This is a genomic window from Paenibacillus albidus (genome assembly GCF_014644435.1).
Lineage (GTDB): Bacteria > Bacillota > Bacilli > Paenibacillales > Paenibacillaceae > Paenibacillus_AQ > Paenibacillus_AQ albidus.
Genome location: NZ_BMKR01000006.1, coordinates 225,311 through 282,981, shown reverse-complemented (window position 1 = coordinate 282,981; position 57,671 = coordinate 225,311). Strand labels below are relative to the sequence as shown.

Genomic DNA, 57,671 nt, shown 5'->3' with positions numbered 1-57,671 from the left:
ATCATTTCAGTGGAGGTTTACACATATGCGTAAATTTGAATTTTATAATCCGACTAAGCTGATCTTTGGACAAGGTACGGTGGAAGCGCTCAAGAATGAAGTGCCCAAATATGGAAAAAACGTACTCTTGATGTACGGAGGCGGGAGCATCAAGCGCAGCGGTCTCTACGATAAAGTGATTGCCCAGCTGAATGCGGCAGAGGCAGTGGTGACTGAACTGGCCGGCGTTGAACCGAATCCGCGTCTGTCCACGGTACATAAGGGCGTAGACCTGTGCCGCGAGCATAACATTGACCTCATCCTGGCTGTGGGCGGGGGCAGTGTGCTGGATTGTGCCAAGGCAGTAGCGGTAGGGGCGAAATATGACGGCGACATGTGGGACTTTGTGGAACGCAAGGCTGCTGCACAGGATGCCCTGCCGCTCGGAACGGTATTAACCATGGCTGCAACCGGCTCTGAGATGAATAACGGCTCAGTCATTACCAATGAGGTTACCAAAGAAAAGATGGGCTGGGGCAGTGTTCACGCATACCCGGCTTTCTCCATTCTTGATCCGGAGAATACCTTCTCCCTGCCGCGCGATCAAACGGTCTATGGCATGGTCGATATCATGTCGCACGTGCTGGAACACTACTTCCATACGGACGGCAACACCCCCGTACAAGATGGATTCTGTGAAACCCTGCTGCGCACGGTCATTGAAACAGCACCCAAGCTGATTGAAGACCTGAACAATTACGAGCTGCGCGAGACTATCATGTACTGCGGCACGATGGCGCTGAACGGCATGGTCAGCATGGGCTTTGCCGGAGACTGGGCAACCCACAATATCGAGCATGCCGTATCGGCAGTCTATGATATTCCCCACGGCGGCGGGTTGGCTATTCTGTTCCCGCACTGGATGAAATATAACCTCAGCACAAACCCGGCCCGTTTCCGCCAGCTGGCAGTGAACGTATTCGGTGTTGATCCGGCAGGCAAAACCGATGAAGAAGCCGGTGCCGAAGGCATTGAGGCACTGCGCCGCTTCTGGGATTCCATCGGCGCACCCCAAACGCTGGGTGATTACGATATTGACAACAGTGAGATCGGCAGCATGGCCGACAAAGCGGTCCGCTTCGGTCCATTTGGTAACTTCCGCAAGCTTCAGCGGGAAGACGTTGTAGAAATATATAACATGGCGCTTTAATCCGCGAATCGGATACATCCGCCGGGCAGCCAGTCTCCGACATTCGGGGGCTGGCTGCTTTTTTGGGTGAATTTCAAGAAAGACCCAAGTTTGTGAAACCAAGGACATACTTCATACGTTTAAAGGAGTATGGAAGTGCGGAAGTAAAGACGGGAGGAGAGAGATATGGAAACGCTGTATTTGGGCTGCTTAGCTCTAGGCGTCATCTTTGCCGTTGTCAGCGTGTTGGTAGGAGATGTGATCGGGCATGCACTGGGTGGAATATTTGATGGGTTATCCTTCGATTTTCTGAATCCCGCCGTTCTGGCAGGGGCAGTGACCGTGTTCGGAGGAGCCGGTATTTTGCTGTCGCGGTACAGTAGTCTGGAGCCCGGACCGGTTGCCGCCCTCTCCCTGCTGACTGCAGCATTTATGTCCGTGCTCCTGTACCTCGGATTCGTGAAGCCGATGGATAAGAGTCAGGTGTCGAATGGATTTTCGATGCTGGATCTGCCCGGCAGTATTGGCGAAATCACAGTCCCGGTTCCCGCTCAGGGGTTCGGCGAGATTATGGTGAAGTTCGGTGCGGGCAACAGTCTGCATACGGCAGCCAGCTTTGAGCACCGGAACATCCCGGCCGGCGTCAAAATTGTTGTAGTTGAAGTAAGGGATGGGGTAGCTCTTGTAACTGAATTTGAAGAGAGTAAAGGAGATGATCGTTAATGTTCGGTATACCTGATTATTTGTTAATCCCCGCGGTGGTTGTCGCTGTTCTGTTCGTACTTGGTCTGGCGTTCTGGGCCCGCTACAAAACAGTGGGGCCGGACGAAGGGATGATTGTTACCGGTTCGTTTCTGGGCAGCAATCATATTTCGGATGACGGATCAGGACGCAAGATCAAGATTGTCCGCGGCGGCGGCGCATTTATCCTCCCCATATTCCAAAAGGCCGAGTTCATGTCCCTGCTCTCGCACAAGCTGGATGTAACGACGCCGGAAGTATATACCGAACAAGGTGTACCGGTTATTGCTGACGGTGTGGCGATTATCAAGGTGGGCAGCTCCACGGAAGATGTGGCAACTGCGGCCGAGCAGTTCATGGGCAAGCCGATCGAATCGCTAAAAAGCGAAGCCCAGGAGGTTCTCGAGGGCCATCTGCGGGCGATATTAGGCTCTATGACTGTCGAGGAAGTCTATCGTAACCGTGACCGGTTTGCCCAGGAGGTTCAAGGGGTAGCGGCACGTGATTTGAAAAAAATGGGACTGCAGATTGTCTCCTTCACCATCAAGGATGTGCGCGACAAGCACGGCTATCTGGATGCACTGGGTAAGCCGCGGATCGCTGCAGTGAAACGCGATGCGGAAATTGCTGAAGCGGAAGCCGTCCGGGATGCACGGATTCAGAAAGCAAACGCGGAAGAGCAGGGCCAGAAGGCGGAGCTGCTGCGCGATACTAACATTGCGGAAGCGTCCAAGGACAACCAATTGAAGGTTGCGGCCTTCAAACGGGATCAGGACACCGCGAAGGCAGAAGCCGATCAGGCCTATCACATTCAGGAAGCGCGCGGCAAGCAGACGGTTGTCGAAGAGCAAATGAAGGTCGAGCTGGTCCGCAAGATGCGGGAGATCGACCTGCAGGAGAAAGAGATTCTGGTCCGCGAGAAGCAGTATGATGCGGAAGTGAAAAAGAAGGCGGAAGCCGACCGCTATGCGGTTGAACAGGCGGCGGAAGCCGATCGGACCAAAAGAATGCGTGAAGCCGAAGCACTTCAATACAGCATTGAGACCCAGGCAAAAGCAACAGCCGAGCAGAAGCGTCTCGAAGGTCAGGCCATCGCCGATGCCGAGCTGGCCCAAGGTAAGGCGGAAGCCGAGGTTATCCGCCTGCGCGGTCTGGCGGAAGCGGAAGCCAAGGAGAAGCTGGCGGAAGCCTTCCAGAAATTTGGAGAAGCGGCGGTTCTGGATATCATCGTCAAGATGCTGCCTGAACTCGCTGGCAAAATTGCCGAGCCGCTGGCCTCCATCGACAAGCTTACCGTTGTTGATACCGGCAATGGCGAAGGCGCGGCCCGTGTCAGCAATTATGTGACCCAGCTCATGTCCACTGCTCCCGAGATGCTGAAAAGCGTCTCCGGTATTGATGTGGAAGCTCTGATCAAGGGGTTGACCCATAAGTCTGCAGCTTCACCGAAACAGGCTGGGGCGACTGTTGTACCGACCGGACCTTCTGTACCTGCAGCGGCGGTATCTCCGGTATCCACGCTTACTCCGGCCAAAGAAGAAGAGTAAGTAGAGAGATGAATAATCAGAAGGATGCCCGGTGAATACAGCCGGGCATCTTTGTAATTACACGGGTGTGCCGCTGTATTCGTTCAGCTCAGTGATCCATTTCTTGCTGTCAGGCGGGTAGCCCATGTATAATCGATAGGTGCCGCTCCGTTTATCTGGGCTGTTCAGCATTGAACAAAGGCATGAAGAAGTAAAAGAGGTGTCAAACAGTGAGCAGTATAACAGTGGCCAAGGTGCTGAACAACAATGTAATCATTGCCCAGCACCCGCAGTATGCCGAAGTGGTGGTCATCGGCAAAGGCATAGGCTATAACCGCAAAATACGCGATCTTATAAAGTTGTCATCCGTGGAAAAGATGTTCATTCTCCGCAGCCAGGAGGAACAGGAGCAATATAAGCAGCTTATACCGCAGGTGGAAGAGAAGCTGATAGAGGTTGTACAGGAAATTGTGCTGCATATTATGCAGAGCAGCCGGCAGCCGCTGAATGAGCATATTCATATTGCATTGACGGATCACATTGCATTTGCCATCCGGCGTCATGAACAGGATATCGCCATTCATAATCCCTTTTTGTATGAAACCAAGGAGATTTATCCCGAGGAATATCAATGGGCGGAATATGCCATTAACCGCATCAATGAGGTGATGGCTGTGGCGTTGCCGGCGGATGAGATCGGTTTTGTCGCCCTGCATATTGTCAGTGCGCTCAGCAACAGGCATATCACCGAGGTGAAGCAGCATTCCGAGCTCATTGGCGATCTGGTAGGGCTTGTAGAGGATAATCTGGAATACCATATCCCCCGCGAATCGCTGGATTATTCGCGGCTGGTGACCCATTTGCGGTTCGTGCTGGAAAGGCTGCGCCGGGGAGAGGCTGTTCAGGAGACGTCCTCTCTTGACGGACTGATGAAACGCGAGTATCCCGAAATGTATATGCTGGCCTGGAAGCTGACGAAGATTATCGGCCAGCGCGTCCGTATTCCGGTATATCCGGCGGAGGTCAGTTATCTGACCGTCCATTTGCAGCGTCTGGCCCAGAAGAAGGAAGACGAAGCGGATATGGAGGCAGGCGGCGGGGCGCACTAACTTTTTGAACAGCAGCTCCGAATTTTTTTTATGAATGGGGTTGCAAGTTAGAATTATTGGTGCTACAATGATCACTGTTAATGAAACCAAACAGAATATAAACGTGTAACTGATTCGATCAGGCATGAGTGATTTACAGTATTTTGGTTGTCCAGCCCCATCTCGGGGTAACCTATCCTTAGAGGTAGCTGGCGACTTGATGCTGTATTGCTCATGCCTTTTTTGGTTCTGTTTGGGTGAAATATATGCTGAAGGAAGTGAAAATCATATGTTCAAGAAGCTGTTTGGCGTTCTTCAAAGAGTAGGTAAGGCGCTAATGCTTCCAGTGGCGATATTGCCGGCGGCAGGTCTGCTGCTCGGTATCGGCAACATGCTGGTGAATCCAGACTTTCTCCAGTACGTCCCGGCGCTTGAGAATGACGTAGTTCAGGCAATCTCCAACGTATTGATGAATTCGGGACAGATTGTTTTTGACAATCTGGCGCTGTTATTCGCCGTTGGGGTAGCCATCGGACTGGCCGGTGGGGAAGGGGTTGCCGGGCTGGCGGCCATCATTGGTTTCCTCGTGATGAATGTTACCATGGGAACCGTTTTGGGTATCAATGAGTATGTGCTGAGCCAGCAGAATTATGCTTATGCCAGTATTCTGGGTATCCCAACCCTGTCGACCGGTGTGTTCGGCGGGATTCTGGTCGGGATTCTGGCCGCAGCCATGTACAAGAGGTTTTTCCGTATTGAGCTTCCGTCCTACCTGGGATTTTTTGCGGGCAAACGTTTCGTTCCCATTATGACGGCAGTGACCTCCTTGCTTCTGGGTCTGGTCCTGACCATCATCTGGCCACCTATTCAAGAGGGTCTAAATTATGTATCGCAAAGTATGATTAATACGAACCTGACCCTGTCGGCCTTTATCTTCGGAGTCATTGAACGTTCACTGATTCCGTTTGGGCTGCATCACATCTTCTATTCGCCGTTCTGGTATGAATTCGGAAGCTATGTGGATAAGGCAGGAGAATTGATCCGCGGAGACCAGCGCATCTTCATGCAGCAGCTTCGCGACGGAGTGGACTTTACAGCGGGGACCTTTACTACCGGTAAATATCCGTTCATGATGTTTGGTCTTCCGGCAGCGGCGCTGGCCATTTACCATGAAGCCAAATCCAAGCACAAAAAGATGGTCGGCGGCTTAATGCTCTCAGCGGCATTGACCTCATTCCTGACGGGGATTACCGAACCGCTGGAATTTTCGTTCCTGTTCGTGGCTCCGCTGCTGTTTGCGGTTCACGCCATCTTCGCCGGGTTGTCTTTTATGACGATGCAGATTCTGGACGTGAAGATCGGGATGACCTTCTCCGGAGGTTTCATCGACTACGTGCTGTTCGGGATTATTCCAAACCGCACAGATTGGTGGCTTGTCATTCCGGTAGGGCTTGCGATCGCGGTCATCTATTATTTTGGATTCCGCTTTGTCATCCGCAAGTTCAATCTGAAGACACCGGGCCGCGAAGAAGACACGGAAGAAGCCGTGGAGAACAATGCAAGCACGGTATCGACCAGCGGCGACGATCTTCCGCGCAATATTTTGTCCGCCTTGGGCGGGCAGGAGAACATCAAACATCTGGATGCTTGTATTACACGGCTTCGTGTTGAAGTGAAGGACAAGGCCGGCGTGGATAAAAACCGGTTGAAGAAGCTTGGCGCTTCCGGTGTTCTGGAGGTCGGGAACAATGTTCAGGCGATCTTCGGCACCCGTTCCGATACCATCAAATCACAAATCCAGGATGTTATGGATGGCAAGACACCGGCAGCAGCCCCTGCAGCGGCTGCACCTCAGCCTGAGCCCCAGCAGCAGGCGGGTGAGGAGGGCGTTGCCATTATTCCGGAAGATATCGTATCGCCGGTTAACGGTCAGCTGCTGGATATCACGCAGGTTCCGGATGCGGTGTTCTCCCAAAAGATGACGGGAGACGGCTTTGCCTTCCTGTCGGACGACGGCAAGATTGCTTCACCGGTCTACGGTAAAGTGTTCAACGTCTTCCCAAGCAAGCATGCCATTGGCATTATGTCCGATGGCGGCAAGGAAGTGCTTGTGCATATCGGAGTCAATACGGTTAAGCTTAAAGGCCAGGGCTTTACCGTTCTGGTTGCAGAAGGTGATCTCGTGGCAGCCGGACAGCCGATTATGGAAGTGGATCTGGAATATGTGAAGGCCCATGCGCCTTCGGTCATGTCACCGGTCATTTTCTCCAATCTGCCGGAAGGTTCTACTGTCACTTTGAAGAAGCCGGGCCAAGTAGCTATCGGCGACAAGGATATCATCAGTATCCAGTAAGATGTGCAATGGCGATGCACTTCCTTTATAATTAAAGGGAGTGCAGCCTTCACTATAAATCCAGAATCAACCATCCCATCAACAGAAAGCGAGTTGGATATTAATCATGCAAAAAACATTCAGAATTGTCGACGAAGACGGAATCCACGCACGCCCAGCTACAGCGCTGGTAAATACAGCTACAAAGTTCAAAGAAACCGAAGCTTTTGCAGAAGCTAAAGGCAAAAAGGTAACTTTGAAATCCATCCTCGGCGTATTGTCTCTGGGTCTGGAAGCAGGAGATACGTTGACCCTGATTACAGAAGGCGGCGAAGAAGCGGAAGCGCTGAGCGCACTTCAAGATGTAATGATCAAAGAAGGGCTGGGAGAGCTGCATGAGTAAAATTTCAGGAATCGCGGCTTCAGCAGGTATTGCAGTAGCCCGTGCGTTTATCCTGGAACATCCCGATTATACGATTGCGAAGACAGCAGTCAGTGATATAGAAGCGGAAGTAGCCAAGCTGAATGATGCGCTCGCGAAATCCAGAGTCGAGCTGCAGGGTATTAAAGAGCGTACATTGGCCGAGCTGGGTGAGAAGAAGGCGGAAATTTTTGAATCACACTTGCTGATTCTTGATGACCCTGAGCTAATCAGCCCCGTAACGGATAAAATCCGTCAGGAATCCGTCAACGCGGACTATGCGCTGAACGAAGTTGCTTCTCAATTTATTGCGATGTTCGAGAATATGAAAAGCGCATACCTTCAAGAACGCGCAGCCGATATGCGGGATGTCACCAAACGTATTATGAATCATTTGCTTGGTATTCATTATGTCAGTCCTGCGGAAATCAACGAAGAGGTCATTGTTATTGCCCAGGATTTGACGCCGTCCGATACGGCACAGCTGAACCGCAAGTTCGTAAAGGGGTTCACCACAAATATCGGAGGACGGACCTCGCATTCGGCCATAATGGCCCGTTCGCTTGAAATTCCAGCTGTAGTAGGTACCAAAAACGTGCTGTCTGAAGTAAAGGCGGGCGATTTGGTAATTGTGGACGGTCTGAGCGGGGATGTGCTTATCAACCCGACTGAAGCCGAAGTTGCGGAATACAAAGCCAAACAGGAAGCTTATGACCTGCAGATCGCCGAGTGGAAGAAACTCCGCGATGAGCCGACGGTATCCGCCGACGGCAAACATGTTGAGCTCGCTGCCAATATCGGTACACCCAACGATGTGAACGGGGTAATCGAGAACGGCGGTGAAGGTGTAGGCCTGTATCGTACCGAGTTCCTTTACATGGGCCGTGATAAGCTGCCTTCCGAGGAAATTCAGTACAACGCCTACCGGACCGTTCTGGAGAATATGCAGGGTAAGCCGGTAGTTGTGCGGACGCTGGATATCGGCGGTGACAAGGAGTTGCCTTATCTGGATCTTCCGAAGGAGATGAACCCGTTCCTGGGCTTCCGCGCCATTCGCTTGTGTCTGGACCGTCAGGACATCTTCCGCACACAGCTGCGTGCATTGCTTAGAGCCAGTGCCCACGGGGATCTGCGTATTATGTTCCCGATGATCGCTACTCTGGGCGAGTTCCGCGCTGCCCGCGATTTGCTGCTGGAGGAAAAAGCAAAGCTGAAAGAAGAAGGCAAGGAAGTATCGGACAACATTCAGCTCGGCATTATGGTGGAGATTCCGTCAACGGCTGTTCTGGCTGACCAGTTCGCCAAGGAAGTGGATTTCTTCAGTATCGGTACGAACGATCTTATTCAATATACCATGGCTGCCGACCGTATGAATGAACGGGTATCGTACCTGTATCAGCCATATAATCCGGCCATTCTGCGTTTGGTCAAAATTGTCATCGACGCTGCCCATGCCGAAGGCAAATGGACAGGAATGTGCGGTGAAATGGCCGGTGATGCTACAGCTATTCCGTTGCTGCTTGGATTAGGCCTCGATGAATTCAGTATGAGTGCTACTTCCATTCTGCCTGCACGCAGCCAGATCGCCAAATTGTCAGCACAAGACATGAAGGAACTGGCCGCAAAAGCGCTGCAGCTCGGGACCGCCGAAGAAGTGGCGGCGCTTGTTGAGAGCATCGCGAAGTAAGTTATCTGTGACCGTAACTCCGTTTGAAGCATTACACTTTTCCAACTACTCTTACGGCCTCCCTTTGTAGGGAGGTCTTTTTTTTGTTGGACATGAATTCGCCATTCCTGCACAGGAAGTGTATACTTTCTTTGGAATAGCTGCTTTCACTTTGCAAGCTTAAATGCCGGACACTTGCAGCCGATATAGAAGAGGTGGGCGGTAGAATATGGCCAGCAACCCAAACTTGTGAACGGGTTGTTACATAGGATGACACTATAAAAGTGTTTTGAGAGAAAGACTGTACCCGGTGTGGCCCGCTTGCAAAGTCGTGCAAGTATGAATGGGATCCTTTGTGGAAATATATGGACTTATAAGCTTCCTTGCGTTAGCGGCATGGAGCCATAGGATGGTGAATACAAATGAACAGCAATTATATGAATACGCAATCTGTAATAGAAACTTATGAAGGCCAGGATTTGGGCCTGACGTACTCTGCCGAAGGCAGTGTATTTAAAGTGTGGACACCCGCGGCGTTTGCGGTCTCACTTGTTCTATATGAGACAGGCGGCAATGATCTTCATTCCGGCATGACGGCCGACACCCGGGACAGCGGACGGATCGTCCATATGCAGCGGGAGGAAAGTGGAGTCTGGCAGGTCCGGCTGCCTGGTGATTTGAAGGGCAAATATTATATGTACCGGGCTATTTTTGCCGATGGAACTATAGCGGAAGCTGCTGATCCGTATGCCAGAGCCGTATCGGCCAACGGGGTACGGTCGGCCATTGTGGATTTGCGGGACACGGACCCCGAGCATTGGGAGAAGGATCAGTCGCCACCGCTTGCGCACCCGGCGGATGCCGTGATTTATGAGCTGCATGTGCGTGATTTCTCAGCCGATGACAGCTCGGGAATGATCTACAAAGGCAAATACAAGGCGTTTACAGAGACCGGTTTGGTAGACGCTCAAGGTCAGGCTGTAGGGTTGGATCATCTGGTTGAACTGGGCATCACCCATGTTCATCTTTTGCCTGTATTCGATTTCCAGACCGTGGATGAAATGAAGGCAAGTAAAGACGGGGCCGCTTCGGCACCTTATTTTACCGACTACAACTGGGGTTATGATCCTCAGCATTACAATGTGCCCGAGGGCTCGTACAGCACGAATCCGGCGGAGCCGGGTGTGCGGATCCGTGAATTCAAGGAAATGGTGCAGGCCCTGCACAGCCACGGCATTGCAGTCATCATGGACGTGGTCTACAATCATACCTATTCCGTGGATAAAGGGCCTTTTGAGCCGCTGATCCCCGATTATTTCTACCGCCGTGACTACAGCGGACGTTTATCCAACGGCTCCGGAGTGGGCAATGAACTGGCTACAGAGCAGCCGATGGTTCGTAAATATATCAAGGACTCCTTATTATATTGGGCTTCTGAATATCATATCGACGGATTCCGGTTTGATCTCATGGGCCTGATGGACAGCGTGACGATACGTGAGATTACCGAAGAACTTCGGCTTAACGTCAACCCCAATCTGCTGATCTACGGGGAGCCCTGGACGGGAGGGGAATCGCCGCTTGCGAGCCAGACGCTGAAGGGCGTACAGCGGGGCAAAGGTTATGCTGTCTTTAATGATAACTTCCGCTCTGCCATCAAAGGAGACAGCGATGGCTGGGGCAGAGGTTTTGCGACCGGCGAATATGGAAAGGAATGTGCTGTGGCCGCCGGAATTAAAGGAGCCATTCATGATTTCACCGATTCTCCGGTGGAAGCTGTGAATTATGTGACGGCTCACGATAATCTGAATCTGTGGGATAAGGTGCTCAACGTGCTGGGACTGCGGCACGAGGCAGGGTTCCCTGAGCTTGAGAACGGCAGACGGAAGGACGGCGGCAGTGTAGAGTTAGCCGTGGCGTTGTCCAACCCCTATGTAGGCGTTAATCCCGGAAATGTGCTCGGTAATGAAGCCGTACGCCGTTCCCTGCTCGCTAATGGCATTATCCTGACCTCCCAGGGGATTCCATTCCTGCATGCCGGAGATGAGCTGCTCCGCAGCAAATACGGAGATCATAACAGCTACCGCAGCAGCGACGCCATTAATGCCATCCGCTGGAACCGGAAACGTGTATTCCGGCCTGTGTTTGAGTATTACCGGGGACTGATCGCCCTGCGCCGGAGCCACCCGGCCTTCCGGCTGCACGGGCGTCAAGAGATTGAGCGCTCGCTGGAATTCCTACGCTGCGAGGACGGCATCGTATCCTACCTGCTTAAGGATAATGCCGGCGGGGACAGCTGGGACAATATTATGGTTATCTTCAACGCCAATCCCGGCCCGGTTACCTTGCCATTGCCTGAGCGTGAGGGCGGCTGGCAGGTGGTGGTAGACCACAACCACGCCGGGACAACACCGCTGCGCGTGATAGTAGACGGCGAGGTAACGCTTGAGGGATTGTCGATGATGGTTCTTTTCGATAAGATTAGTGCGCCGGGCCCCCGGTCCAAGGTCATTGAGATCCATTATGAACGCCCGGATGCCGATTACAGAGGCTGGAATCTTTGGGTGTGGGGTACAGGCATCCAGGATGGCCAATGCGATTTCCGCCAGATCGAGAACGGCTGTGCAGTGGCCCGAATTGAAGTGCTTCCGGGCACGGAAACCATTGGCTATATCCTGCGCCTGAATGACTGGGAAGAAAAGGATGGGGGCGGCGACCGTTTTATTACCTTCTCCGGAACTGAAGAGACGGTCAAGGTGCTGGTCCGGGACCGTGAGCAAGGGACGGAGAGACGCATCGGATAACGGATCTCCGCTGACCGAATAGAACCGTTTGTAAAGAGGCTGCCCCGCAATCGTCAGTATAGACGGTTGCAGGAGCAGCCTCTTTATAGTCGGGTACAGGGGAGATATTATCTTTTGTTCACCTTATGGGCATAGGCTTCGTCCCTATGCTCTTCATACAGGTTGGCTTCATTTCCGCCATGATTCTTGGAGCGGTACATGGCCAGGTCGGCGGCACGCAGCAGATCATTAATGGAGCTGCCATGCTGCGGATACAGCGCTACACCGATGCTGGCAGAGGTATGGAAGCTTGCCCCATTGCTGACCGACCACGTTTTGTTGAACAGCTGAAGCAGGCGGTCAAGGATTTCATTTAACATCTCCGGTCCGGAAAAACGGTGAATGACCACGGCGAATTCATCACCGCCGATCCGGAAAGCTTGTCCGGTCCCTTTGGCCGTCTGCTGCAGCTCCCGGGAGAGCAGCTGCAGGAATTCATCTCCGGCAAGATGGCCAAGTGTGTCGTTCAGCTGTTTGAACCTGTCGCAATCCAGCAGGGCCACGGCAATCTCTTGCTTGCGCTCCTCCGGCCGGCTGATCAGATTCTCCATATACATTTTGAAATGGGCCCGGTTGGGAATGGCCGTCAAATGATCATAGAAGGCCAGCTTGTGCAGCCGTTCTTCATATTGCTTCCGTTCGGTGATTTCCCGGGAAACAAGCATGAATTGAGCCGGAAAAGACCGGCTGCCGTTAACCGGCGATACCTTCGTCTCCAGCCATATCCAGTGCCCCTGGGAGCTGCGCATCCTTAGTTCGGAGATACGGGGCAAGCCATGGACCACACTTTTCAGCTTCGCCCACGCTATTTCCGGTTCGCGGATATAGTTGGAGAGGGGGTGGCCTTTTTGAGGGACATAGCCCAATATGCTCAGATGTGAAGGGGAAGCATACAGAATCAACCCGTTCGGGTCGGTTAACAGAATATAGTCGGACATTGTTTCGCCAATGAGCTGATACAGTGTTTGCTTCTCGAGCCTCTCTTTCTGCAATAAAATGATCTTGCGGCCGAGGTAAGTAATGACCAGGATCAATAGGAAAAGGAGCAGCGAGTACAGCGCGAATAAGTTGCTTTTCTTGACCTTGGCGGCAGCAGTTACCTGCATGGCATAGCTTTCGATCCGGTTCTCCGCTTCCTCCAGTGTGCTGCGGGCCTCAGTGAGCTGTGTATTGATGCGGGCGACTGAAAAAGCATCCGGACTCCAGAGGGTTTGTCCACGCTCTCCGATCAGCTCCTTCCCCGTCTTTTTCCAGCTGTTGAAACTGCTCTCGAAGGAATCCAGGGTTTGAAGGAGCTGGGTGAGCTGCTGGCCGCCTTGTTCCCTTCCATTATACGGGTGAGTGATTGCGTTGATATTGGATTTTGCCGTCATCACGCGCTGCCAGGCCTGCTCATTATTTTCTGCAAAGTCCCGGGAGAGACGTTTCCGCTCTGCCTCCGATACCTTTCCGTTCATTATGGTATGCAGGGCGACAGCCGCTTGATACAGGTCGCGGTCTGCATTCAGGATCAGCTCGGAATTCTGATAGACATCATAATATAATGAATCCGACATACGATTAAACGTATTGTTCAGATACAGCAATGAGGCGATACTGATGGCCAGCAGAAGAACGGAGATCGCTGCGAATAAAAGTATTAGTTTAGATGTAAATTTGAACCCCGAGAAACCAGCCACAACTATCCTCTCCCCGCACTGAGAACTATGTTTAAATCTCTTGCACAAATCGACAATATTTTTGCGTTGATGAGCAATTCCTCACTGAAGGGAAAAAGCTTAATAAGCCCCTATGTATCAAGCTTTCAAGGTAAAATAGAGGCCCGGTAGCCTGGGAGGAAATGCGGGTGTGGACATATATATCTATGAAACAGAGAAAATTATGTATGACCTACTGCCTTGTTCATCTTCGAACCCTTGAGTCCTATTACCCATCTTTTCCGCAAACGATACCTGCCATTGTAGAATCCCACTCAGGACTATAACAGGAAACCCAGAACAGCATCAGCCTTTAAAAGGTGAATAGATGGCGCATTCGAAAGCCACCTCCCGTGAGGTGCGCTGTAAGCCTAGGGCGGAAAGCGAAGCGCTAGAGTGCACTTTATACATCAGGATGGGAAAAAGTAGGCTCGTTTTAGGATTTCAGTGTATTTGGTGCAGCAGGAACCGCAGTATTCGCCGAAAAGTGCTTTATGGCTATCCTTTGAATGTACAAAATACATCATGATGTAGGTTTGAGTCTTGTTTAAACCATTCTGAGGTACTATATACATTAGAACAGATCAAAAGCTGGTGACGAACGCTAATCCATATCAAACAGACTTCAGTCATCCCTTATTTTTAATCTGATGCTGTACTAGGTTCCGCTTAGAAGGTTATACGTAAAACCTGGTCGCTTCGTCTCGACTGGCGGAACAGCCTGCGGAGGGTGACTTTTTTGGTGATCCCTTTATTTCTGCTTTCTTCTCCGTCTGAACCATGTAATCATCGTGCCGACCAGGGCCAAACCTAAGAATAATAGCTGTATAGCCCAGGGACTATCCAACATTACTTTGGCATGCCACGGAAACCTCATGCCTCTTGCCCCCTGATTGAAATCGTATTGCTGCTCATCACGGATTTAAAGAACTTCTGCCGATTGCCGGCAAGGGCATGGGTCCGATCTGGAAAGGGGTTTGGCCAACGGGGATCACTCAATCCTTCGGTGAGTTGGATTATGATAACAATGGTTTGGCTGGTCGTACCAGGTCAAGAAGAGCAGGGCCTTATACCCAAAGAATCATAGCTCGGAGCAACAGACTGTACAGTTCAAAATACGGACTCCAGATGAAGTTTTCCTGCTCAGGAAGCTTCGGAACCGGAAGGGCTGATTTTGGCTACAAACTCCCCGTAATCAATCGTAAAGGTTAAGCCCTTAAGAAGGGTCATGGATTCCTCGGCAAGAATAACAAAGCCCAATCCGGTTCTCCTTGTCAAAAAAGAGATTTTTGAGTATAATATTTAGGTATATCTACTGAGCAAAATGCATTGATGGAGAAAAGTACGCAGCCCCTGTCTTACAGGGAGGAGATGCCGCCTGATTGAGAGCGTCTCTATGAAGCAGGTCTGCCGAAGTTCGCTCCGGAGCAGTTCCTTGAAACTCCGCCAGGGCTTGCCCTGTGCAGAGAAAGTAGGGGATACCGGCCGCAGACCGTTATTTCTGTATAAAGTGAGACGGGCTTCATTCACGTTGGAAGAGGAAAGAACAACTCTTAAACGTATATGGGCATAATGTCTAACAAGGGTGGTACCACGGTCTTTTCGTCCCTTACCGGGAGGAAAGGCCTTTTTTTGTTGCTATATAAGCTGAACTTGAAAGATTTATCTCAAGTTCAGGCTTATATTACAGGCTGAATCCATTATTGATTTGAAGGGGGCTGTACACGGCCATGAAAGAAAAATTGGAAGCATTAAAGATTGAGGCGCTGGCGAAGCTGCAGGACGTCAGCAACCCGCAGGAATTGAATGATTTACGTGTCAAATACCTCGGTAAAAAAGGGGAGCTGACCGAGGTTCTGCGCGGTATGGGCGGTCTGAGCGCTGAGGAGCGTCCGATCATCGGGCAAGTAGCCAATCTGGTGCGCAGCGCAATTGAAGAGATTGTCGAAGCGAAGCAGGAGGCATTTGTGCAGCAGGAGACTCTGAACCGGCTGCAAGCGGAGAAAGTGGACGTTACACTGCCCGGCCGCCGACTGGCCCAAGGAGGCATACATCCGCTGAGCCGGGTGGTACAGGAAATTGAAGATATCTTCATCGGCATGGGCTACCGGGTGGCTGAGGGGCCCGAGGTCGAGACGGATTATTATAACTTTGAAGCGCTCAATCTGCCGAAGAACCATCCGGCACGCGACATGCAGGATTCCTTCTATTTAACGGATGATCTGCTGATGCGCACCCAGACGTCTCCGGTGCAGGTCCGGACCATGCAGGCGATGAAGGGTGAAGCCCCTGTCAAAATCATCTGCCCGGGCAAAGTGTTCCGCCGTGACGACGACGATGCGACCCACTCTTTCCAGTTCCACCAGATTGAAGGTCTGGTGATTGGCCGTGACATCCGCATGAGTGACCTGAAGGGAACTCTGCAGCAATTTGTACAAGAGATGTTTGGGGCGAATACCGATATTCGTCTCCGTCCAAGCTTCTTCCCGTTCACCGAGCCTAGTGTAGAGGTGGATGTGAGCTGTTTCAAATGCGGAGGCAACGGCTGCCGGCTCTGCAAACAAACGGGCTGGCTGGAGATTCTCGGCGCCGGGATGGTACATCCGAACGTTCTGGAAATGGGCGGCTACGATCCGGCTGAATACAGTGGTTTTGCTTTTGGCATGGGGGTAGAACGGATTGCCATGCTCAAATACGGCATCGATGATATCCGTCATTTCTACAGTAATGATATGAGCTTCGTGAAGCAGTTCAGGGGTGTATAGACTGCCGGTTGGCAGGTTGGATCAGGCAATAACAACATCTGAAACAAAAGGAAGTGAGCGGACATGAAAGTATCAACCGGATGGTTGGCTGAATATATATCGTTAGAGGGAGTGACCGCCGAAGAGCTTGCCGACAAAATAACGGCAGCCGGCATCGAAATCGATGGGGTGGAACGCCGCAACAAAGGCATTTCCGGCATTGTCACCGGCTATGTGAAATCGAAAGAGAAACACCCGGATGCCGACAAGCTGAACGTCTGTATCGTGGACGCCGGACAAGGCGAGGATCTGCAAATCGTCTGCGGTGCCAAAAATGTGGAAGCAGGCCAAAAAGTGCCGGTAGCCCTTGTTGGTGCCAAATTGCCGGGTCTGGATATCAAAAAGGCGAAGCTGCGCGGCGTTCTTTCGCAAGGCATGATCTGCTCGGCCAAAGAGCTGGGTCTGAACGACAAGCTTCTGCCCAAGGAGCTCCAGGAAGGTATCCTGGTTCTGCCGGAGGATATGGAGGTTGGCCTGGATATTGCGGATGTGCTGGGACTGAACGACGAGGTTCTGGAATTCGACCTGACTCCGAACCGTTCCGATTGCCTCAGCATGATCGGTGCAGCTTACGAAGTCAGTGCCATTCTGGCGCGTGAGGTGAACCTGCCGAAGCCGGAGGCTGATCTTGTTGAAGCGGGCGGCAGTGCCGTTGCTTCGATTTCCGTAAGCATTGAGAATGAAGAACACTGCGGGCATTATGCTGTGCGGTATATTTCCGGAGTGAAGCCTGGGCCTTCCCCGCTCTGGATTCAGAACCGTCTGATGGCAGCAGGCGTGCGTCCGATCAATAATATTGTGGATATTACCAATTATGTGATGCTGGAGTACGGGCAGCCGCTCCATGCTTTTGATGCGGATAGACTGGAAGGCGGCGTTCTCAGCGTTCGTCAGGCCCGCGAGGGTGAAGTGCTGACTACGCTGGACGGCCAGGAGCGGAAGCTGGAGCCGCAAATGCTGGTCATTGCCGACGGTGCCAAAGCTGTAGCGCTGGCGGGTGTAATGGGCGGCCTGAATTCTGAGGTAACCGGAGCTACAGTGAATCTGGTGCTGGAATCCGCCAGATTCGACGGCGGAACGGTGCGCAAGACCTCCCGGCAGCTGGGGCTTCGCTCCGAAGCTTCCCTGCGTTTCGAGAAGGAGGTTGATCCTCAGGCAGTCCTGCCGGCACTGAACCGTGCCGCAACCCTTATTGCCCGTTATGCCGGGGGAACCGTCCTTGAAGGCATTGTCCAGGCTGGAAGCGATGCAGCCGAAGAGAAAATACTGAGCTTGTCGCTGAACAAGCTGAACCGTTATCTGGGCACAGAGCTGTCGCTGTTGGAGGTTAAGACGCTGTTTGGCCGTCTGCATTTCAAATGCGGCGATGCCGCTTCGGATATGCTGGAAGTACAGGTGCCGACAAGACGCGGAGACATCAGCTACGATGTGGATCTTATTGAAGAAATTGCCCGGCTTTACGGTTATGACAAAATTCCGACGACCCTGATTGAAGGCGTAACGACACCGGGTGCTTTGACGGCTTCGCAGAACATCCGCCGTGAGCTGCGCCGTCTTTTGGCACATGGCGGGTACCAGGAGGTGCTGGGTTATTCGTTCATTCAGCCGGAACAAAGCAAGCTGTTCCCTGCCTTGTCAGGGGGAGAACTGGCCGTCAAACTGGCTATGCCGATGAGCGAAGAGCGTAGTGTGCTGCGTACGAGCCTGCTGCCGCAGCTGCTCGATATTGCCAGCTACAATACCAACCGCCGGCAAAGTGACCTGGCATTGTTCGAAATCGGGAATGTATTCTTCACGGATGAAGAACAATTGACCCGCCAGCCGCGTGAATTGCCGGTCATGGGGCTTTTGCTTAGCGGTACCCGTGTCGCCAAGCAATGGAATGCAGCCGCCGAACCGGTGGATTTCTTCGATCTGAAAGGAGCACTGGAGACCGTTGTTGCCCATCTGGGTCTACACGAGCGTATCGTTTATGAAGGTGACGCGCCGGAAGGCTACCATCCGGGACGTTCGGCCTCGATCTATTTGCAGGGGACGGAAGGACGCTTGCAGATAGGAACCCTAGGACAGATTCATCCCGAGCTGCAGCGGAAGCTTGATCTGGTGGACACCTATGTTGCGGAAATCCTGCTCCAGCCGCTGTATGATATGGCAGCAAGCCGTCTGCAATACAAGGATCTGCCCCGTTTCCCGGGTATGGAGCGGGATATTGCGGTAGTGGTTGATGCTTCGGTATCGGCAGGGGATCTGCTGAATACCATTCGTGAAAATGGAGGCAGCCTGCTGCAATCAGTACAGGTATTTGATGTCTACAGCGGAGGCAAGCTGGACAGCGGCAAAAAGAGTATCGCGATCTCGCTGCTGTACCGCCATAATGACCATACATTAACCGATGACGAGGTGTCAGAGGTGCACGAACAGGTTCTGGCGTCACTTGGGCAAACTTTTGGCGCAGAATTAAGAAAGTAGCAGGAATTGTGCAAAGCCGCAGCGAATCCATTTAGAAACCGAGATTCGCTGCGGCTTTTTCCATCAAGGTGGGTGCGGTGAACGGGCTTTTAGCTGGAGACATAGCAGCTTTTTGCCAAATGATTATGAATAAAGCTACAATAGAAGATACCAACCAACCATCTTAGAATCCGCACACATACAAAGGAGGGCACAACTGTGGCTATGGACCGGACACGTGTCGCCGTGGAGATATACGGAACTTCCTATAAACTTGTTGGAAGCAGCACTGAATATATGAAGCAAGTCGCCCGTTATGTTGATGAGCACATGCGTGCTATATCTAAATCCCACTCCAGACTGGATACACCGCGCATCGCGGTGCTTACAGCCGTTCATATGGCTGAGCAGGCTATCCAGGTTCAGGACTTCAAGAATGAGCTTAATATGCTAACAGGAGAACGGACTGAACTGCGTGTGGAGGTGTCGCGCCTGCTGGAAGTGCAGCGGGAGCGGCAGGAGGAGTATGAGCGACTTGATGCTGCGGCCAAAGAGGAAGCCGCACGGCTGATCGCTGCCGCCGAAGAAGAACGGAAGCGGCATTTGGAAACACAGGAACAAGAGCGGGAGCTTCATCTGGAGCAGCTTAAGGAAGCGGAGCAGGCTGCAGCAATGACCCGCCATAAGCTGGAAGAAGAGCTCAAACAACGCGAGCAGGAGCTGCAGGCGCTTCGCCAGAGCTATGAAGCCGAACAAGCGGCCAGCCGCGAGAGCACACGTCAGGAGCTGGCTGCTGCCGATGCTGCCCGCCTGGAGCAGCTGGAGGCGTTGAAGAAAGCACATCTGCAGGAGCTGGAGAATCTTCGGGAGCAATTTGCGCGCGAAAAAGCAGAGGCACTTTCTTCTGTGGAGCTGGAGCTTGCACAGGCGAAGGAATCACTGGGGAGCGAGCTGGAAGAGACCCGCTGCGCTCTCGGCAAGGAACTGGCGGAGACGAAGTCAACGCTGGGCCAAGAGCTGGAGTATACCCGGTCGACACTGGGCAAGGAGCTGGCTGCAGAGCGGGAAGCGCTTCAACGCGAGCAGGCCAAGAATAAGGAGCTGCGCCAATCACAGGGAACGCAGGAACACCGGCATAAGCAGAATATGCAGGAGCTGGAGAAACAGCTTGGCGAGCTGCGCGGCAGCACAGGGCAGCTGCAATCCAAGCTGCGGGCAGCGGAAGCCGGACTAAAGAACGAACGCGACTCGCGTGTGGCCCTGCTGGCCCAATATGAAGAGCTCAAGAGCCGTGAAGAACAACTTGCGGAGGAGCTTCGTTCCTCGGGCGAGCTTGGAACCCTGCTGAATGAGGAGCTGGAAGAGCTGCGCCAGGGGTATGAATTATCCCGGACGGAAGCGGCAGAGCTGAAGAATGCCCTTCAAGAGACGGGCGACAGCCTGCGCCGTGTACAGGAAGAGCTTGCCCGGGCTACGGCAGAAGCCGCTACTTGGCAGGAGCTGGCCGACAAGCGGATGGAGGATATCGGCGAGCTGGAGATGAATCTGCTGGAAGCGGAAGAGAAATCCGTTACCCTGCACAGCGAAATCGAATCCCTGCGCAGCCAGGAGGACGGCTTGGTGCAGAAGCTTGATGAGGAGAACGAACTTCGCACAGCGGCGGAACGCGAGCGCGAATCGCTCCGGGAACAAGGAGAGCAGGCGAAGCAGGAGCTCGCGGCTTTGCGTGGGCGATATGAAGAGTTGATCGCCCAATATGACGAAGTGCTGCAGGAGGGAGAACGGCATCAGGAGCGCTGCCGCTTGCTGGAAGAGCAAAGCGAAGAAGCTGCTTTCCGGCTGGAAGAACTGTCCGAAGCCAGCCGGGAAGCTGCCGCTGCCGCTGCGGAACAGCAGGATATCTTGAAGGAAGCCCGCGAATATGGGGTTTCCTGGAAGCGCAAATATGATGAGCTGGTGCAGCGCCAGCAGCAATGGACCGAAGCGGAAGGCAAGCTGCGGGAGGAGATTGAGATCTGGCAGGAAGAGGCGGCAGAGGCCGAAGCCAAAAGGGAGGCCATCGACCGTGAACGCAGTACGGTACTGGAGCAGCTTGGTGAGGTAGGCGAGAATTACGAGCTGGCCCAGGGACAGCTTCGCCTGCTGCAAGCGCAGTTCGAGATGCAGCAGGGTGAGCTGGACAAGCTGTCCGCACAGCATCGAAGCCTGCAAGCGGAATATGCCAAGCTGCAGATTGAATATAATGAATGGATTCAACTGATCGAACAGGACGGTTGAATGACGGATGACAGACAAAAACCGGCCCCGGGCGATTGAATTGCCCAGGGCCGGTTTTTGTCTTTAATGCCGGGATGCGGAAATCCGCTATTCTACAATTACTTTGGCGATCATGCCGCTGTGGCCCGAGCCGCACATGATGGAGCAGCTCATCTCAAATGTGCCGGCTTCTTCCGGTACAATGACTGCAGAAGATTCTTTGCTGCTGAGCTGGAGGTTCAGCTCCGGGACAAGAATGCCATGGTTGCCGCTTTCATTTTCAAAAATAATCTTGACAGGCACCCCTTTTTTTAAATGGTATTCCTCCTGGTCGAATTTGTAGTTGGTGGCTGATATGACAAGTTCGGTCTCTGCTTCAATGCCGCTGTCAGTAACTTTGTTAGTATTGCTGGAAGCCGTGTTGCCGCTGCCTCCGCAGGCGGTCAGAACGAGAACCCATACCATGGATAGCAGAAGTGCAGATCGCTTGAGCATCTTTATCCCCCTTAACAATAGTAAGTTTTGAAATTTAAATAAATGTGACAATTATGTAGACATCATAACTTAAATTTTAAGAAAGCGCTTTGCCCATTTGTGAAAAGTTAGTGAACAGGTTCGCAAGATCGAATTGTGTCGAAAAATGCAAAATTATGATGCAAATTAGCTTGAAATTTATTATAATGAGTGCTAAATATTACATCGTTTAGAAGTAGGGGATCCAGATAAATATTGCCAACGATACGCTGAATACCGGGTTTTGGCACCGCAGAATAATAAACGGATATTGGATTCTTATCGCTTGTATACTCGTTGCCCAGGCGTTGTTTGTGCTGGACGCCAAGAACGGTAAGATGGCGCCGGCATTGGAACCTGAGCAGGGCCCTTTCTTTATCGCCTCCAACCTGCTGATTGTCACCTGCATCTCCACGGCCGAATTGTGGCTCCGCCTCAGCTTGAATTATCAGAAGCAAGCGGTGGTCGGATGCGGATTTATCATGTCTTATTTGATTTATTTCCTCTTGGAACCTCATGTGGACGGGGCCCAAATGGCGCTGATGATGCCCATTATGGTAGCTCTGATTTATTTTGACCGCAAAATGCTGTACTTCCTGGGCGTTTTCAATATCCTGTTTTATACAGGGTTTTATATCGGGATGGAACGGGTTCTTCTGAACAAGCCGTGGCTGGAGTTTTATCTCGTGCAATGTGTATTTATCGTTTTCGTGGTAATGGCCAATGCTGTGATTATCCGTTCGCAGGAAGTAAGGGATCATTTGGAGCAAGTAACGAAATCGGAGCAGGGGCTGATGGTCGAGCGGGCTATTTCGGATAAACTGCTGAAGATTGATGCGCTGACGGGTCTTTACAATCATAAAACATTCCATGAGTATCTTGATTCTTTGCTGGAGCAGTGCGAGAACAACGGCCTGCAATTGCAGCTGGCCCTGTTCGATATCGATAATTTCAAACAGGTAAACGATACGTACGGGCATTGGGTGGGGGATCTGGTGCTTAAGGAGGTGGCCGCCAAAGTCAGCTCAATGATTGGTTTGAACGATTTTGCCGCCAGGTACGGGGGAGAGGAATTTGCGGTAATCTTCACCGATAACAGCCCACAGGAGTCCTTTCTCGCCGCAGAGGAGATGAGGGTCAGCATTTCACTTATGGAACATCCTTATGCAGGAGGCAAGCCGATTACGGTGAGTATCGGTCTGTGCAACTACCAGCTCGGGGACGGCAAGGAGCTGTTGTTCCGTAAAACAGACGATGCCCTGTATTCCGCCAAAAGAGGCGGGAAAAATACCGTATGCACTGCAGTCGATGCTACAGCAGCTGCCGGGGATAACCCATTGGCTTGTATGGCTGAGTGATGGCAACAGGGCTGTTCCATAGCTGCAATTCAAAAGAGCAAGGCTTCCCTCGATATTAAAGAAGCCTTGCTTTTTGTTTGCCATCCGCTTTCGGTTTGCCTCAGCAGATGATAGATAAGCAGAAAGCCAGCCGTTTACCTTGGTCACTCCAGACCTCGAGCTTTTGTCGGTCTCCCTTTGGGTTCGCACAACATTCCTTACGGACAGGGGAATCGTTATTTCGCGAAACAAGTTCATTTGATTCCCTAAACGGACTCAGGGGCCGCTAAACGTTCCATTGCCCCTCGCTTTGGGCTGCAGATCATGCAATAGGAGCTCCTGTGTCCGCACAAATGGACAAAACTAATATTTTGCCCAAATAAGGTCCGCTGAGTCCGCTGAATAACCAGGCGCAGCTTTACCCTACTACAGGAGCGCTCACCTCAATGCGAAAGGGATGTCCCATAGCCACTTCATTCATGGCTTTTTGGAACATCCCCTTTCGGTTCTACAGAGGCTGGGCTTCCGCAGCTATCCAAGCCGGCAGCTTATTTGCCTGCTTCAAACGGAGTGGATACCGGCAGGAACAAGTCAATAATTCCAATGACCAAAGCTGCCAGAAGTGCGCCAAGGATCGAAACACTAACGCCGCTGACGACAAACTGGGCAATCCAGATCACCAAGGCACTAACCAGGAACCCGACGATCCCCCGTCCGAAGGGCGTGGTTTTTTTACCGAAGATCCCTTCGATAACCCAGCCCAGCAGGGCGATAACAAGCGCCAGGATGAGCGCGCTCCAGAAACCGCCAATCGTAAACTGCGGTACGATCCAGCCGACGACAAGCAGGACTATCGCTGCCACCACAAAACGAACAATATGGCTCAACAAATTCACTGAACTAACCTCCTTTGGCCCTAGCTAAGGATATGTGCGCTTTTATTATGACCCGAATCAGAAGGGGTTATGCTTGAAGGGTGAGACCCAAATAGCGAAAATGGGCTTTATTCGGTATAATGGAATCATCTATGAAGGGAGCAGTGACAGTAATTGGACGACAAAATTTTGCATACGCTTGAATATCGTAAGATTTTAAATAAATTAATGCAATATACGCAAACTCCGATGGGACGTCTGGAAGCGGAGCAATTAAAGCCCTCCGCTGATTTCGAAGGCGTTAAGCGGCTGCTGCAGGCCACGGATGAAGCGGCCAACGTGGACCGGCTCAAAGGAATTCCTTCCTTTGGTGGAGTAAGCGATATCCGCCCTGCGCTGAAACGGGCCTCCATCGGCGGGATGCTGGGGCCAAGCGAGCTGTTCTCGGTGGCTGCGACGATCGGCGGAGCGCGCAGAGTCAAGCGTTTCCTGGCGGCCATGCATGAGGATGAGAAGATTGAACTGCTGTTCGCCCAGAGTGATCTGCTGTCGGAGCAGAAACACATTGAAGACGCTATTCGCCTCTGTATTGACGAGAATGGCGATGTGCTGGACACGGCGAGCAGCGAACTGGCCACTATCCGCCGCGAGCTGCGGGGCGGTGAAACCCGGATCCGCGAGAAGCTGGACTCCATGATCCGTTCTTCGTCGGTAGCCAAGATGCTTCAGGATCAGCTGGTGACGATTCGCGGAGACCGGTTTGTTATTCCGGTAAAAGCGGAATATCGGGCCCATTTTGGCGGAATTGTGCATGATCAGTCCGGATCGGGGGCGACGTTGTTCATCGAACCCGAATCCATTGTGGCGATGAATAACAAGCTGCGCGAGACACGACTGCGCGAAGAACGCGAAATCGAGATCATCCTGCACCGGCTGACCGCGCTTGTGGGCGACATTGCCGAAGAGATGGCCTATGATGTCGATATCCTGGGCGGACTTGATTTTATTTTTGCCAAAGCCCGTCTGGCCCGCGATATGAAGGCCACCCAGCCGCGGATGAATGACCGGGGATACCTGAAGCTCCGCAAAGGACGGCATCCGCTGATATCAGCAGAGCATGTCGTACCGCTCGATGTGGAGCTGGGCAACCAGTACAGCTCAATCATCGTTACAGGCCCGAATACAGGGGGGAAGACAGTCACCCTGAAGACGATCGGCCTCTTAAGCCTGATGTCGATGTCAGGGCTGTTTATTCCGGCTGAAGAAGGCAGTCAAATGTGTGTATTTGATGCTATTTATGCGGATATTGGCGATGAACAAAGTATTGAGCAAAGTCTCAGTACCTTTTCTAGCCATATGACCAATATTATTTCCATCCTGCGGCGGATGACGCCAAAAAGCCTCATTCTGCTCGATGAAGTGGGAGCAGGGACCGACCCTGCTGAAGGCTCTGCGCTGGCTATAGCCATTCTGGAGCATATCCACCGTACCGAGTGCCGGATGGTGGCTACAACCCACTACAGCGAGCTGAAGGCTTACGCCTATGAGCGCAAAGGCGTAATCAACGCCAGTATGGAATTTGATGTCCAGACACTCAGCCCGACCTACCGCCTGCTGATTGGCGTTCCGGGACGAAGCAACGCATTTGCCATTGCGGAACGGCTCGGGCTGCCAGGCGCGATTCTGGAGCATGCCCGCGGTGAAGTCAAAGAGGAAGACCTGCGCGTTGAGCACATGATCGCTTCACTGGAAGAGAACCGGCTGGGAGCGGAGAATGAGCACGAACGGGCGCAGAATATCCGCCGCGAAGCCGAAGCCCTGCGGACCAGACAGCAGCAGGAGCTGGAGAAGCTGGAGAGCCAGCGTGACAAGCGGCTTGAGAAAGCCGAGCTGGAGGCTTTAGCCATCCTGGACAAGGCACGCAAGGAAGCCGAGACCATCATCAGTGATTTGCGCCGTCTGGCGCTGGAGGAAGGAGCTTCCGTCAAGGAGCACAAGCTGATCGAGGCCCGGCGCAGGCTGGATGAAGCAGAGCCGGCCCCGCGCAAGAAGGCGGCGGTGCGCAGTGCAGTCAAAGCACCGCGGCAGATTCAGGCCGGAGATGAAGTGAAGGTCCATAGCCTGAACCAAAAAGGCCAGGTCGTGGAGCTGAGCGGAGCCAAAGAGGCGCTCGTCCAGCTGGGCATTATGAAGATGAAGGTGAGGCTGGATGATCTGGAGCTGCTGTCCGCCGCGAAGGCCGCTGCCCCACAGGCACTACGGCATGCGACTACCGTCAAGCGGACCCGGGATGAGCATATCCGCAGCGAGCTGGATTTGCGCGGTGCCAATCTGGAAGAAGCTTTGATGGAAGTAGACCGTTTTATCGACGAGGCGTTTTTGGGCAATTTGGGGCAAATCGCGATTATTCACGGCAAGGGGACAGGCGTGCTGCGTACAGGTGTCCAGGAGTATTTGCGCAAGCACAGACATGTCAAAAGCTACCGGCTGGGGAACTACAATGAAGGAGGCGCGGGAGTGACCGTAGCTGAACTTCAATAACGATGAGGCCGGCGGAAAGAGGGGGGAACATGCAGGACAGTATTGATGTGTTGCTGGGTCATCCGCTAGGCGCGCTGCTGGGCTATTTTACGGTAGCCATACTGGGGCTGGTGGTATTCCTGTCTATTTTTGAAATGGTGACCAAATATAACTGCTGGGAAGAGATCCGCAAGGGGAATTTGGCAGTTGCCATGGCGACTGGCGGCAAAATTTTTGGCATCTGCAATATCCTCCGTTTCAGTATGGAGGCAGGAGCGTCCATTTATGAGACCATGAAATGGTCCGTAACAGGGTTCATACTGCTGCTTGTGGCGTATTTCCTGTTTGAATTTCTGACTCCGGTGTTTTCGATTGACGATGAGATGGCTGCGGATAACCGCGCTGTTGGATTGATAGCCATGATTATCTCGGTGTCGCTGTCTTATGTGATCGGCGCTGCTATTTTCTAGGAGGAGCTTATGAAGATTCTGACCCGGGTCCTGTTTGTGGCCGCCATCGCTTTTATAGCAGCGGGAATTATTTATTTAATGTTGAACTAAATTTATGAGAAGTGCGAAGGAGATTATAAAGATGGAAACAACCGTATGCCCATGGTGCCACACCGAAATCGTGTGGGACGAAGAGTTCGGGCCGGAAGAGTATTGCCCTCACTGCAATAACGAGCTTAGCGGATACCGTACGGTCAACATCAGCCGGGACGATCTGGAGGACGAGCTTGAAGTCAAGGAGGATGAAGACGCAGAGCCGGCAACGGATGAGGATTTGTGGGGAGACAGCGATAAGGATAGTGTTGTCCCTATCTTCAACACGCTGGATCAGTTCAGGGATGAGTATGATCTGACCATGTATGAGAGCAACACCGCGGCAATTCTGGCGGCTCAGGAGGAAGCTCCTGAATGCCCGCAGTGCCATGAGCTGCTGCTGCTGGCCGGCACACAGAAGGTGGACAGCTTTGAGCCTTCGGCTCCACCTGCTTTGGGCGGGCCTGTGCTGAAGGCGCCTTTCTCAATGCAGGTATATGTATGTCCTTCATGCTTCCATGTGCAGCAGAGTCTGGCGCAGGAAGACAGGATTCAACTGGTGCGTAATTTAAGCACCGGGCGTTCCTAAGACGGTTGTTGATTCCTCCCGAATTGGGGCATGTTAAGGGAACATGTCCACAATTTCGGGAGGGTTGACCATGAAGGTCTCAACACAACGTCAGGCTGCATTGCTGCTGGCAGTGAACGGGTTATTCCTGCTGGCGAATGCATTGTCCGGCACCTTTTTGAACGTATACCTATGGAAAAGCCGCCAGGATTATGCCATGATCGGCTGGTTTTCGATTGCCCAGCAGCTGGCACTGGGCCTTAGCTTCTGGCTGGCAGGGAAATGGGTGAAGGAGCACAACAAAATGAATGCCTTGCGGCTCGGAATAGCAGTTTCGGGCCTTTTTTACTTGCTTATCCTGTTCCTTGGGGGAGATACCGTTCGTTATATATGGCCGCTTGGCTTGCTGCTGGGAGTAGCGGGCGGCCTTTTCTGGCTGGCGTTCAATATCGTGTATTTCGAGATTACCGATGCCCGGAACCGGGACTTCTGGAATGGCTGGATCGGGCTGCTCGGTGCTTTTACTGGTATTGTCGCTCCCTGGCTGTCGGGTTATTTGATCTCGACGCTAAAGGGGGAACGCGGCTACCGGATTGTGTTTATTTTGTCGCTTTGTATATTCGCCCTTACCGCAGTCTTAAGCTTTTTTCTGCGCAAGCGCAAGACTGAAGGAGCCTATGAGTGGCTTGAGCCCTGGAGAGCACTCAGGCGTCCGGACAGCCGCTGGCGGGGGGTGGCTGCGGCATTGCTGTTTCAGGGACTCAGGGAAGGGGTGTTCTCTTTTTTGATTGGGCTGCTGGTCTATATTGCGGCCAAGGAGGAGAGCAAGCTGGGTCAATATACACTGATTACCTCAGCGGTGTCCTTGATCAGCTACTGGGCGGCAGGGAAATGGTTCAAGCCGGAATTCCGCTCCAAAGGGATGCTGTTGGGCGGAATACTGCTGGTAGCGGTCATCACTCCACTGCTGTGGAAGGTGAACTTCGTGACGCTGCTGATTATGGGAATGGGGACCTCGCTGTTCATCCCGCTTTACATGCTGCCGATGGTCTCTACCAGCTTTGATCTAATGGGTGAATCTTCAGACAGTGCCGGCAAAAGAACTGAGCTCGTCGTCCTGCGGGAGCTAAGTCTAATGGCCGGCCGGCTGCTCGGCATGTTCGTATTTATCGCCGTGCTGACTGTGAACAGCAGTCCGCGGGTGATTACTCTGCTTATGCTGGGATTGGGACTGGCCCCGCTGGGCAGCTGGCTGATTCTGCGCCGCCGGCTGCCTCATTAGTGTTCTTTATCAAGAGTCCGGCATGGGAGTGGCATGATTGTTTAAAAGAAAACGGAGTTACGGCCTTCGGACCACTATTACCTTTATGGTGTGCGCTGTGGTGGCCTTGGTGCTTTTGGTGTTATATATTATTTTCAGCAACCGGATCATTCCGCAGACCCGGGAGTCGCTTCAAGACAAAGCGCTGACGATTGCGCGGACGCTGGCCCTGATGCCTTTGATATCGGAAGGGCTTGACGAAGGGCGCAGCAAAGAGATCCAGGCTTATACGGTCAAGATCACCCGCCGCAACGATATCATGTTTGTGGTTGTGCTTGATATGAACAGTATCCGCTATTCCCATCCCGATGCCTCGCGGGTCGGACAACCCTTTGTCGGAGGGGGGCAGAAGCTGGCCTTAAGCGGAGAAGAGAGCATCTCGGAGGGAGAAGGTACGCTCGGCAAGTCCTTACGGGCTTTTGTGCCGGTGTACAACGGGAAAGGCCAGCAGGTGGGGATCGTGGTTGTGGGCTTGTCCCTGGACAAGGTTAAAGGAATCATCCGGCAGAATCAATGGACCATTATTGCCATTCTGCTGTCAGGTGCATTGCTGGGTGCAGCAGGTGCAATCGTGCTGGCCCGGAAGATCAAGAAGATGATGTTCTGGATGGAGCCGGTGGAGATTTCGACTCTGCTGGAGGAGCGAAGCGCCATGCTGCAATCTATCCGTGAAGGGATTATAGCGATTAATCACGAGGCGAGAATCACACTGATGAATCTGGAGGCGGAACGTCTGCTGAAAGCAGCGGGCATTTCAGGCGGAGCGTTGAATCAGCCGATTGGAGACTATTTGCCGGCACTTCGCCTGGAGACGGTCTTGAATTCAGGGGACGCCAAGTTTGATGAGGAAATTGATCTGAATGGCACAACGCTGCTGGCCAACAGCCTGCCGATACGGGTCAATGGGGCGATTGCCGGAGCCGTTGTTACTTTTCGGGACAAGACGGAGATTGCCCATCTGGCAGAACGCCTGTCCGGGATATCTGTCTATGCCGATGCCTTGCGGGCGGGAGCGCATGAGTTCATGAACAAGCTGCATGTCATTATGGGCATGACCCATATGGGGCTGTATGATGAGCTGCAGCAATATATCTCGGGGACGGTCCGTAATTACCAGAATGAGATCGGGTCGATTACCAAACAGATCAAAGACCCGGTGATGGCGGGGTTTTTGCTGGGCAAATTAAGCCGGGCGCGTGAAGCCGGAATCAATCTGATGCTGGCGGCGGACAGTTATCTTCCCGAATCGGAAGGTCCGGAGATCATCCATGAGCTGATTACGATTGTCGGCAATCTGCTGGACAATGCCATGGACGCGCTTGAGGGCGTGGAGGACAAGGAGATCCTTTTGGCTTTTCGCTACGATCAGGGCCGGATGATCTGCACTGTGGAGGACACGGGGCCGGGCATTGAGGAGTTCCTCCGGGAAGAGATCTATGTCCAGGGCTTCTCCACCAAAGGGGATAACCGGGGGCTGGGTCTGCACCTTGTCAGGCGGAGTGTGGAAAAACTGAACGGAAGTCTGCTGCTGCACAGCGGCGGTGAGCCGGGGGCAACCTTTGCAGTGGATGTGCCGTACAAGATAAAGGGTGAGGAGAACGAATGACCATTCAAGTGCTCATTGTCGAGGATGACCCCATGGTGGCCAAATTCAACCGGCATTATCTCGAACAGATGGAAGGTTTTCAGTGTGTGGGCTGGGCTGCTTCAGGGGAGGAAGCGTTGCAGTTGCTGGAACAGCAGGCGGTGGATCTTATTTTGCTGGATGTGTTCATGCCCGGACAAAGCGGGCTGCAGCTGCTTGTGCAGCTGCGTGAGCAGGGAAGTACGGCAGATGTTATTGTAATCTCGGCGGCCAGTGACAACGTCAGCATCCGCAAAGCTCTGCAATATGGCGCCGTAGATTACCTCATTAAACCGTTTGAATTCGCCCGCTTCCAGTCCGCGCTGATGGCCTACCGGAAGGATTATTCTTTGATGAAACGCGGCGGAGAGCATCTCTGCCAGGAGCAGCTGGACAAGCTGGTCCGTCACCGCAGCGAGCAGACGGTGAAACCTGGCGCAAATTTGCCCAAAGGTCTGAGCGAAGGCACCCTCGCCAGCATCTGGGGCATTATTGGAACCTTGTCCACCGCAGCCTTCTCGACCGAGGATATTACAGCGGGAGCGCCAATTTCACGGATCTCCGTGCGCAAATATTTGGCTTTTTTAACCGAAAGGGGTGTGCTGTCCATGGAGATCAGCTACGGTGCGGTCGGCAGACCGGTGTATATGTATACTGTGACTCCTGAGGGTCATGAATTGATCTCCCGGTACTTATAAGAAGAGGTATCCCATAAGTCATAAAATGACTGTTTGGGACATTCCCTATATCATCTGTTACAGCAAGCAGCCAATAATCAAAGACAGCAGAGCAGCGATTCTCAAGTAGAGAGGAGAATCGCTGCTCTGCTGTCTTTTTACGGTTTTTAAATGGGCAGGTTAACTCATTCATAGACAGCTATATCGTAGCCGTAATATCTCCATAGGGGTCTGCAGGCGGTGAAGGCTTGCTGGAGCGGGTGATCGAGAACAGATCCAGCTCAGCCCGGTGTTTGCCGGTCAGTGTATCGGAGAGCAGTTCGGCAGCAATCATGCTGTACACGGTGCCGTTGCCGCCATATCCTTCTATGAAATAGCAATGAGGAAACCGGGGATGAGCGCCAATATACGGAAGGCCGTCATGGGTCGTACCGAATACGGAGCCCCAGGCGAATTCAATCTCCGGGTCCTGAATCTCGGGAAACAGAGCCTGCAGATCCTCCAGCAATCGTTGTCCCTGCGTGAGAATTCGCTTCTCACGGCGTTCGGGATCGGTCAGCGGTTCGTCCCTGCCGCCTGCAATAATGCGGAGATCCGGCGTGATCCGGAAATAGAGATAAGGGCGTGCCGTCTCCCAGACGAGACTCCGCTCATGCCACTTGGGAAGCTCCGGAAGCGGACGTGTCATAATCGCATAGGTGTTAACTAATAGGGCACCCTTGTCTTTCTTCATCTCCTGTGTCTCATACCCCATGGCAAAGATCACCTTTTTGGCAAAAATCCGCCCGTTCCCCGTATAACAGATCACCCCGTCATCCTTGAATTCGTAATGCTTGGCTTCCGTATGCTCATAGACACGAACACCCTGGGACGCAGCTTTAGCCATCAAGCCGTGCAAAAGCCGCAGCGGATTGGTTACTGCATCCCCCCGGGAATAAAGACCGGCAGCTTTGGAAAAAGAATATACGGAAGAAATCCGGTCCCTCTCCCAGAATTCAGAATCAAAATTATGCGCTAGGAGCGTCTCGTGTTCCTGCCGCAGCAGCGGGATATCCTCTGCTGTACTTGCATATAGCAAGCTGCTGCAGGGATGAATCCGCGGATCTATATCCAGCTTATCCTGCAGCTTAAGAATGTTGCGCACACTAGCCTGGCACAGCTTATAGAACAGCACACCCTGCGCTTCACCAAATGTATGAATACATGACGTCAGCGGCTTGTCATTTGAAACCTGGAGCAATCCGGTGTTGGCCTGGGAGCTTCCGCCGCCGAGGGTCCGTTTGTCAATCACCACCACATCCGCACCGCTTGCCGACAAACGGTATGCGGTCATGGCCCCGCTCGTGCCCCCGCCTACGATCAGGCAATCGCAGCGGATATCGCCTTCCAACAAAGGATAGGATGGTACTGGCTCCAAGGTCTTTTGCCATGGGGTGTTTCCGCTATTCAAATTCATCAGAAGATCGCTCCTTTACGGGTTTCAGATAGTAGTATTAGCGTCAAGAATTTAACTCATGCTCTAGTGCTGCGGCGTATTTCAGGACTACCTTTGCGCTTTTTTGCACATAAACAAATGGCCAACGCGGCATACTAGAAACTGCTTGAATTATTTAGAAGGAGGGATTCCAAGACATGCAATCTACGCAAATGCAGGCGCTCAGCGGTAAAGAACTGGAATATATTTCTGACTCCATCTCCAATGAGGATATGTTGATTAAGCAGTTTGCCGCCACAGCAGCCACGACCCAAAATAATTCAGTACGCCAGCTGTGCATGCAGCATCTTCAAAGCCATACGGAATATATGGGGAAACTGGCAGATCTGCTCCAGCAGCATCAGCAATATGCGCCCACGGCACCGCAATAAAGGCATTCCCATTCTAAAGGAGGTTATTTCATGAACGGACAAAACGGATCGGCGTTTATGCCGGATGAGGATTTGTTGAATGTGATTTTGGCCGACCTGAAGCGGACGGTGCGTGAATATACAACAGCAGCGACGGAATCGGCATGTCCTGCTGTCCGCCGTGTATTCAATGACCTGACGATGGATACTTTACGTCTTCAGGGAGAGCTTTATGCTCAAATGGGCGAGCTGAATATGTACACCCCGCCGTCCAAGGCATTGCGCCAGGATGTGGATAAGCAAATTCAAGCTGCACAACAAACCCAGCAAAAGTGCCAGCAGTTCATTCAGCAAAAAACGGGCCAGGCTGCAGGGTTTGCCGGAATCCAAAACAACCAGTCACAGCAAGCGGGCACGAACAACTCTTACTTTATGTAACCTTGCAGCGGACATCCGAAGCACGGCTGTCTGCTACACCCCCTGAAACATCAGCGTTGCCCTTCCCGGGGCTGGCTGGCGAATTTCAGGGGGTTATTTTGTTTGCAGAGATGCTGTTTTCATGTCATATTAGTATTAAACTCTTTTCGTATGCGGCGCTTTACTGTAATTAAGTCACATGCGAACTATCCCGGAGGGAAGGCATGAAGGAAATGAACGAATTAAAGAGGAAAGTGCTGGAACTGCTCAAGGAAGACGCGAGACGTTCAACGGCACTGCTGGCTACGCTTCTTGGAGCGGACGAAGCTGATGTGAAGACGGCGATTGAGCAAATGGAGAAAGAGCATGTGATTGTCAAATATGCGACTGTGGTCAATTGGGATAAGGTGGATGACGAGCGGGTAACCGCACTGATCGAAGTACAGATTACGCCTGAACGCGGCCGCGGCTTCGAAGGCATTGCCGAACGGATCTATTTATACCCGCAAGTGAAATCGGTCTACCTGATGTCCGGCGCTTATGATCTTCTGGTAGAAGTGGAAGGACGCAACCTGCGGGAAGTTGCCAATTTTGTCTCGGAGAAGCTGTCTCCTATCGACGCTGTACTTTCCACCAAAACCAATTTCACGCTCAAAAAATACAAACAGGACGGGATCATCTTCGAGGAGCATGAGGAAGACAACCGTCTGATGATCTCTCCGTAAAGGAAGTAAGCCATATGATTACGAATAAAACACAACAAAGCGGTGCCGGCAGCAACTCCATGAGCTCTTATTTGGCCCCGCTGGTGCAGCAGATACAGCCTTCCGGAATCCGCAAGTTTTTTGATTTGGCTGCGGGCAGCAAGGATATTATTTCCCTTGGAGTCGGGGAGCCGGACTTCAAGACGCCATGGCATGTCAGAGAGGCCTGCGTCTATTCGCTGGAGCGGGGGTTTACCGGGTATACCTCCAACGCGGGTATGCCGGAGCTCCGCGAAGGCATTGCTAAATATTTGCAGACCCGCTTTGCCGTCGAATACAATCCCGAGAATCAGATTATCGCAACGGTGGGAGGCAGTGAAGCCATTGATCTGGCCTTGCGTGCCTTGATCTCCCCGGGAGACGAGATCCTTATTCCCGAGCCCTGCTATATTTCCTACTCGCCCATTACAGCGATTGGAGGGGGGATTCCCGTCGGCATAGAGACGTTCGGGGAGAACAACTTCAAGCTTACGGCGGAAGGCCTGGAGGCCAAAATTACGCCCCGGTCCAAAATTCTGATTCTGTGTTATCCAAGCAACCCCACCGGTGCCATAATGAGCCGGGAGGATTGGGAGCCTATCGCCAAGGTGGTCGAGAAACACGATCTTATTGTTATTTCCGATGAGATCTATGCGGAGCTGACTTATGGCAGCAATCATGTCAGCTTTGCCTCACTGCCAGGTATGTTTGACCGGACCATTCTGGTCAGCGGCTTCTCCAAAGCCTTTGCTATGACCGGATGGCGGATGGGATACGCCTGCGGCCATTCCGATCTGATCTCGGCGATGCTGAAGATTCATCAGTATACCGTGATGTGTGCTCCATCCATGGGGCAGGTTGCCGCACTGGAGGCTCTGACGAACGGCATGGAGGAGAAAGACCGCATGGTGGACTCCTACAATCAACGGCGGCGCCTGATTGTCAAGGGCCTGCGCGATGCCGGACTTGAATGCCACGAGCCTCAGGGGGCATTTTATGCGTTCCCGAGCATTCGTCATACGGGCCTCAGCTCGGACGAGTTCGCCCAGCGTCTGCTGCGTGAATACAAAGTGGCTGCGGTTCCGGGCAGTGTATTCGGTCTCGGAGGCGAAGGTTATCTGCGCTGCTCGTATGCGACCTCGGTCGCTCAACTGAATGAAGCCGTGGAGCGGATTGGCGTTTTTGTAAGACAGCTGGAGCAAGAAAGAACAGAATAACGAAAAAGGAACTATAGCGAAACCTGTAATCCTATGGTATTATTTTACTTCGAGAGGAATAATCCCCTTTTTATAGCTTGAATTGAGGTTGAATGGTACTTTAGGGCAGAGCTTACGAAGCCAGTTTTGTTTTGTGCGAAGCTGATTTAATGAAGCGGATGCTGACAAAACAGTTAGGAGGGATGATTGTGCTTAGCGCAGATTATTACTTACCTTCCTATGGCGGAGAATGCCTCTCGGGAAGCGTGGAACGGCCCTGTAAGGGTGAGATTTTTGAATATGAAAGTTATTTGGAGGATGAAATCCGGATACTCCGCAGCAGGATGGAGCAGCTTTTTGATCAGGAGAACTCCTTTACCTCGGAGAATGTTATCGCGATCAGCGGCTTGCTGGACCTGAAGATCAATGAATATATGAAATGGCGTAAACGCAAGAACTGACTGAGGGTGGCAGCAGGGGGGCATTTTGCCCCCTTTTTGTCGTGGAGAGACGGCATTCGTCACTTTATTTGCCTTCTTCACATTAGAAAGCTTAAACTATTAATATGTGATTTCAAGGATTGAGGGGGAAGAGACGTTGAGAGCAAAGCGGAAGGGAAGTTCTATCGTGGTACTGCTGGTGTTAATGGCACTGATTGCAGGCTGCGGCGGGGGAGACAGCAAGAATACGGTTACGGTTTTTATGATGGTAAACGGGATTAATCCGGATACCAGCACTGTCGACAAGATAGAGGGGCAGCTTGCGGACAAGCTGGGCGAGGAAACCAAGGTGGAGTTTAATACAACTCCTATGTATAATATCCAGAAGCTGATGGTTGAATATGCGGCGGCCATGAACGATATTATTATTTTGTCCAAGGATGATGTGCTGAGTTATGGGAAAAACGGCGCCAATCTGCCGCTGGATGACTATTTTAACCCGGATGATTATCCGGAAGGCGTCTTTGAAGGCGGTGTACTGAAGGGTGAAGAGGAAGAGTTGGTGCAGGAGAAACATCTGTATGCGATCCCTTTATCCAAGCTCAAAATGTTCCAGGATGCCGGGTTTGCACCTGAAGATGTGTTCCTGACGCTCGCCGTATCCTCAGACAGCATAGACCAAAGCGTTAAAGCGATTCAGTCCATGATGGAATAGGAGGAACGGGAATGGCTATTTACACACGTACGGGAGATAAGGGCGAGACTTCAGTCATCGGCGGCCGGGTGGGCAAGGATGACGTCCGCGTGGAGGCTTACGGAACTATAGATGAGCTGAACTGTTTTGTAGGACAGGCGCACAGCCTGATGGAGGAAGAGGTTTTTGCCGACGTCCGGGAGCAGCTGCTGGAAATTCAGCATGAGCTGTTTGACTGCGGGTCTGACCTGGCGTATGTCAAGCTTGGCGAAGGCCAATATCAAGTGAAGCCTGAGATGACCGTACGGCTGGAGGGCTGGATTGACAGCCTGCAGGCAGAGAATCCAGCCCTGGAGCGTTTTATTCTGCCCGGAGGCAGTCCGTTGTCCGCTGTGCTTCATGTGTGCCGTACGGTCTGCCGGCGTGCCGAGCGGCGTGCAGTTACATTGGGACGTAGTGCAGATATTAATCCGGAAGCGGTCATCTACCTGAACCGTCTGTCCGATTATTTCTTCGCTTTGGCCCGCACGGCTAATACAAGGGCAGGGATTGCCGACGTCGAATATGTGCGCAGCAAAAAGGTGTTCCGCAACTAATATGAACAGCTATTATGCACCGATTACGTATAGGGTTCCACCGGAAGAAGATGAATGGCTGCTGAAGACCATTCTCCACAAGCGGATGGATGTGTCGCGCAAGCTGCTGTCCCGCCTCAAAATGACAGAACAAGGCATAATGGTCAATGGAGAACGGGTCTATATCAGCGTCCGCGTCCGTGCCGGAGACAGGGTTGAGATCCGTATGGAGACAGAGGTGTCCGAGGATATTCTGCCGCAGCCGATCCCCTTTGAGATTCTGTTCGAGGATGAACATCTGCTGGTCGTCAACAAGGCGGCCGGCATCATTGTGCATCCCACCCATGGCCATTATACGGACACACTCGCCAACGGTGTTGTCCATTATTGGGCCAGCCGCGGGGAACGCTTCCGCTTCCGGCCCGTTCACCGGCTGGATCAGGAGACTTCCGGCGTGCTGGTCATCGCCAAGAATCCTTACAGCCATCAGCATATCTCCGAGCAGATGATTGCCGGAACGGTCGACAAACGTTATACCGCGTTTGTGCACGGGGTTCCGGCGGAGCCGCACGGTGATATCGATGGCCCCATCGACCGTGATCCGGCAGAGCCGCACCGGCGGATCGTGACGCCGGAGGGTTATCCGTCCTTGACCCGCTATGCGGTCAAGGCAGTGTACCCGGGCGCTTCCAGCGTAGAGCTGAAGCTGGAGAGCGGGCGCACACATCAGATTCGTGTGCACATGAGCTCCATCGGCTGCCCGCTGGTCGGCGATGGAATGTACCGCCACGCGCTGTACAGCGTGGCAGAACCGGCGCCGCAGCAGGCAGCGCAACTGGCGGAAGTGGCGGCGCTGGACGCCGCCATGCCGCGTCAGGCGCTGCATGCGGTGCGCCTGGCCTTACGGCATCCGGTGCAGCCGGAGCGCCTGGTGTTTGAAGCTCCGCTGCCGCCGGATATGGCAGCGCTGGAGCAGAGGCTGCAGCGGGATGCGGCTGAGGCACAATGAAAGGGAAGCTGGAGGCCCAGACTTTCCCCGTCGTTTGAAATGGACAAGCAGGATATAATGGAGGATCGTGTCATGAGTCAATTGAAAGTCTATCAGTATCCCAAATGCAGCACCTGCCGCAGTGCAGTGAAGTGGCTGCAAGGACAAGGACATGAGCTTGAGCTCCAGCATATCGCCGAGCAGCCGCCCGGCGTGGAGGAGCTGCGCACGCTTGTGAAGAACAGCGGGCTTGAGCTGAAGAAATTTTTTAATACCAGCGGCGAGGTCTATAAGTCTCTCGGGTTGAAGGACAAGCTGCCGCAGCTTGGCGAACAGGAGCAGCTGGAGTTGCTGGCAAGCAACGGCATGCTGATCAAACGCCCCATTGTCAGTGACGGAAAGAACGTAACGGTTGGCTTCAAGGAAGAGACCTATGCGGATGCCTGGGGCGGCAAATGAGATATCTTTGGTAATTGACAATACGTTTACCTACATTTGATACAGTGATAATATACCCGCTTTAAAGTAGATGGGAGAATACCAACTGAATAGCAGGGTAGGAGACAAGGAGAAAACCCTATATGCGCCCACGCTTATACCGGCCTTAGATGGCACGGTTTTAGCAGTGACGGATGATAGGGTTTTTTGTGTTGTCCGCAAGTGCCGGGAGGTATACGCTTCATACAACTTTGGGGAGGTAATAATCACTGATGAAACAAGCAAAAAGATTTCTGAATCTGGTGACGATTCTGGCGCTGCTTGCCGGGTTGGCCGATCTTTCCCTGTTCGCGCCGCCGGTTGCGGCGGAGACAGCGGGAAGGGCGGAAATGCAGGTGAGCCGCACGTTGACTGCGCCCGTTATTGACGGAAAGCTGGAGGAAAGCTTTTGGAATGTGAGCGAACCCCTGTCGGCCCAAACAGGCGGAAACCCGGCGGGCAACAACCGGTTCGGATTATTGTGGGACAACTCTTATTTATACATTGCAGTGCAGGCCGGGGATCTTACGCCGATTCATAATGGGACCGGGTACTGGTTCGACCAGGACAACCTGAATCTTTTTTTCGATCCCACACAACATCAGTCGGCGCCGTTTGCCGAGGACGACATGCAGATTGGCCTTGTTTTTCAGCCGGGCAGCCGTACCCCGGAGTTCCGTTTCGGAGCGGCCCTGAACAACCATGCGGGCAAGGATGAAAAGAAAGTGCTGCGCTCGATCCATCAGACAGCGGAAGGCTGGAGCGCCGAGCTGGCCGTCCCTTGGGATTTGCTGAATCTGGACCCGCAGGTGACCCGGCAGCTCGGGCTGGAGGCCGCGGTGACGGACCGCTACGACGCACTGGATGCGGCCAAGCAGCAGACGTCTTATTGGAGCGCCTACCATTCCTCCAGCTTTTGGAATGATACGTCCGGATACGGCGTGATCCGGTTGGCCGATGACCAGCCGGTGACGGGCGAGGTAGACCCGGTGCTTTTGGAAGAAAATTTCGACACCTATGAGCAAGGCACTGTGCCGCCCGATTGGATTACGGATGTGAATCCGGGCAGCCCGGCCTTCTCTGTCACGCAAGACACCTATTCGGTAACCGGAGCTACTTATGGTCAAAGTGTTACTGAGGCTACGTATGGGCCTAATCACAGATTGTTTTATGACGGAAACGCGGCAGGCAGGCAGGGGAGGATTACGGCTCCGGTTCAGGGGGACCACTACACGATCGAAGCGGATGTCCGTCTGGAAAGTGTGCTGAACAGCGCGCGCTGGGCATCTCTGATGTTCCGTGTTCCGGCGAACGGCAAAGCCCCCTATAATCAGATGGCGGTCCGGCAGAACGGTAAATACGAGCTGGCTTACCGCAAACCTGATAACAGTTGGGTTGTAGCTGCGGACGGGAGCTGGACTCCACTTGAGCTGAAGAAAGACTACACCATGAAGGTTCGGGTGTTCGGTAATAACATCAAGGAGTATATCAAAGCCAAGGATGAGCCCGAGTTCACTCTGCTGATGGACAAGACGCTGGATGCCAATCTGCTGGAACGGGGAAAAGTCGGGTTTCAGGTAGACCAGGCAGCCGTTTCTTTCGACAATTTGAGGGTTACGCGACTCACCGCCGAGCGGCTGGAGCTGGTGATGCCGGATACCGCAGAGGCTTTGGCCGGACCCGTAACCGTCACGGGGGCGGTTTACTATTCGGACGGGATCGTTGAAGACGCTCCTGCCGAGCAGTTGAAGCTGTATTCCTCGGATGAAAATATTGTACGGATTGTTGATAACAAGCCGGTTCCGGTCCGGGCGGGCCAAGCAACAATCAAAGCGGTCTATTATCAGGGGGAGGCGAGTGCCGTTCTGACGGTTACTCCATCAGCGGCGGGGCCAAAGGTGCTGGCGCTGACGCATGACACCGGCTATGTTCTGGCGCAGACGGATGAGCAAATAGCTCTGGACCAGCTGGTCTTCCAAGCGAGGTCCAGTGATTACAGCACTTCCGAGCTAAAGGGGAACGAGCTGGAATGGTCCGCGGACAGCAAGGGCCTTGTCCTGGAAGACGGGAACATCTCCGTGCGCGGCAAAGGTGTACACAAGTTGACCGGCCGTAAGGATGATGCGGTGGTGGATCTGATCGTTGTGGCCAAAGAGCCGGAGGAGAAGGAGTATGTACTGTACGAAGAAAACTTCGATGATCTGGCTGACGGCTCGCTGCCTGCCGGATGGAACCGGAAGCAGGGGGCTACAGCAGCCAAAGCAGCCGTGAAGGCGGGCGCTTTTGAGCTGGATGCCACTCAGGCCCCGGATAATCCATCCCGTGTATTGCTGCCGGAGTATCTGGGATTGTTCGGTGACTATGTAATTGAAGCGGATGTGACCGGGAAAGCGGCCAACGATTCATCCAGATGGAACTCGCTGATGTTCCGCATTCAAAAGCAGGACTATCCGTATTATCAGATGGCGGTCCGCCATGATCCTTCCCTCTCCAATGGGGTGGAGTTCGCCGAGCGTACAGCGGCCAGTCAATGGAATGTGATGGATAGAGCCTCTTATTCGGAGCCGCTGCAGCCGGGCGTTCCTTTGCATTATACGATCAAGGCTTACGGCAACCGCGTGCAGGAGTGGGTCGGCGACCAGATGATGATCGACTCCATTCAGCCCAATTTCCTTGCACTAGGCGGCATTGGCTTGCAGGCGAATGGCAGCATCATGCATGTGGACAACATCCGGGTGACTTTGCTGCGGGAGCCGTTGCCTGTGCAAGTGATTGAGCCGTTCGTCAAGGTTACGGAGCCATCCACAAAAATATCGCTGGCGCCAACCGTTGTGACCGAGGTTGTTTACGCGGATGATCTGGACAAGCTGGCCGGAACAGCACTTCCGGCCACTGCGATTTTTCATCTCAATCCAGAGCTGAAAATCACGGGGCCGGGCGGCGGCGCTGAAATCGCCGACCTTGGCGAAGTGCTCGCCCTTACCGGTGGGAAGGTGATCCCCGCCTTTTACGTAAGCGAGGAATTGACGGTGGACAGGCTGGTGAACGAGTTGCGTTCACGCGGAATTGAGGACGTATTTGTAATGTCCGCCAAAGGAGAGCTTGTGAAGCGGGCGAGAACGGCTTATCCGATGATCCGCGGGATCATGGATTTCACGGCGGTGACGAACCCGACACGTGAGGAACTGCTGGACATCCGCCGCGAGACGGCTTCCAGCCAGGCGCGCGTTGCCCTGCTGCCGGCAAGCGCAGCTACGCGGGACAATGTTTCTTTTTTGCAGAAGCTGGCGGTCATGGTCTGGAGCCGTGACGGGGGCCCGTTGCTATCCGCATCCGGTAAAACCTTGTCTATGCATACGTTGATCACCGCGGGAGTGAACGGTATGCTGACAGACTCGCCATCCGCTGCTTACGGGGCGCTCGCGGTGTACAACCATGATATGACGCTGATTCGCAAAGTGTATATGATCGGGCACAGGGGGATGCCTTCCGTGTCCCCGGAAAATACCATTGAGAGCAATATGCTGGCATTGGATGCCGGGGCCGATTACATCGAGAACGATATGTTTTTGACCAAAGACGGGCAGCTCATTATCTCCCATTCCCCCGTGCTGGAAACCACGACGGACGGAACAGGGGCGGTGGAAAGTTATACGCTTGAGCAATTAAAAACATATAATGCCAACAAGACCTACCCTGAAGGGTTCCCCCTTGTACGAATGCCGACGCTGGATGAGCAGCTGAAGCTGGCCCGTGAGCGGGGGAGAATGGTCTATGCCGAGATTAAGACGCAGACGCCGGAGGCGGTGGCCGCTTTTGTGCGGACGGTCAAAGAGCATGATGCAGAGGATATTGTCAACGCCATGTCCTTTTATCCGGCGCAGCTGGAACGGTTGTCGCAGCTGATGCCAGGGATGCCGGCCGGACTGCTTACCGGTTATATTGCGAGTGAGAACAATGTGGAGGGGTCGCTACGCGATACACTCAAGACATTGTCCAAACTGAATCTGACCTACAACACAGATTACAGAGGCCTTGGCCCTCTGTTTATGGAGGCGGCCAAGCACCGTGGATTGTTAGTTTCGCCATGGACACTCAATGACCGTGATGAATTGATCAAATATTTCAGAATGGGTGCATTCGGGCTGACCACCGATTATACCTTCTGGGCATCTGACTGGGCTGCATCCGTGAGTGCCAAGGAAAAGCGCATTGAAATGAAGCCGCAGGACAGCAAAGCAATGACAGCTTTGGTGGAGAACTATAAAGGGGAGCAAAAGGAAGTGACCCCGGAGATTGTCGTTCTGGACGGGCAGGAACTGCTTGAGGTGAACGGCGGGGAAATAACCGCGAAGCAGGCGGGCACAGCCCATATACTTCTGCGCCACTCGGCCTCCATTGAGCAGGGAGGAACTTATGACCTGTATACGCAGCCGATTGAAATTGCCGTTAAGGGCACCGACCCAGGCGATCCTGGTAACCCCGGTAACCCCGGTAACCCCGGTAACCCCGGTAACCCCGGTAACCCCGGTAACCCCGGTAACCCCGGTAACCCCGGTGCTCCTGGCAACGGCGGCGGTGGAAACGCAGGCGGCTGGGGGAATGGACATGCAGGAAGCGAACCGGTAAATACTGTGCCCGGCACTATTGGACATGCAGGTCCATCGAGCAACAGCGAATCCACCTATGTAATAGAAGAAACTGGTGGAACGGTAGATATTGCGGTAGTCGAACAGGCCTTCCGGACCGCGAAGCAGGTAGAGGTTCGATTCACCGGTCATACGGTGGAGATTCCGGCGGCAGGACTGCAACAATCCGGCCAAAACAACGCTGCGGTATTGATTGCAACCGGCAAGGATACGAAAGCAAGCTATCACTTACCGCTCAAGTTGTTCCAAATAGACAATCTGGCTGCGCAGCTGAACACCACTCCGGCGGAGTTGATGATTCGTGTTACGGTCCGTCCGCTGAGTGGAGGCAGTGCAGCGGAAGTGAGTCAGGCGGTGACGCTTGCCGGTGGGCGTCAGCTTACCGCAGCGATGGAATTTCACGTTCAGGCTGTGGCTGGCGAAACGGCGGTAAACATACCTTTCGGCACGGCCTATATCACCCGTTCCATGGAACTCGGTGAAACGCTGGATAACAGCCGTATGACCGGGGTGCTTTACGAGCCGAAGACTGGAACCTTAACCTTTGTGCCAAGTGTTTTTGTATCTGCCACCGGGAGCGGGGCAGCGGAGCTGATGCATAACGGCAGCGGGATCTATACCGTCATCGGGATGGATAAAAGCTTTGCCGATATGCAAGGCCACTGGGCCCAGGCGCAGGTCCAGCAGCTTGCGAACAAGCTGCTGATCAAAGGTGGAGGCAGCGGAAGCTTTGAAGCGGACCGCTCCGTGACCCGCGCCGAATTTACGGCGATGCTTGTGCGTGCACTCGGGCTGGCCGTTGCGGACGGGACAGCATCGTCCAGCAGCCTGAAGGATGTCGGTGCGGCGGACTGGTTCGCCTCCGAGGTGAAGGCAGCCACCGAAGCAGGTATTATCAATGGTTTTGCAGATGGAAGCTTCCGCCCGGGGCTTGCGGTAACCCGCAGCGAGCAGGTAGCCATGTTGGCCCGAGCGATGCGTTACCTCGGCCTTGACACGGCTGCCGGCACCGGAGAGAAGAAGGCTTTGCAGTCCTTTAAGGATAACGGCGATATTGGCTGGGGCCGTGGAGACTGGGAGTTGGTTATTCAAGCGCAGCTGGTGAACGGTGTGACGAAGGATAAGCTGCTGCCGGGAGCCAATGCCACCCGGGCGCAGTCCGCAGTCATGATTCAGCGTTTTTTGTCGGCGGCGGGTTTTATTAATTAATAGCCGGAGGGCATTTGCGTGGCTGCTGTTAACCCCGCGCAAACAATCGGTTGCTACAATAGAAAGAATTGGAGAAGGGAGGTTGTATAACATGAGAAACGGGTTGTTCACGGAAACCGGCAGCAGGGTGATCATCCCGGCGGTGCGGAAGCCGGAGGATTTGCCGGCGGCCTGTGCCAGCGGCTGGACCATTATGTTCCTGCTGATCGGCGATTTGCTTACAGCTGAAGAATATGTGCGGCAAGGTTTAGCTGCCGGCAAAAAAGTATTCCTGCATGTGGATTTTATCACCGGTCTCGGCAGTGATCCGATTGTGGTCAAGTATATCGCCGAGCGGATTCGCCCGACCGGCATTATCTCCACGAAGAGCCACATGGTCAAGCAAGCCAAAAAATGCGGACTTCAGGCGATCCAGCGCCTGTTCCTGATTGATACCTCGGCCCTTGAGCATGGCATTCACAATGTGCGCCAGAACGAGCCGGATGCGCTGGAGATTATGCCGGGATTAATTCCGCGCGTCATCAGCGAGCTTCGCAGCAGCACTTCGCTCCCGATCATAGCGGGCGGACTGATCAAAGATCACCAGGAGATCGAGACGGCATTGCAGGCGGGGGCGAGTGCAGTATCGATGGGGAACCGGACGTTGTGGCATTCTTTTGCACAAGCTTAACATTCCGGTAATGTGCCGATAACATGTCCCGGGTATAGTAAACAGGTAAGATCATGCAATTACAATTATATTTAAGGGTCGGAGACGAAGAGAAAACCCTTATGCAGCACATGGAAACGGCTTGTTTCATCATGCCTCTTTCCTGTGCTGGATAAAGGGTTTTTTGTGTTGTTTCCATTAAGGAGGCTGTTTACTCATTGCCGGATGTGCTTTTGTATGAGACGTATTTTTTCGATTTGGACGGCACCATATTTCTGGGCGAACGGCTGCTGCCCGGTGTGCAGGAGACGCTGCTGTATTTAAGGAAGCAAGGCAAAAAGGTATTGTTCCTCAGCAATACGACTATCCGCACGCGGGAGGAATGCAGGGATCGTCTCCGGCTGCTGGGACTTACGGCGCACACTGACGAGATTGTGACGGCAGCTTCTGTATCTGCCGCGTATTTCAAAGAAATGGCCCTTCCATGCCGGGTATTTGTGTCCGGAGAGCAGGCATTGACGGATGAACTGATTGCCGGAGGGGTCCAGCCTACGGCCGATCCATTGGCCGCAACCCATGTACTGGTGGGGATGGACAGGGAATTTAACTATGACAAGCTGCACCGTGCGATGAAGGCAGTTCTAAGTGGCGCGGTTCTGATCGCGGCTAATCCCGACCCGAACTGCCCGGTGGCCGGGGACCTGATCCCCGACACCTGGGCGATGACCAAGGCGATTGAAGCGGCAAGCTGCAGCCAGGTGGCGGAGATTATCGGCAAGCCGTCCGCGTATTATGCCGCCAAGGTACTGGAATGGAGCGGGATGGCCCCGGAACGCTGCCTGATGGTCGGCGACCGGATGGATACGGACATCCAGTTCGGTGTGAATCATGGAATCCGGACTGCACTGGTGCTGACCGGGGTTACGGCCGCAGCGGATCTGGAGCAGTATTCGATCCGGCCGGATTATATCTGGTCCTCACTGGCTGAGATGCTGCCGGGGGAAAGCAGCGATCCGGCAATTTAACAAACGTTTTACCATGCCCTTACAGGAGCAAGCAATTCGGTTGGTACAGTAAGTAGACAAGCTGCGATAAAAGGCAGTGAGGCTGCTTGCTCATTAATAAGCAGATGGAGGAGATTAAAGGTATGCGTAAATGGAATGCGATGGGGTTGACGGCGACTCTCGGGTTGTCCCTGCTGACAGGCTGCGGGAATTCGGCGGGCAGCGGGAATGGAACAGGCAATGCGGGGGTGGAGCTTGCGGCGACAGCGGCAGGGAACGGGGAGAAAGTCGAGCTTACCTATTATTATCCGATTGCGGTGGGCGGGCCGCTGACGGCGACGATTGAAGCGATGACCGCAGATTTTATGAAGGAGAATCCGAATATTACAGTCAAGCCGGTATATACCGGCAGCTATGCAGACACCGCCGTCAAGACCCAGGCGGGCGTTCAGGCTAAACAGCCGCCGGATGTAGCGGTTCTGCAATCCACCGAGCTGTTCAGCCTGCTGGATATGGACGCGATTATTCCGCTGGATGAGTTCATTGAGAAGGATGGCGGCGACGGCTATTTGTCCGATTTCTATCCGGCTTTCATGGAGAACTCGCAAACGGAGGGCAAAACGTACAGCATTCCTTTCCAGCGCAGCACTATTGTGCTGTATTACAACAAGGATATGTTCAAGGCTGCAGGGCTGGACCCGGAGAAGGCGCCTGCGACCTGGGACGAAATGCAGCAATATGCGGTGAAGCTGGCCGGCGGAGGCAAATGGGGGCTGGAGATTCCGGTAACCGGCTACGCCTACTGGATGCTCCAGACCTTCGCCCTGCAAAACGGCGGGAACCTGATGACTCCCGACGGGAAAAAGGTGATGTTCAATACGCCGGAGAATGTGGAGGGCCTGCAGTATTGGGTGGATCTGGCGGCGAAGCATAAGGCCATGCCCGGCGGCGTGACCGACTGGAGCACCGTGCCTTCCGATTTCCTGGAAGGGAAAACCGCGATGATGTATCACACGACCGGCAATCTGACCAATGTGAAGAAGAATGCCTCCTTTGATTTCGGTGTCAGCTTCCTGCCGGCGGCCAAACAATATGGCAGTCCAACCGGCGGCGGCAACTTCTATATTTTCAAGGATATTGACAAGAACAAGCAGGAAGCGGCCTGGAAATTTGTCAAATTCATGACGGAGACCGAACGTGCTGCCCAGTGGAGTATCGATACGGGATATGTGGCGGTTAAAAAATCTGCGTATGAGACGGATCGGATGAAGAAATATGCCGCCGATTTCCCGGCAGCGCTTGTGGCCCGTGACCAGCTCGAGCATGCGGCGGCCGAATTGTCGACCCACAACAACGGGAAAATCGTCAAAATTCTGAGTGATTCTGTCCAGGCTGCACTCACTGGCGGTATGACCCCGGCTGACGCTTTGAAGAAGGCGCAGGATGAAGCGGATCAAGCGCTGGCGCCGTTTAACAAGTAACATGCGTGCGGGACGACTGAAAAGCAACCTGTTTGCCTGGATGCTGCTGCTGCCTTCTTTATTGTTTTTGCTGCTGTTTACGTTTTATCCGATCTTTCTTACGCTGCGGCTGAGCCTGTTCCAGGCGGACTTGTCCTCCCCGGAGCCTACTTTTGTGGGCCTGGGGAATTACCGCACCATGTTTGGAGACGAGGTTTTCCGGAAGGTAATGAGCAATAATGTATGGTTTGCGCTGGGGACGGTTCCTGCCGGAATTGCCCTGGCTCTGCTTATGGCCGTTTTTGCCAATAAGGCGCTGCGCGGCAAGGGATTTATGCGGGCCGCCTTCTTTTATCCCACCCTGATCCCGATGATTGCCGCCGCCAATATCTGGCTGTTCATCTATACGCCGGAATACGGGCTGATGAGCAGGGTATTCTCCTGGTTCGGCGGGAGCGGCATAAATTGGCTGGGAACGCCGGGGCTTGTGATGTGGGCGATGATTCTCATGGTGGTGTGGAAGGAAGCCGGCTATTTTATGATTTTTTATCTGGCAGGCCTGCAAAATATTTCGAAAGAGCTGTATGAAGCTGCCCATGTGGATGGAGTCAGCCGGTTTACCGTGTTCCGCAAAATCACCTTTCCGCTGCTGATGCCGACTACACTATTTGTCAGTATTGTGGCGCTGACCAATGCCTTTAAACTGGTGGACCATCTGATGATTATGACCAAAGGCGGCCCGAACAATGCCAGTAATCTGCTGCTGTACTATATTTACGAGACGGCCTTCAGCTTCTGGGACCAGGGGATGGCGTCCGCGCTGACAGTCGTGATGATTGCGGTGCTGCTGTTGATCGCAGCGGTCCAGTTTTTCGGTCTGGATAAAAGGATTCACTATAATTAAGTCCGGTCAACCGCCGGAAGGAAAGGCGAAGCTATGTTATCAAAAATCACGCCGAAGATCGGCAATCTGCTAATGCTTGCGCTGGCTGCCGTCTGGTTCGTTCCGCTTGTTTGGATGACGGTCACCGCTTTTCGTCCACGGCAGGCGGCGCTGTCGGGATTCTTTTCCCTGGACTTTACGCTGGACAATTTCGCCACCGTCTGGTCCGCAGCGCCTTTTGCCACATACTATATCAACACGATTATTATCGTAGTTTGCGTTTTTGCCGTTCAAATGCTGACCGCGAGCATGGCGGCGTTTGCTTTCGCCCGGGTTTCCTTTGCTTTCAGCGGTGTAGTGTTTCTGTTGTTTCTTGTGCAGATTATGATTCCGGCCGATGTGCTGATTTTTCCGAACTATAATGTGCTGAAGCAGCTTACGCTGCTGGATACCAAGCTTGGCATCATGCTGCCCTATCTGGCCTCAGCTTTCGGCATCTTTCTGCTGCGCCAGGTGTTCAAGACCATTCCAGGCGAGCTTGAGGAGGCGGCGCTGATTGAAGGCTGCAACAAATGGCAGGTGCTGTGGAAAATCTATTTTCCGCTGGCCCGGCCAACCTATGTCGCCTTTGCACTGGTATCCATCAGCTATCAATGGAATAATTTCCTGTGGCCGCTGATTGTCACCAACTCCGTGGAAAACCGTCCACTGACCGTCGGCCTGTCCATTTTCGCCCAATCCTTCGAGATTGGTGTCCAGTGGACCGAGGTCAGCGCGGCAACGCTTCTGGTCATTACTCCGCTCCTGCTGATCTTTCTGGTGTTCCAGCGGCAATTTATCGACAGCTTCATGCATTCCGGGATTAAATAAGCCTTGTATAGGAGGAGTCAGGATGACTGAACTTGCAAGCTATGGTGTATCGACCTATGCGTTTATTGACAGACCGCTGAAGCAGGCGGTGGAGCTGCTGGCGGAGGCGGGCTGGAAGCGGATTGAAATTATGTGCGAGGGCGGGCATGAAGAATTGCTCGATTGGACGGAGCGGGAGCTGGAATGGCTGACTGGCAAGGCGGCTGCCCACGGCATTAGCTGGAGCCTCCACGCCCCGATTACGGGCTGCAATCCGGCGGCAGCAGATGAAGTGGAGGCCGCACGCGCTGAGGGGCTGTTGCTGAAAACGCTGCAGCTGGCGGAGCGTCTGGGCTGCGGTTTTGTTGTGCTCCATGCAGGGGTGCTGGAGAGCGGGGATAAGGAAGCGGGGGCCAAAGAGCGCATAGTGCATTTTCTGAAGCGAATGGTGGAGCAGACGGCAGGGTCGAACGTGACACTTGCCCTCGAGAATGTTCCGCCGCTGCCCGGCTTGCTCGGCACGGAAATGACGTTCTTGCTGGATGTGGCGGAGCAGGTGGCGTCGGACAGGGTGGGCCTGGTGTTTGACACCGGACATGCCCACATGACGGGCACCGGACGCTGTCTGCTGATGATGCAGCAGGCCATGCCCCGCATGGTCGCCCTGCATCTTAGCGACAACGGCGGCCGGGAGGATGAGCATAAGGCGCTTGGCACGGGCAGCCTGCCGCTGGAGGCGCTGGTTGCCTGGCTGTCCGCCTGCAATTACGGCGGAGCGTGGGTGCTGGAGATGCGAAGGCCGGAGGATCTGCTGCCTTCGGCAGGGAAGCTCCAGCGTCTGCGCCTGGAATCAGCGGGTGCATTTGGCATTGAACCTGCCAAGGGAATCAGGTAGACTTGATAGAGAACCTTGTGTTCGAATATCAATGAAGCGGGTGTTACATTCATGACAGCAGAAACCAAGGGCCGAGTACTGATCGTAGATGGAATGGCTCTGCTGTTCCGGGCTTTTTATGCTACCTCTTATGGAGGATATATCCGCAAGACGAAGGCGGGACTGCCGACGAATGCGGTATATGGTTTTTTGCAGTATTTTTTTGATGCGGTAAGCACGTTTGAACCTTCGCATGTGGTGTGCTGCTGGGATATGGGCAAAGGAACGTTCCGTACGGAGAAGTATGACGGCTACAAATCCAACCGGATTGAACCTCCGCTGGAGCTGATTCCGCAGTTTGATCTGGTCAAGGATGTGGTCGCCGAGATCGGCGTGCCGAACGTAGGACTGGTGGGCTACGAGGCGGATGATTGCATCGGAACATTGGCAACTTGTTACAGCGGCGAATCCGAGGTCTATATTCTGACCGGGGACCATGATATGCTGCAGCTGGTTAATGATACCGTCAAGGTCGTTATTATGAAAAAAGGCCGCTCCAATTACAAGGTTTACGATCCGGCCTCATTGTTTGAGGAAAAAGGGCTCACGCCTGCTCAGGTCATCGACCTGAAGGGCTTCATGGGCGACACAAGCGACAACTATCCCGGAGTTCGGGGCATCGGCGAGAAGACGGCACTCAAACTCCTGACCGAACATGGTACGGTTGAGGGCGTCATCGAGAATCTGCACCTGCTACCCAAAGGCGTCCGGGCGAAGATTGAAGCTGACCTGGATATGCTGCATCTGTCCCGTGAGCTGGCAGAGATCCGCTGTGACGTACCGGTGGTCTGCACGCTGACGGAATGTCTCTGGCAATTGCAGCGTGAGACGGCCGCCCGCAAATTTCAGGAGCTGGAATTTGGCAGCCTGATGCACCTGATATCCGAAGTGCAGGATGAGCGCGGGATTGTGCAGATCGAGCTTGGGGATCTGGGCTAGGGCAAGAGCAGGCACAACATCAGAAGCCACATTATTAAGAGGGCCTCCCTTCCGCCAATATCGGCAGAGAGGCCTTTTTTGTATCATCAGGCTCTGCCGTTCCTTTCAGTCAAGCGAGCCGTTTTTTCGGTTTGAGCCGTATGTCAACCGCTTGATATAATGCGCTTGCCGACTTATAATAGGGCATGAGAGAGCGCTTTATTATAAGCGGCCTGAATGAGGTTTTTGCTGGACATGGAGAAGGGGGACTGGCTGTAATGAAATTGTTGGGAGCGATTGAAGCAGGGGGAACCAAATTTGTATGCGGAATTGGACATGAGGACGGGACGATAGTGGACCGTGTCAGCTTTCCGACGACTACCCCGCAAGAAACGATGGGACAGGTATTGAGCTATTTTGCCGGACAAGATGTACAAGCGATTGGGATCGGCTCCTTTGGGCCGATTGATCCGGTTCCGGGCAGTCCTACCTACGGGTACATTACGACAACTCCGAAACCTCACTGGGGACAATTTGATCTGGTGGGAGCGGTAGGGGCTGCGTGTAATGTACCGATCGGATTTGATACGGATGTGAATGGAGCAGCGCTTGGAGAATATACCTGGGGCGCGGCCCGGGGGCTGGACAGCTGCCTGTATATCACTGTTGGGACAGGCATTGGCGCGGGGGCAGTCGTAGGCGGCAAGCTGATTCATGGGCTGTCACATCCCGAGATGGGGCATATCCTGGTGCGCCGCCATCCGGAGGATACATACGAAGGTTTTTGCCCGTACCATGGCGACTGCCTGGAAGGCCTTGCTGCCGGACCCGCCATCGGCAACCGTTGGGGCAAGCCGGCTGGCGAACTTCCGGCCGATCATCCGGCTTGGGAGATGGAGGCCCACTATCTTGCGCATGCACTGATGAACTATGTGCTGATTCTGTCACCGCAGAAGATCGTTATGGGTGGGGGCGTTATGAAGCAAAGCCAGCTGTTCCCGCTGATTCATGGTAAATTGCAGGAGCTGCTGAGCGGATATGTACAGCATCCGGCGCTGAATGCGGGGATCGGCAATTATGTGGTGCCGCCGCAGCTGGGCGACAATGCGGGGCTGTCCGGGGCTCTTGGACTGGCTACACTGGCCCTGAATGGAGCTTAGTTCAAAAAGGCATTGACTGTTCTGGAATATATGGTATTCTAGGAACTAACAGTATAGCATTATATGAGGGAGCACCTCTTTCGCGATTATCGTGGAAGAGGTGCTTTTTGCGTTTTCGAAAGCTGCAAGGAGCTGGAAGAAGGGAGGTGCACACCTCTCATGCCGACTCCGGCTAAGCCGTTTTCCTATGCTTGCTGTAAGATGAGAAAGGCAGGGATCAAGATGCAAATTGTATTTATGAACCGGTTGTCCAGAATTTCGGGGCTCACTGAGGAGGTATTTGCCCAGCTGTGGATTGGTGAAGAGGAAGGGGTGTGGCGTCTGGGCTGGCGTGATTTCGCGGAAGCGGGAGAAGGGGAAGACTGCTTGTGGTATGAAGGCGGCTCCTGGAATGAAATGTTATGTGTCTACAGGCATGAGCTGGCCGTCAAGATGGGAGAAGGCTACCGCCCCTTGATAGACGGAGTATTCCATGAGGAGGAAGGACTTACGGGCCGGAATCAGGAGCAGTTAAGACTGCAATATTACAGTGAGCAATATGCCAATGAGGCCGTATACGAGGAACTTAGCGCCTGGCGCCGGGGGAAAGCTTCAAGTGAACGGAAAGCACCGTATATTCTGGCCAGCAACAGGCTCCTTCGTTTGCTGAGCACTTTTCTGCCGCAATCGACCGAAGAGCTGCTGCAAATTCCCGGCATCGGCGAGGCCAAAGCGGCCCAATATGGACCGGACTGGCTGGCCATTACGGCGGCGGCTCCGCGGGAGCACGATTTTCCGCTGAAATGGGTACGTGAGGCGACCGACGAAGACGCGTTTAGCTCCTGGCTGTATAAGCAGAAGGAGATTAAATACAAGAAGCAGCTGGAACGGCTCCGGCTGAACCGGATGCTGCTGCAAGGGATTGAAGGCGGGCTTGGGCTGGAACAGCTGAAAGAACAGACGGGTATCGGGCGCCGCGAACTGCTTGAAGCAGTAGAGGAGCTGGAGAAGGACGGCTATTCCGTTGAGAAGCTTATCGAGCTTGAGCTCGTAACGATGGAGAGAGAGCAGCAGGAGGCTGTCTGGAACGCTTACGCAGAGCTTGGGGATCTCTTTCTGAAGCCGGTGTTCCATAAAGTGTACGGGGAGAACTTTTCCGCAAGCGAGGGACTGGATTTCTACTATGAGCGCCTGCGCCTGATCCGTATCCGGTTCCGGCGGGAGCAAGCGGATAAGCTGGGAGTGGCCGGGAACTTTTAGCGGGCACTAGTATTAAAAAAGACGAAGGATTCTGTCCCCGCGGGTTCAGTGTCCTTCGTCCTGTGCCTTCGTCCGATGATATTCATAGCCATTCTTTTTTACGGAAGACATACAGCATTCCACAGCCCAGAGTCAACATAACTCCGATGACGCCGTAGTACCCGTATGGGGTGTGAAGCTCGGGCATATGATCAAAGTTCATACCGTAAATGCCTGTAATAACAGTCAGCGGCATGAATATCGTGGTAATTGCCGTAAAAACTCTCATGATCTCATTGGCGCGGTTGGCAATACTCGACTGGTAGGCTTCGCGCAAGTTGCCCATGAGGTCGCGGTACGTGTCGAACGTTTCGGATATCTTAACCGCATTCTCGTAAATGTCGCTGAAATATTTCTGGAGCTGGTCGTCGATCAGGCGGAGGTCTTTTTTGTTCAGAGTGTTGATAACCTCTTTCTGCGGACCCAGCATTTTCTTGAGCCAGAGAATTTCACTGCGCAGACCGATGATCTCGCTGAGATGTGATTTCTTGGTGTGCATGAGAATATCCTCTTCGAGCTTCTCGATCCGGACCTCGATCCGGTCACCGACGGAGAAATAATTGTCCACCACAAGGTCGATGAGCAGATACAGGAACCGGTCGGGTTCGCTGACTTCCTGTTCCCACAGCATAGGCTTCAGGGCACGCAGCTCATGAATCTTCTGCTTGGTGACGGTAATGATAAAATGTCTGCCCAGGAAGACGTTAAGCGCCCGCAGAAAAATCTCCTCATCATCAAAGCGGATACTGTTGACTACAATGAAATAATGGCTCTCATAAATCTCAATCTTGGGGCGTTGCTCTTCTTCACTCAGGCAGTCTTCAACAGCAAGATCATGCAGATTGAACAGCGGCTGGATCAGTTCCAGATCCTCGACATCTGCATCAATCCAGTAAAAACCTTCCGCAGGTGCTCCCAGTGTCTCGTTAATATCATCAATAGGTGTAAAAACCCCTGCATTTACCAGGCGGATTTTCATCTGATTCACTCCTTCTTTTTCCTGGTCTTCTCCAGAAAAATGCTTATTCAAGCACAGAGGAAAATCAGCTTGGCCGGGGTAACCTATCCGTGTGTATAACCGAATAATGGTGTGAGGGCATGAAGAAGAGCTGCTCCCGCCGGCAAGCTGATGTTAATCCTGTGCGGTTGTTCCTTTGTAACGCTTAAATGCGAACCCGGGTCGCCTTCCATTTCCTCTCACCTCTTTTTGTCAATTTATATTGATGGGATCAAACCCTTGTCTAGTATAACGCCGGGATAGGGCTCTTTCAAGAAAAATTCTTGTCATTTTGAAGCTCTCTTGGCATTGTATGGACTTGACGGAAATGAGGTTCATGATTTAAAGTAAGTTCTAAGAAATTTAATTGAATACAGCTAAATCTTATCAAGAGCAGGTGGAGGGACTGGCCCGATGAAACCCGGCAACCGGCGTGTGAACGCACGGTGCTAATTCTTGCGGAAGCTTTCCTGGCGGATCTTTTAGGCCCTGGGAGTTTTCTGGCAGATGAGAGGGGCACATATGACTTTTAGATATGACCTTTCTCGTGATGAGAAAGGTCTTTTTTGTACCCCGATAATCCGGTGCCGCCCAGCGGAAACCTACAATTCAAACAAGGAGTGGAGACAGCATGCCGATCAAAATAGCAGACAGCCTACCGGCCAAAGAAATATTGTCCGGGGAGAACATTTTTGTAATGGATGAGAGCCAAGCGTTTCATCAGGATATCCGGCCCCTCAGAATCGCCATTCTTAACTTGATGCCGACTAAAGAAACAACAGAGACGCAGTTGCTGCGTTTAATCGGGAACTCGCCCCTTCAGGTGGATGTTGTCCTGCTGCATCCCCGTTCCCACACTTCCAAAAATACGTCACCGGAGCATCTGAAGAGCTTTTATACCACTTTTGATGAGATCAGCCACCGCCGCTTGGACGGGCTTATCGTCACCGGTGCTCCCGTGGAGCAAATGGAATTTGAGGATGTCAACTATTGGGAAGAGCTGCAAGAGATCTTTGAGTGGAGCAAACATAATGTGACTTCAACCATGCATATCTGTTGGGCAGCGCAGGCTGGCCTGTACCATCACTTTGGCGTGAATAAGGTTGCGCTGCCCGAGAAATGTTTTGGTGTATTTTCACATACGGTGAACCAGAATAACATTAAGCTGCTGCGCGGTTTCGATGAAGTGTTCCATGTACCGCATTCCCGCCATACCGACGTTTCCCGTGAAGATATTGAAGCGAACTCCAATCTGCAGATCCTGGCCGAGTCTGAAGAAGCCGGAATCTATCTGGTGGCGACACTGGATGGCAAGCAGATCTTTGTGACAGGGCACTCGGAATACGATCCGTTCTCGCTGAAGTGGGAATATGACCGTGATGTGCTCAAAGGAATGGACGTTCCAGTGCCGAAGCACTACTACCCTAACGATGATCCGGAGCGTACCCCGCCGGCCGTATGGCGCGCCCATGCCAACTTATTGTTCTCTAACTGGCTCAATTACTATGTATACCAAGAGACACCTTACGATATCGGTCCGATTATTTAATATACCGCAAGCGCACAAACCGTACAGTACACCACATTTAGGAGGCTTAATGGAATGGAAGAGAAACTTAAGATTGAAAGCAGGCTGGCGCAGATTGGCTCCCAGGAGGACCCGGCCACAGGAGCAGTGAATTTCCCGATTTATAATGCGACGGCGTTCCGCCATCCGCGGCTGGGACAAAGCACCGGCTTTGACTATATTCGGACCAAAAGCCCGACCCGTTCGGTGCTTGAAGAGGCGGCTGCAGAACTTGAATCCGGCGATGCAGGGTTTGCCTGCAGCTCCGGCATGGCTGCGCTGCAGACCATCTTTGCCCTGTTCGGGCAAGGGGATCATCTGGTCGTTTCTCTGGACCTCTATGGCGGAACTTACCGGCTGCTGGAACGGATTTTGTCCAAATTCGGCATTACGGCCTCCTATGTGGATACCAATGATCTGGATGCGCTGGAATCGGCCCGCCGTCCAAATACCAAGGCGGTCTTTATCGAAACGCCGACGAATCCGCTGATGATGATTACGGATATCGGGGCGGTCTGTACCTGGGCCAAGCGGCATGAGCTGCTGACCATTGTGGACAACACCCTGCTGACTCCGTTTTTCCAGCGGCCGCTGGAGCTAGGTGCGGATATCATTATTCACAGCGCGACCAAATATCTGGGCGGGCATAACGATGTGCTGGCCGGCCTTATTATTACCAAAGGTGCTGAATTGTCGGCCGAAATGGCGATTCTACATAATTCCATCGGCGCAGTGCTGTCGCCTACCGACAGCTACCAGCTGATGAGAGGAATGAAGACCCTGGCGCTGCGCATGGAACGCCATGAGCGCAATGCGCTGGCATTGGCCCATTACTTGAAAGGGCATCCGGCCGTGGCGGAGGTGTTCCATCCGGGACTGCCCGAGCATCCCGGGCATGAGATTCAGAACCGTCAGTCTTCTGGAAATACAGGTATCTTTTCCTTTAAAGTAAAAGATGCCCGCTACGTGGAGCCGCTGCTCCGGCACATCCGCCTGATTGCATTCGCGGAGAGTCTGGGGGGCGTTGAATCGCTGATGACTTACCCTGCCGTGCAGACACATGCCGATATTCCCGCCGAAATCCGCGATGCGGTAGGCGTGGATGACCGTCTGCTGCGTTTCTCCGTTGGCATCGAGCATGAGAATGACCTGATTGCCGACCTGGGCAACGCTCTTGAAGCGGCACGAAGAGAGCTTGAAGAAGGGGACGGCGACCGGGGATAACGGCACAAGGTCTTTAGCGCTCGAACCTGTCCGGCTGCGGAGCGGACTGCGGACTTGAGGCAGGCCTTGGCGTAAATAGAGTGGGCTGGGCAGCACCGCCATGTGGCGGTGCTGTTTGTTTGCTGCAATAAATCCCCTTCTGCCGGGGCCTAGCCGGCAGACGGCTAACACAAATATTTCTCAAGCTGTCTCGATTGTGTTACGATGAGGGAACGAATCTATTCATTTTTACTTACACAAATTTTATGGATGATCCATACAGATATGGACTTAAGGAGGCTGCGAACGATGAGTGCGATAGACCTTATCCTGGAAAGAACACTGAAGGGAGAACGCCTTGGGCTCGAAGACACCGTCAGATTATTTGAGAGCAATGAGATTGAGAAAATGGGCGCTGCCGCCAACAAGATTATGGAACGCTGGCATCCCGATCCGCTGGCTACATTTGTAATTGGCCGTAATATTAACTATACCAACGTCTGTGATGTTTACTGCCGTTTTTGCGCGTTTTACCGCAGACCGGGTTCGGATGAAGGATATGTGCTGCC

45 protein-coding genes and 1 riboswitch (1 of these 46 cut by a window edge) are annotated in these 57,671 nt (G+C 53.2%); of the genes, 40 read left to right on the top strand and 5 right to left on the bottom strand.

The window, feature by feature from the left end; all coding sequences use genetic code 11:
* Nucleotides 1–25: 25 nt before the first annotated feature.
* The 8 genes from IEY53_RS09545 (at nt 26) to pulA (ending at nt 11,746) form a co-directional block, all read left to right on the top strand.
* Nucleotides 26–1,189 (top strand): iron-containing alcohol dehydrogenase, encoded by a 1,164-nt coding sequence (locus tag IEY53_RS09545; protein ID WP_189024270.1) that lies wholly within the window; start codon nt 26–28, stop codon nt 1,187–1,189.
* Nucleotides 1,190–1,354: 165 nt separating this feature from the next.
* The gene (locus IEY53_RS09540; RefSeq protein ID WP_189024268.1) at nt 1,355–1,891 is read left to right on the top strand and encodes an NfeD family membrane protein; all 537 of its coding nucleotides are present in this window, start codon (nt 1,355–1,357) and stop codon (nt 1,889–1,891) included.
* Nucleotides 1,891–3,456 (top strand): flotillin lipid rafts scaffold protein FloT, encoded by a 1,566-nt coding sequence (gene floT, locus IEY53_RS09535; protein WP_229696059.1) that lies wholly within the window; start codon nt 1,891–1,893, stop codon nt 3,454–3,456. Before IEY53_RS09540 ends, floT begins: the two co-directional genes overlap by 1 nt.
* Before the next feature lie 209 nt (nt 3,457–3,665).
* Entirely contained in the window at nt 3,666–4,544 is an 879-nt protein-coding gene (gene glcT, locus IEY53_RS09530) for a glucose PTS transporter transcription antiterminator GlcT (RefSeq protein ID WP_189024266.1), read from the top strand.
* A gap of 268 nt (nt 4,545–4,812) precedes the next feature.
* Nucleotides 4,813–6,876 carry a glucose-specific PTS transporter subunit IIBC gene (gene ptsG, locus IEY53_RS09525; RefSeq protein ID WP_189024264.1) on the top strand — a complete coding sequence of 688 codons (2,064 nt, stop codon included), beginning with the start codon at nt 4,813–4,815 and terminating at the stop codon, nt 6,874–6,876.
* Nucleotides 6,877–6,982: 106 nt separating this feature from the next.
* Nucleotides 6,983–7,258 carry an HPr family phosphocarrier protein gene (locus IEY53_RS09520; protein WP_189024262.1) on the top strand — a complete coding sequence of 92 codons (276 nt, stop codon included), beginning with the start codon at nt 6,983–6,985 and terminating at the stop codon, nt 7,256–7,258.
* A complete protein-coding gene (ptsP, locus tag IEY53_RS09515; RefSeq protein WP_189024260.1) occupies nt 7,251–8,963 on the top strand; it encodes a phosphoenolpyruvate--protein phosphotransferase in 1,713 nt (570 codons plus the stop codon). The genes IEY53_RS09520 and ptsP overlap by 8 nt, the downstream gene beginning before the upstream one ends.
* A 401-nt stretch (nt 8,964–9,364) precedes the next feature.
* Nucleotides 9,365–11,746: a type I pullulanase gene (gene pulA / locus IEY53_RS09510; RefSeq protein WP_189024258.1), complete on the top strand. Its 2,382-nt coding sequence runs from the start codon at nt 9,365–9,367 to the stop codon at nt 11,744–11,746.
* Between the two features lie 107 nt (nt 11,747–11,853).
* On the opposite strand, the gene IEY53_RS09505 is transcribed toward pulA, so the two are convergent.
* Nucleotides 11,854–13,464 carry a diguanylate cyclase domain-containing protein gene (locus IEY53_RS09505; protein WP_189024256.1) on the bottom strand — a complete coding sequence of 537 codons (1,611 nt, stop codon included), beginning with the start codon at nt 13,462–13,464 and terminating at the stop codon, nt 11,854–11,856.
* Between the two features lie 1,748 nt (nt 13,465–15,212).
* Here IEY53_RS09505 and pheS point away from each other — a divergent pair.
* The 3 genes from pheS to IEY53_RS09490 all read left to right on the top strand — a co-directional run bounded on the left by pheS (nt 15,213) and on the right by IEY53_RS09490 (nt 21,011).
* Nucleotides 15,213–16,247, top strand: coding sequence for a phenylalanine--tRNA ligase subunit alpha (gene pheS / locus IEY53_RS09500; protein ID WP_189024247.1), 1,035 nt, complete (start codon nt 15,213–15,215; stop codon nt 16,245–16,247).
* A 63-nt stretch (nt 16,248–16,310) separates the two neighbouring features.
* A complete protein-coding gene (gene pheT / locus IEY53_RS09495) occupies nt 16,311–18,755 on the top strand; it encodes a phenylalanine--tRNA ligase subunit beta (RefSeq protein WP_189024245.1) in 2,445 nt (814 codons plus the stop codon).
* 198 nt (nt 18,756–18,953) lie between these two features.
* Nucleotides 18,954–21,011, top strand: a complete 2,058-nt coding sequence (locus tag IEY53_RS09490) for a cell division protein ZapA (RefSeq protein WP_189024243.1) — start codon at nt 18,954–18,956, stop codon at nt 21,009–21,011.
* An 87-nt stretch (nt 21,012–21,098) separates the two neighbouring features.
* Here the strand turns inward: IEY53_RS09490 and IEY53_RS09485 are convergent, their stop codons facing one another.
* Entirely contained in the window at nt 21,099–21,485 is a 387-nt protein-coding gene (locus IEY53_RS09485; RefSeq protein WP_189024241.1) for a cupredoxin domain-containing protein, read from the bottom strand.
* A 356-nt stretch (nt 21,486–21,841) separates the two neighbouring features.
* Between IEY53_RS09485 and IEY53_RS09480 the strand changes: the two genes are divergently transcribed.
* Nucleotides 21,842–22,861: a GGDEF domain-containing protein gene (locus tag IEY53_RS09480; RefSeq protein ID WP_189024239.1), complete on the top strand. Its 1,020-nt coding sequence runs from the start codon at nt 21,842–21,844 to the stop codon at nt 22,859–22,861.
* A 527-nt stretch (nt 22,862–23,388) separates the two neighbouring features.
* On the opposite strand, the gene IEY53_RS09475 is transcribed toward IEY53_RS09480, so the two are convergent.
* Nucleotides 23,389–23,736, bottom strand: coding sequence for a phage holin family protein (locus tag IEY53_RS09475; protein WP_189024237.1), 348 nt, complete (start codon nt 23,734–23,736; stop codon nt 23,389–23,391).
* A 153-nt stretch (nt 23,737–23,889) separates the two neighbouring features.
* Between IEY53_RS09475 and IEY53_RS09470 the strand changes: the two genes are divergently transcribed.
* The 6 genes from IEY53_RS09470 to IEY53_RS09445 all read left to right on the top strand — a co-directional run bounded on the left by IEY53_RS09470 (nt 23,890) and on the right by IEY53_RS09445 (nt 30,988).
* Nucleotides 23,890–26,256, top strand: coding sequence for an endonuclease MutS2 (locus IEY53_RS09470; protein ID WP_189024235.1), 2,367 nt, complete (start codon nt 23,890–23,892; stop codon nt 26,254–26,256).
* A gap of 29 nt (nt 26,257–26,285) precedes the next feature.
* Entirely contained in the window at nt 26,286–26,705 is a 420-nt protein-coding gene (locus tag IEY53_RS09465; RefSeq protein ID WP_189024233.1) for a DUF350 domain-containing protein, read from the top strand.
* 121 nt (nt 26,706–26,826) lie between these two features.
* Nucleotides 26,827–27,366: a hypothetical protein gene (locus IEY53_RS09460; RefSeq protein WP_189024231.1), complete on the top strand. Its 540-nt coding sequence runs from the start codon at nt 26,827–26,829 to the stop codon at nt 27,364–27,366.
* 70 nt (nt 27,367–27,436) lie between these two features.
* Nucleotides 27,437–28,627, top strand: a complete 1,191-nt coding sequence (locus IEY53_RS09455) for an MFS transporter (RefSeq protein ID WP_189024229.1) — start codon at nt 27,437–27,439, stop codon at nt 28,625–28,627.
* Between the two features lie 37 nt (nt 28,628–28,664).
* Nucleotides 28,665–30,272, top strand: coding sequence for a DcuS/MalK family sensor histidine kinase (gene dcuS, locus IEY53_RS09450; RefSeq protein WP_189024227.1), 1,608 nt, complete (start codon nt 28,665–28,667; stop codon nt 30,270–30,272).
* Nucleotides 30,269–30,988: a response regulator gene (locus IEY53_RS09445; protein ID WP_189024225.1), complete on the top strand. Its 720-nt coding sequence runs from the start codon at nt 30,269–30,271 to the stop codon at nt 30,986–30,988. The genes dcuS and IEY53_RS09445 overlap by 4 nt, the downstream gene beginning before the upstream one ends.
* A gap of 178 nt (nt 30,989–31,166) precedes the next feature.
* Here the strand turns inward: IEY53_RS09445 and IEY53_RS09440 are convergent, their stop codons facing one another.
* Nucleotides 31,167–32,423 (bottom strand): NAD(P)/FAD-dependent oxidoreductase, encoded by a 1,257-nt coding sequence (locus tag IEY53_RS09440; RefSeq protein WP_189024223.1) that lies wholly within the window; start codon nt 32,421–32,423, stop codon nt 31,167–31,169.
* A gap of 176 nt (nt 32,424–32,599) precedes the next feature.
* On the opposite strand from IEY53_RS09440, the gene IEY53_RS09435 reads away from it, so the two are divergent.
* The 19 genes from IEY53_RS09435 to IEY53_RS09345 all read left to right on the top strand — a co-directional run bounded on the left by IEY53_RS09435 (nt 32,600) and on the right by IEY53_RS09345 (nt 53,296).
* Nucleotides 32,600–32,833: a hypothetical protein gene (locus tag IEY53_RS09435; protein WP_189024222.1), complete on the top strand. Its 234-nt coding sequence runs from the start codon at nt 32,600–32,602 to the stop codon at nt 32,831–32,833.
* 30 nt (nt 32,834–32,863) lie between these two features.
* Complete coding sequence (locus tag IEY53_RS09430; protein ID WP_189024220.1) at nt 32,864–33,250, top strand: spore coat protein; 387 nt, start codon at nt 32,864–32,866, stop codon at nt 33,248–33,250.
* Between the two features lie 203 nt (nt 33,251–33,453).
* Nucleotides 33,454–33,954, top strand: coding sequence for an Lrp/AsnC family transcriptional regulator (locus tag IEY53_RS09425; protein WP_189024218.1), 501 nt, complete (start codon nt 33,454–33,456; stop codon nt 33,952–33,954).
* Between the two features lie 14 nt (nt 33,955–33,968).
* Nucleotides 33,969–35,189, top strand: a complete 1,221-nt coding sequence (locus IEY53_RS09420; protein WP_189024216.1) for an aminotransferase class I/II-fold pyridoxal phosphate-dependent enzyme — start codon at nt 33,969–33,971, stop codon at nt 35,187–35,189.
* Nucleotides 35,190–35,434: 245 nt separating this feature from the next.
* Nucleotides 35,435–35,629 (top strand): aspartyl-phosphate phosphatase Spo0E family protein, encoded by a 195-nt coding sequence (locus IEY53_RS09415; protein WP_229696065.1) that lies wholly within the window; start codon nt 35,435–35,437, stop codon nt 35,627–35,629.
* Nucleotides 35,630–35,765: 136 nt separating this feature from the next.
* Nucleotides 35,766–36,323 (top strand): type 2 periplasmic-binding domain-containing protein, encoded by a 558-nt coding sequence (locus IEY53_RS09410; protein ID WP_189024212.1) that lies wholly within the window; start codon nt 35,766–35,768, stop codon nt 36,321–36,323.
* Nucleotides 36,324–36,334: 11 nt separating this feature from the next.
* Nucleotides 36,335–36,898 carry a cob(I)yrinic acid a,c-diamide adenosyltransferase gene (locus tag IEY53_RS09405; protein WP_189024210.1) on the top strand — a complete coding sequence of 188 codons (564 nt, stop codon included), beginning with the start codon at nt 36,335–36,337 and terminating at the stop codon, nt 36,896–36,898.
* Nucleotide 36,899: 1 nt separating this feature from the next.
* Nucleotides 36,900–37,886, top strand: a complete 987-nt coding sequence (locus tag IEY53_RS09400) for an RluA family pseudouridine synthase (protein WP_189024208.1) — start codon at nt 36,900–36,902, stop codon at nt 37,884–37,886.
* A gap of 72 nt (nt 37,887–37,958) precedes the next feature.
* Complete coding sequence (locus IEY53_RS09395) at nt 37,959–38,324, top strand: arsenate reductase family protein (protein ID WP_189024206.1); 366 nt, start codon at nt 37,959–37,961, stop codon at nt 38,322–38,324.
* Between the two features lie 251 nt (nt 38,325–38,575).
* Nucleotides 38,576–44,200, top strand: coding sequence for a glycerophosphodiester phosphodiesterase family protein (locus IEY53_RS09390; RefSeq protein ID WP_189024204.1), 5,625 nt, complete (start codon nt 38,576–38,578; stop codon nt 44,198–44,200).
* A 91-nt stretch (nt 44,201–44,291) separates the two neighbouring features.
* Nucleotides 44,292–44,870: a glycerol-3-phosphate responsive antiterminator gene (locus tag IEY53_RS09385; protein WP_189024202.1), complete on the top strand. Its 579-nt coding sequence runs from the start codon at nt 44,292–44,294 to the stop codon at nt 44,868–44,870.
* A 206-nt stretch (nt 44,871–45,076) separates the two neighbouring features.
* Nucleotides 45,077–45,874 carry an HAD-IIA family hydrolase gene (locus IEY53_RS09380; RefSeq protein ID WP_308424215.1) on the top strand — a complete coding sequence of 266 codons (798 nt, stop codon included), beginning with the start codon at nt 45,077–45,079 and terminating at the stop codon, nt 45,872–45,874.
* A 122-nt stretch (nt 45,875–45,996) separates the two neighbouring features.
* On the top strand, nt 45,997–47,334 hold the full coding sequence (locus tag IEY53_RS09375) for an ABC transporter substrate-binding protein (protein ID WP_189024198.1): 1,338 nt from the start codon (nt 45,997–45,999) through the stop codon (nt 47,332–47,334).
* Nucleotides 47,297–48,217 (top strand): carbohydrate ABC transporter permease, encoded by a 921-nt coding sequence (locus IEY53_RS09370; RefSeq protein WP_229696058.1) that lies wholly within the window; start codon nt 47,297–47,299, stop codon nt 48,215–48,217. The genes IEY53_RS09375 and IEY53_RS09370 overlap by 38 nt, the downstream gene beginning before the upstream one ends.
* A 33-nt stretch (nt 48,218–48,250) precedes the next feature.
* Nucleotides 48,251–49,066 (top strand): carbohydrate ABC transporter permease, encoded by an 816-nt coding sequence (locus IEY53_RS09365; RefSeq protein ID WP_189024196.1) that lies wholly within the window; start codon nt 48,251–48,253, stop codon nt 49,064–49,066.
* A 22-nt stretch (nt 49,067–49,088) separates the two neighbouring features.
* Nucleotides 49,089–49,940, top strand: coding sequence for a sugar phosphate isomerase/epimerase family protein (locus IEY53_RS09360; RefSeq protein ID WP_189024194.1), 852 nt, complete (start codon nt 49,089–49,091; stop codon nt 49,938–49,940).
* Between the two features lie 51 nt (nt 49,941–49,991).
* Nucleotides 49,992–50,918, top strand: coding sequence for a 5'-3' exonuclease (locus IEY53_RS09355; protein ID WP_189024192.1), 927 nt, complete (start codon nt 49,992–49,994; stop codon nt 50,916–50,918).
* Between the two features lie 257 nt (nt 50,919–51,175).
* Nucleotides 51,176–52,057 carry an ROK family protein gene (locus IEY53_RS09350; protein WP_308424214.1) on the top strand — a complete coding sequence of 294 codons (882 nt, stop codon included), beginning with the start codon at nt 51,176–51,178 and terminating at the stop codon, nt 52,055–52,057.
* A gap of 222 nt (nt 52,058–52,279) precedes the next feature.
* Nucleotides 52,280–53,296: an HRDC domain-containing protein gene (locus IEY53_RS09345; RefSeq protein ID WP_189024190.1), complete on the top strand. Its 1,017-nt coding sequence runs from the start codon at nt 52,280–52,282 to the stop codon at nt 53,294–53,296.
* An 82-nt stretch (nt 53,297–53,378) separates the two neighbouring features.
* On the opposite strand, the gene corA is transcribed toward IEY53_RS09345, so the two are convergent.
* On the bottom strand, nt 53,379–54,314 hold the full coding sequence (gene corA / locus IEY53_RS09340) for a magnesium/cobalt transporter CorA (protein ID WP_189024335.1): 936 nt from the start codon (nt 54,312–54,314) through the stop codon (nt 53,379–53,381).
* A 399-nt stretch (nt 54,315–54,713) separates the two neighbouring features.
* Nucleotides 54,714–54,846: riboswitch (SAM riboswitch) on the top strand.
* 117 nt (nt 54,847–54,963) lie between these two features.
* On the opposite strand from corA, the gene metA reads away from it, so the two are divergent.
* The 3 genes from metA to mqnC form a co-directional block, all read left to right on the top strand.
* Nucleotides 54,964–55,881 carry a homoserine O-acetyltransferase MetA gene (gene metA / locus IEY53_RS09335; protein ID WP_189024187.1) on the top strand — a complete coding sequence of 306 codons (918 nt, stop codon included), beginning with the start codon at nt 54,964–54,966 and terminating at the stop codon, nt 55,879–55,881.
* A gap of 54 nt (nt 55,882–55,935) precedes the next feature.
* A complete protein-coding gene (locus tag IEY53_RS09330) occupies nt 55,936–57,123 on the top strand; it encodes an aminotransferase class I/II-fold pyridoxal phosphate-dependent enzyme (protein ID WP_189024185.1) in 1,188 nt (395 codons plus the stop codon).
* A 288-nt stretch (nt 57,124–57,411) separates the two neighbouring features.
* Nucleotides 57,412–57,671, top strand: partial view of a cyclic dehypoxanthinyl futalosine synthase gene (gene mqnC / locus IEY53_RS09325; protein WP_189024183.1) — the start only. 877 nt of this gene lie beyond the right edge of the window; the window shows 260 of its 1,137 coding nt (coding positions 1–260); it begins with the start codon at nt 57,412–57,414; its stop codon lies beyond the right edge, outside the window.

What these genes read in the sequence shown, in the direction of transcription:
- IEY53_RS09545 (WP_189024270.1), top strand. Translation starts at nt 26, where the DNA reads ATGCGTAAATTTGAATTTTATAATCCGACTAAGCTGATCTTTGGACAA.
- IEY53_RS09540 (WP_189024268.1), top strand. Translation starts at nt 1,355, where the DNA reads ATGGAAACGCTGTATTTGGGCTGCTTAGCTCTAGGCGTCATCTTTGCC.
- floT (WP_229696059.1), top strand. Translation starts at nt 1,891, where the DNA reads ATGTTCGGTATACCTGATTATTTGTTAATCCCCGCGGTGGTTGTCGCT.
- ptsG (WP_189024264.1), top strand. Translation starts at nt 4,813, where the DNA reads ATGTTCAAGAAGCTGTTTGGCGTTCTTCAAAGAGTAGGTAAGGCGCTA.
- IEY53_RS09520 (WP_189024262.1), top strand. Translation starts at nt 6,983, where the DNA reads ATGCAAAAAACATTCAGAATTGTCGACGAAGACGGAATCCACGCACGC.
- ptsP (WP_189024260.1), top strand. Translation starts at nt 7,251, where the DNA reads ATGAGTAAAATTTCAGGAATCGCGGCTTCAGCAGGTATTGCAGTAGCC.
- pulA (WP_189024258.1), top strand. Translation starts at nt 9,365, where the DNA reads ATGAACAGCAATTATATGAATACGCAATCTGTAATAGAAACTTATGAA.
- pheS (WP_189024247.1), top strand. Translation starts at nt 15,213, where the DNA reads ATGAAAGAAAAATTGGAAGCATTAAAGATTGAGGCGCTGGCGAAGCTG.
- pheT (WP_189024245.1), top strand. Translation starts at nt 16,311, where the DNA reads ATGAAAGTATCAACCGGATGGTTGGCTGAATATATATCGTTAGAGGGA.
- IEY53_RS09485 (WP_189024241.1), bottom strand. Translation starts at nt 21,485, where the DNA reads ATGCTCAAGCGATCTGCACTTCTGCTATCCATGGTATGGGTTCTCGTT.
- IEY53_RS09480 (WP_189024239.1), top strand. Translation starts at nt 21,842, where the DNA reads ATGGCGCCGGCATTGGAACCTGAGCAGGGCCCTTTCTTTATCGCCTCC.
- IEY53_RS09465 (WP_189024233.1), top strand. Translation starts at nt 26,286, where the DNA reads ATGCAGGACAGTATTGATGTGTTGCTGGGTCATCCGCTAGGCGCGCTG.
- IEY53_RS09460 (WP_189024231.1), top strand. Translation starts at nt 26,827, where the DNA reads ATGGAAACAACCGTATGCCCATGGTGCCACACCGAAATCGTGTGGGAC.
- IEY53_RS09455 (WP_189024229.1), top strand. Translation starts at nt 27,437, where the DNA reads ATGAAGGTCTCAACACAACGTCAGGCTGCATTGCTGCTGGCAGTGAAC.
- IEY53_RS09445 (WP_189024225.1), top strand. Translation starts at nt 30,269, where the DNA reads ATGACCATTCAAGTGCTCATTGTCGAGGATGACCCCATGGTGGCCAAA.
- IEY53_RS09440 (WP_189024223.1), bottom strand. Translation starts at nt 32,423, where the DNA reads ATGAATTTGAATAGCGGAAACACCCCATGGCAAAAGACCTTGGAGCCA.
- IEY53_RS09435 (WP_189024222.1), top strand. Translation starts at nt 32,600, where the DNA reads ATGCAATCTACGCAAATGCAGGCGCTCAGCGGTAAAGAACTGGAATAT.
- IEY53_RS09430 (WP_189024220.1), top strand. Translation starts at nt 32,864, where the DNA reads ATGAACGGACAAAACGGATCGGCGTTTATGCCGGATGAGGATTTGTTG.
- IEY53_RS09425 (WP_189024218.1), top strand. Translation starts at nt 33,454, where the DNA reads ATGAAGGAAATGAACGAATTAAAGAGGAAAGTGCTGGAACTGCTCAAG.
- IEY53_RS09420 (WP_189024216.1), top strand. Translation starts at nt 33,969, where the DNA reads ATGATTACGAATAAAACACAACAAAGCGGTGCCGGCAGCAACTCCATG.
- IEY53_RS09405 (WP_189024210.1), top strand. Translation starts at nt 36,335, where the DNA reads ATGGCTATTTACACACGTACGGGAGATAAGGGCGAGACTTCAGTCATC.
- IEY53_RS09400 (WP_189024208.1), top strand. Translation starts at nt 36,900, where the DNA reads ATGAACAGCTATTATGCACCGATTACGTATAGGGTTCCACCGGAAGAA.
- IEY53_RS09395 (WP_189024206.1), top strand. Translation starts at nt 37,959, where the DNA reads ATGAGTCAATTGAAAGTCTATCAGTATCCCAAATGCAGCACCTGCCGC.
- IEY53_RS09390 (WP_189024204.1), top strand. Translation starts at nt 38,576, where the DNA reads ATGAAACAAGCAAAAAGATTTCTGAATCTGGTGACGATTCTGGCGCTG.
- IEY53_RS09385 (WP_189024202.1), top strand. Translation starts at nt 44,292, where the DNA reads ATGAGAAACGGGTTGTTCACGGAAACCGGCAGCAGGGTGATCATCCCG.
- IEY53_RS09375 (WP_189024198.1), top strand. Translation starts at nt 45,997, where the DNA reads ATGCGTAAATGGAATGCGATGGGGTTGACGGCGACTCTCGGGTTGTCC.
- IEY53_RS09370 (WP_229696058.1), top strand. Translation starts at nt 47,297, where the DNA reads ATGAAGCGGATCAAGCGCTGGCGCCGTTTAACAAGTAACATGCGTGCG.
- IEY53_RS09365 (WP_189024196.1), top strand. Translation starts at nt 48,251, where the DNA reads ATGTTATCAAAAATCACGCCGAAGATCGGCAATCTGCTAATGCTTGCG.
- IEY53_RS09360 (WP_189024194.1), top strand. Translation starts at nt 49,089, where the DNA reads ATGACTGAACTTGCAAGCTATGGTGTATCGACCTATGCGTTTATTGAC.
- IEY53_RS09355 (WP_189024192.1), top strand. Translation starts at nt 49,992, where the DNA reads ATGACAGCAGAAACCAAGGGCCGAGTACTGATCGTAGATGGAATGGCT.
- IEY53_RS09350 (WP_308424214.1), top strand. Translation starts at nt 51,176, where the DNA reads ATGAAATTGTTGGGAGCGATTGAAGCAGGGGGAACCAAATTTGTATGC.
- IEY53_RS09345 (WP_189024190.1), top strand. Translation starts at nt 52,280, where the DNA reads ATGCAAATTGTATTTATGAACCGGTTGTCCAGAATTTCGGGGCTCACT.
- corA (WP_189024335.1), bottom strand. Translation starts at nt 54,314, where the DNA reads ATGAAAATCCGCCTGGTAAATGCAGGGGTTTTTACACCTATTGATGAT.
- metA (WP_189024187.1), top strand. Translation starts at nt 54,964, where the DNA reads ATGCCGATCAAAATAGCAGACAGCCTACCGGCCAAAGAAATATTGTCC.
- IEY53_RS09330 (WP_189024185.1), top strand. Translation starts at nt 55,936, where the DNA reads ATGGAAGAGAAACTTAAGATTGAAAGCAGGCTGGCGCAGATTGGCTCC.